This window comes from Streptomyces thermocarboxydus (assembly GCF_024760485.1).
GTDB lineage: Bacteria > Actinomycetota > Actinomycetes > Streptomycetales > Streptomycetaceae > Streptomyces > Streptomyces cellulosae.
Genome location: NZ_CP058273.1, coordinates 6,670,065 through 6,725,836 on the forward strand (window position 1 = coordinate 6,670,065; position 55,772 = coordinate 6,725,836).

General features: G+C 73.5%; 54 protein-coding genes and 1 pseudogene (2 of these 55 cut by a window edge). 27 read left to right on the top strand and 28 right to left on the bottom strand.

Features of this window, described 5'->3' with window-relative positions:
* Positions 1–78 carry the 5' portion of a hypothetical protein gene (locus AY578_RS30490; protein WP_019521329.1) on the bottom strand. Its footprint begins 156 nt before the window's first position, so only the first 78 of its 234 coding nucleotides appear in the window; the start codon lies at positions 76–78; the stop codon falls past the left edge of the window.
* Positions 79–212: 134 nt separating this feature from the next.
* Here AY578_RS30490 and AY578_RS30495 point away from each other — a divergent pair, with 134 nt between their 5' ends.
* Positions 213–1,118 (top strand): LysR family transcriptional regulator, encoded by a 906-nt coding sequence (locus AY578_RS30495; protein ID WP_019521328.1) that lies wholly within the window; start codon positions 213–215, stop codon positions 1,116–1,118.
* Between the two features lie 18 nt (positions 1,119–1,136).
* On the opposite strand, the gene AY578_RS30500 is transcribed toward AY578_RS30495, so the two are convergent.
* On the bottom strand, positions 1,137–1,751 hold the full coding sequence (locus AY578_RS30500; protein WP_136237562.1) for a TetR/AcrR family transcriptional regulator: 615 nt from the start codon (positions 1,749–1,751) through the stop codon (positions 1,137–1,139).
* A gap of 279 nt (positions 1,752–2,030) precedes the next feature.
* Here AY578_RS30500 and AY578_RS30505 point away from each other — a divergent pair, with 279 nt between their 5' ends.
* From AY578_RS30505 to AY578_RS30520, 4 genes are read left to right on the top strand one after another with little or no spacing between them, the layout of a single operon-like run.
* A complete protein-coding gene (locus AY578_RS30505; protein WP_161231675.1) occupies positions 2,031–2,597 on the top strand; it encodes a 2Fe-2S iron-sulfur cluster-binding protein in 567 nt (188 codons plus the stop codon).
* Positions 2,594–3,586 (top strand): FAD binding domain-containing protein, encoded by a 993-nt coding sequence (locus tag AY578_RS30510; RefSeq protein WP_161231674.1) that lies wholly within the window; start codon positions 2,594–2,596, stop codon positions 3,584–3,586. Before AY578_RS30505 ends, AY578_RS30510 begins: the two co-directional genes overlap by 4 nt.
* Positions 3,583–5,724 (top strand): xanthine dehydrogenase family protein molybdopterin-binding subunit, encoded by a 2,142-nt coding sequence (locus AY578_RS30515; RefSeq protein WP_258906485.1) that lies wholly within the window; start codon positions 3,583–3,585, stop codon positions 5,722–5,724. Before AY578_RS30510 ends, AY578_RS30515 begins: the two co-directional genes overlap by 4 nt.
* Entirely contained in the window at positions 5,717–6,856 is a 1,140-nt protein-coding gene (locus tag AY578_RS30520; RefSeq protein ID WP_215048432.1) for an XdhC family protein, read from the top strand. The genes AY578_RS30515 and AY578_RS30520 overlap by 8 nt, the downstream gene beginning before the upstream one ends.
* 79 nt (positions 6,857–6,935) lie before the next feature.
* On the opposite strand, the gene AY578_RS30525 is transcribed toward AY578_RS30520, so the two are convergent.
* On the bottom strand, positions 6,936–7,502 hold the full coding sequence (locus AY578_RS30525; protein ID WP_019521322.1) for an NAD(P)H-dependent oxidoreductase: 567 nt from the start codon (positions 7,500–7,502) through the stop codon (positions 6,936–6,938).
* A 122-nt stretch (positions 7,503–7,624) separates the two neighbouring features.
* Here AY578_RS30525 and AY578_RS30530 point away from each other — a divergent pair, with 122 nt between their 5' ends.
* Together AY578_RS30530 and AY578_RS30535 are read left to right on the top strand one after the other, a co-directional pair.
* On the top strand, positions 7,625–8,278 hold the full coding sequence (locus AY578_RS30530) for a TetR/AcrR family transcriptional regulator (RefSeq protein WP_028959038.1): 654 nt from the start codon (positions 7,625–7,627) through the stop codon (positions 8,276–8,278).
* 82 nt (positions 8,279–8,360) lie between these two features.
* Positions 8,361–9,398 (top strand): LacI family DNA-binding transcriptional regulator, encoded by a 1,038-nt coding sequence (locus tag AY578_RS30535; protein ID WP_028959037.1) that lies wholly within the window; start codon positions 8,361–8,363, stop codon positions 9,396–9,398.
* A gap of 310 nt (positions 9,399–9,708) precedes the next feature.
* Here the strand turns inward: AY578_RS30535 and trxA are convergent, their stop codons facing one another.
* The gene (gene trxA / locus AY578_RS30540) at positions 9,709–10,101 is read right to left on the bottom strand and encodes a thioredoxin (RefSeq protein WP_475360443.1); all 393 of its coding nucleotides are present in this window, start codon (positions 10,099–10,101) and stop codon (positions 9,709–9,711) included.
* Between the two features lie 113 nt (positions 10,102–10,214).
* On the opposite strand from trxA, the gene AY578_RS30545 reads away from it, so the two are divergent.
* Positions 10,215–11,660, top strand: coding sequence for a dihydrolipoyl dehydrogenase family protein (locus AY578_RS30545; RefSeq protein ID WP_026243290.1), 1,446 nt, complete (start codon positions 10,215–10,217; stop codon positions 11,658–11,660).
* 42 nt (positions 11,661–11,702) lie between these two features.
* Here the strand turns inward: AY578_RS30545 and AY578_RS30550 are convergent, their stop codons facing one another.
* Positions 11,703–12,347 (bottom strand): peptide deformylase, encoded by a 645-nt coding sequence (locus AY578_RS30550; protein WP_028959036.1) that lies wholly within the window; start codon positions 12,345–12,347, stop codon positions 11,703–11,705.
* 140 nt (positions 12,348–12,487) lie between these two features.
* Entirely contained in the window at positions 12,488–12,835 is a 348-nt protein-coding gene (locus AY578_RS30555; protein WP_019521316.1) for a tetratricopeptide repeat protein, read from the bottom strand.
* Positions 12,836–12,968: 133 nt separating this feature from the next.
* Between AY578_RS30555 and AY578_RS30560 the strand changes: the two genes are divergently transcribed.
* Together AY578_RS30560 and AY578_RS30565 are read left to right on the top strand one after the other, a co-directional pair.
* Positions 12,969–13,997 carry a threonine/serine dehydratase family protein gene (locus AY578_RS30560; protein WP_258906488.1) on the top strand — a complete coding sequence of 343 codons (1,029 nt, stop codon included), beginning with the start codon at positions 12,969–12,971 and terminating at the stop codon, positions 13,995–13,997.
* A 57-nt stretch (positions 13,998–14,054) separates the two neighbouring features.
* Complete coding sequence (locus tag AY578_RS30565) at positions 14,055–14,414, top strand: cupin domain-containing protein (protein ID WP_028959035.1); 360 nt, start codon at positions 14,055–14,057, stop codon at positions 14,412–14,414.
* Positions 14,415–14,441: 27 nt separating this feature from the next.
* Here the strand turns inward: AY578_RS30565 and AY578_RS30570 are convergent, their stop codons facing one another.
* Positions 14,442–14,831 (bottom strand): VOC family protein, encoded by a 390-nt coding sequence (locus tag AY578_RS30570; protein ID WP_019521313.1) that lies wholly within the window; start codon positions 14,829–14,831, stop codon positions 14,442–14,444.
* 111 nt (positions 14,832–14,942) lie between these two features.
* Between AY578_RS30570 and AY578_RS30575 the strand changes: the two genes are divergently transcribed.
* Positions 14,943–16,247: a ricin-type beta-trefoil lectin domain protein gene (locus tag AY578_RS30575; protein ID WP_052183220.1), complete on the top strand. Its 1,305-nt coding sequence runs from the start codon at positions 14,943–14,945 to the stop codon at positions 16,245–16,247.
* Between the two features lie 548 nt (positions 16,248–16,795).
* On the opposite strand, the pseudogene AY578_RS30580 reads toward AY578_RS30575, so the two are convergent.
* The 10 genes and pseudogenes from AY578_RS30580 to rhaI form a co-directional block, all read right to left on the bottom strand.
* Positions 16,796–18,195: pseudogene (locus AY578_RS30580) on the bottom strand (vWA domain-containing protein).
* Positions 18,192–19,049 carry an AAA family ATPase gene (locus tag AY578_RS30585; protein WP_161232685.1) on the bottom strand — a complete coding sequence of 286 codons (858 nt, stop codon included), beginning with the start codon at positions 19,047–19,049 and terminating at the stop codon, positions 18,192–18,194. The pseudogene AY578_RS30580 and the gene AY578_RS30585 overlap by 4 nt, the downstream one beginning before the upstream one ends.
* A 125-nt stretch (positions 19,050–19,174) precedes the next feature.
* Positions 19,175–20,485, bottom strand: a complete 1,311-nt coding sequence (locus AY578_RS30590) for an FtsX-like permease family protein (RefSeq protein ID WP_215048435.1) — start codon at positions 20,483–20,485, stop codon at positions 19,175–19,177.
* Between the two features lie 3 nt (positions 20,486–20,488).
* Positions 20,489–21,280, bottom strand: a complete 792-nt coding sequence (locus tag AY578_RS30595; RefSeq protein WP_019521308.1) for an ABC transporter ATP-binding protein — start codon at positions 21,278–21,280, stop codon at positions 20,489–20,491.
* Positions 21,281–21,397: 117 nt separating this feature from the next.
* A complete protein-coding gene (locus AY578_RS30600) occupies positions 21,398–22,030 on the bottom strand; it encodes a LutC/YkgG family protein (RefSeq protein WP_019521307.1) in 633 nt (210 codons plus the stop codon).
* Positions 22,027–23,505 carry a LutB/LldF family L-lactate oxidation iron-sulfur protein gene (locus AY578_RS30605; RefSeq protein ID WP_028959030.1) on the bottom strand — a complete coding sequence of 493 codons (1,479 nt, stop codon included), beginning with the start codon at positions 23,503–23,505 and terminating at the stop codon, positions 22,027–22,029. The genes AY578_RS30600 and AY578_RS30605 overlap by 4 nt, the downstream gene beginning before the upstream one ends.
* Positions 23,502–24,257 carry a (Fe-S)-binding protein gene (locus tag AY578_RS30610; RefSeq protein WP_161108713.1) on the bottom strand — a complete coding sequence of 252 codons (756 nt, stop codon included), beginning with the start codon at positions 24,255–24,257 and terminating at the stop codon, positions 23,502–23,504. Before AY578_RS30610 ends, AY578_RS30605 begins: the two co-directional genes overlap by 4 nt.
* Before the next feature lie 75 nt (positions 24,258–24,332).
* On the bottom strand, positions 24,333–25,781 hold the full coding sequence (locus AY578_RS30615; RefSeq protein WP_026243287.1) for a rhamnulokinase: 1,449 nt from the start codon (positions 25,779–25,781) through the stop codon (positions 24,333–24,335).
* Positions 25,778–27,814, bottom strand: coding sequence for a bifunctional rhamnulose-1-phosphate aldolase/short-chain dehydrogenase (locus AY578_RS30620; protein ID WP_028959028.1), 2,037 nt, complete (start codon positions 27,812–27,814; stop codon positions 25,778–25,780). The genes AY578_RS30615 and AY578_RS30620 overlap by 4 nt, the downstream gene beginning before the upstream one ends.
* Positions 27,815–27,962: 148 nt before the next feature.
* On the bottom strand, positions 27,963–29,123 hold the full coding sequence (gene rhaI, locus AY578_RS30625) for an L-rhamnose isomerase (protein WP_028959027.1): 1,161 nt from the start codon (positions 29,121–29,123) through the stop codon (positions 27,963–27,965).
* A gap of 260 nt (positions 29,124–29,383) precedes the next feature.
* Here rhaI and AY578_RS30630 point away from each other — a divergent pair, with 260 nt between their 5' ends.
* The 10 genes from AY578_RS30630 (at position 29,384) to AY578_RS30675 (ending at position 39,549) form a co-directional block, all read left to right on the top strand.
* Positions 29,384–30,898: a sugar ABC transporter ATP-binding protein gene (locus AY578_RS30630; RefSeq protein ID WP_019521301.1), complete on the top strand. Its 1,515-nt coding sequence runs from the start codon at positions 29,384–29,386 to the stop codon at positions 30,896–30,898.
* A 91-nt stretch (positions 30,899–30,989) separates the two neighbouring features.
* On the top strand, positions 30,990–32,030 hold the full coding sequence (locus AY578_RS30635) for an ABC transporter permease (RefSeq protein WP_019521300.1): 1,041 nt from the start codon (positions 30,990–30,992) through the stop codon (positions 32,028–32,030).
* Positions 32,023–33,033 carry an ABC transporter permease gene (locus tag AY578_RS30640; RefSeq protein WP_161108710.1) on the top strand — a complete coding sequence of 337 codons (1,011 nt, stop codon included), beginning with the start codon at positions 32,023–32,025 and terminating at the stop codon, positions 33,031–33,033. The genes AY578_RS30635 and AY578_RS30640 overlap by 8 nt, the downstream gene beginning before the upstream one ends.
* A gap of 29 nt (positions 33,034–33,062) precedes the next feature.
* Positions 33,063–34,145 carry a rhamnose ABC transporter substrate-binding protein gene (gene rhaS, locus AY578_RS30645; protein WP_215048410.1) on the top strand — a complete coding sequence of 361 codons (1,083 nt, stop codon included), beginning with the start codon at positions 33,063–33,065 and terminating at the stop codon, positions 34,143–34,145.
* Between the two features lie 34 nt (positions 34,146–34,179).
* Positions 34,180–34,500 carry an L-rhamnose mutarotase gene (locus AY578_RS30650; protein ID WP_019521297.1) on the top strand — a complete coding sequence of 107 codons (321 nt, stop codon included), beginning with the start codon at positions 34,180–34,182 and terminating at the stop codon, positions 34,498–34,500.
* A 110-nt stretch (positions 34,501–34,610) separates the two neighbouring features.
* Entirely contained in the window at positions 34,611–35,630 is a 1,020-nt protein-coding gene (locus tag AY578_RS30655) for a LacI family DNA-binding transcriptional regulator (protein WP_019521296.1), read from the top strand.
* Positions 35,631–35,731: 101 nt separating this feature from the next.
* Positions 35,732–37,033, top strand: a complete 1,302-nt coding sequence (locus AY578_RS30660; protein ID WP_215048411.1) for an alpha/beta fold hydrolase — start codon at positions 35,732–35,734, stop codon at positions 37,031–37,033.
* Between the two features lie 95 nt (positions 37,034–37,128).
* Positions 37,129–37,872 (top strand): PIG-L deacetylase family protein, encoded by a 744-nt coding sequence (locus AY578_RS30665; RefSeq protein ID WP_215048412.1) that lies wholly within the window; start codon positions 37,129–37,131, stop codon positions 37,870–37,872.
* 5 nt (positions 37,873–37,877) lie between these two features.
* Complete coding sequence (sigJ, locus tag AY578_RS30670) at positions 37,878–38,786, top strand: RNA polymerase sigma factor SigJ (protein ID WP_161108708.1); 909 nt, start codon at positions 37,878–37,880, stop codon at positions 38,784–38,786.
* A complete protein-coding gene (locus AY578_RS30675; RefSeq protein WP_215048413.1) occupies positions 38,779–39,549 on the top strand; it encodes an MBL fold metallo-hydrolase in 771 nt (256 codons plus the stop codon). Before sigJ ends, AY578_RS30675 begins: the two co-directional genes overlap by 8 nt.
* A 12-nt stretch (positions 39,550–39,561) precedes the next feature.
* Here the strand turns inward: AY578_RS30675 and AY578_RS30680 are convergent, their stop codons facing one another.
* Entirely contained in the window at positions 39,562–41,055 is a 1,494-nt protein-coding gene (locus tag AY578_RS30680) for a cytochrome P450 (protein ID WP_161108706.1), read from the bottom strand.
* A 111-nt stretch (positions 41,056–41,166) separates the two neighbouring features.
* On the opposite strand from AY578_RS30680, the gene AY578_RS30685 reads away from it, so the two are divergent.
* Together AY578_RS30685 and AY578_RS30690 are read left to right on the top strand one after the other, a co-directional pair.
* Positions 41,167–41,775: a TetR/AcrR family transcriptional regulator gene (locus AY578_RS30685; RefSeq protein ID WP_019521290.1), complete on the top strand. Its 609-nt coding sequence runs from the start codon at positions 41,167–41,169 to the stop codon at positions 41,773–41,775.
* A 96-nt stretch (positions 41,776–41,871) separates the two neighbouring features.
* Positions 41,872–42,600, top strand: coding sequence for a DUF2470 domain-containing protein (locus tag AY578_RS30690; RefSeq protein WP_019521289.1), 729 nt, complete (start codon positions 41,872–41,874; stop codon positions 42,598–42,600).
* Here AY578_RS30690 and AY578_RS30695 read toward each other — a convergent pair.
* The 3 genes from AY578_RS30695 to AY578_RS30705 form a co-directional block, all read right to left on the bottom strand.
* A complete protein-coding gene (locus AY578_RS30695; RefSeq protein WP_258906496.1) occupies positions 42,568–43,770 on the bottom strand; it encodes a lactonase family protein in 1,203 nt (400 codons plus the stop codon). The two genes, AY578_RS30690 and AY578_RS30695, sit on opposite strands and share 33 nt — an antisense overlap.
* 162 nt (positions 43,771–43,932) lie before the next feature.
* Positions 43,933–45,201, bottom strand: coding sequence for an FUSC family protein (locus tag AY578_RS30700; RefSeq protein ID WP_019521287.1), 1,269 nt, complete (start codon positions 45,199–45,201; stop codon positions 43,933–43,935).
* Between the two features lie 120 nt (positions 45,202–45,321).
* A complete protein-coding gene (locus tag AY578_RS30705) occupies positions 45,322–45,810 on the bottom strand; it encodes an FBP domain-containing protein (RefSeq protein WP_019521286.1) in 489 nt (162 codons plus the stop codon).
* A gap of 187 nt (positions 45,811–45,997) precedes the next feature.
* Between AY578_RS30705 and AY578_RS30710 the strand changes: the two genes are divergently transcribed.
* Both AY578_RS30710 and AY578_RS30715 read left to right on the top strand, forming a co-directional pair.
* Complete coding sequence (locus tag AY578_RS30710) at positions 45,998–46,993, top strand: phosphotransferase family protein (protein WP_215188334.1); 996 nt, start codon at positions 45,998–46,000, stop codon at positions 46,991–46,993.
* A gap of 82 nt (positions 46,994–47,075) precedes the next feature.
* Positions 47,076–48,362, top strand: a complete 1,287-nt coding sequence (locus AY578_RS30715; protein WP_136237554.1) for an ROK family transcriptional regulator — start codon at positions 47,076–47,078, stop codon at positions 48,360–48,362.
* Positions 48,363–48,674: 312 nt separating this feature from the next.
* Here the strand turns inward: AY578_RS30715 and AY578_RS30720 are convergent, their stop codons facing one another.
* The 5 genes from AY578_RS30720 to AY578_RS30740 form a co-directional block, all read right to left on the bottom strand.
* Positions 48,675–48,947: a hypothetical protein gene (locus AY578_RS30720; RefSeq protein WP_019521284.1), complete on the bottom strand. Its 273-nt coding sequence runs from the start codon at positions 48,945–48,947 to the stop codon at positions 48,675–48,677.
* 65 nt (positions 48,948–49,012) lie between these two features.
* Entirely contained in the window at positions 49,013–50,044 is a 1,032-nt protein-coding gene (locus tag AY578_RS30725) for an SDR family oxidoreductase (RefSeq protein WP_028959014.1), read from the bottom strand.
* A 328-nt stretch (positions 50,045–50,372) separates the two neighbouring features.
* A complete protein-coding gene (locus AY578_RS30730) occupies positions 50,373–51,581 on the bottom strand; it encodes an FUSC family protein (protein ID WP_020699937.1) in 1,209 nt (402 codons plus the stop codon).
* A 46-nt stretch (positions 51,582–51,627) separates the two neighbouring features.
* Positions 51,628–52,284 (bottom strand): HAD family hydrolase, encoded by a 657-nt coding sequence (locus AY578_RS30735; RefSeq protein ID WP_258906499.1) that lies wholly within the window; start codon positions 52,282–52,284, stop codon positions 51,628–51,630.
* Positions 52,281–53,366, bottom strand: a complete 1,086-nt coding sequence (locus tag AY578_RS30740) for a PHP domain-containing protein (RefSeq protein ID WP_258906501.1) — start codon at positions 53,364–53,366, stop codon at positions 52,281–52,283. The genes AY578_RS30735 and AY578_RS30740 overlap by 4 nt, the downstream gene beginning before the upstream one ends.
* Positions 53,367–53,491: 125 nt before the next feature.
* Here AY578_RS30740 and AY578_RS30745 point away from each other — a divergent pair, with 125 nt between their 5' ends.
* Both AY578_RS30745 and AY578_RS30750 read left to right on the top strand, forming a co-directional pair.
* Positions 53,492–54,301, top strand: a complete 810-nt coding sequence (locus tag AY578_RS30745) for an SDR family oxidoreductase (protein ID WP_210635228.1) — start codon at positions 53,492–53,494, stop codon at positions 54,299–54,301.
* A 60-nt stretch (positions 54,302–54,361) separates the two neighbouring features.
* Positions 54,362–54,637, top strand: a complete 276-nt coding sequence (locus tag AY578_RS30750; RefSeq protein WP_037777998.1) for a hypothetical protein — start codon at positions 54,362–54,364, stop codon at positions 54,635–54,637.
* 58 nt (positions 54,638–54,695) lie between these two features.
* On the opposite strand, the gene AY578_RS30755 is transcribed toward AY578_RS30750, so the two are convergent.
* The gene (locus AY578_RS30755; RefSeq protein ID WP_019521277.1) at positions 54,696–55,172 is read right to left on the bottom strand and encodes a VanZ family protein; all 477 of its coding nucleotides are present in this window, start codon (positions 55,170–55,172) and stop codon (positions 54,696–54,698) included.
* 70 nt (positions 55,173–55,242) lie between these two features.
* Positions 55,243–55,772 carry the 3' portion of a DUF4230 domain-containing protein gene (locus tag AY578_RS30760; protein ID WP_210635226.1) on the bottom strand. Its footprint extends 133 nt past the window's final position, so the window shows 530 of its 663 coding nt (coding positions 134–663); the start codon falls outside the window, past its right edge; it ends in the stop codon at positions 55,243–55,245.

A 55,772-nucleotide genomic window follows, 5' to 3' on the forward strand; every position in this document is an offset into this window, starting at 1 on the left:
CGGCTCCGCGTGGTCCGGCCATCCGCAGTAGGGGCAGGCGGTGCCGGTCGTCCCCGTGGCGCCGGTCGTGCTGGTCATGGCGACTCCTTGGATTCTCAGGTGCATCACGTGACTCGTGTGCCTGTCGTCGTGCGCGACACCTCAAGAGTGCGCCGTCGATTATGTTCACGTCCAGGTTGACTTTGTGCATGCCACCGTGAAGCTTCGACTTCATGATTGACCTGCGCCGGCTCCACGTCCTGAGGGCGGTCGCCCACTACGGCACGGTCACCGCGGCCGCCCGAGCCCTGCACTTCACGCCCTCCGCCGCGTCCCAGCAGATCCGCCAACTGGCCCGCGACCTCGGCGTGGACCTGCTGGAGCCCCAGGGCCGCGGCGTTCGCCTCACCCCCGCCGCCGAGTCCCTGCTCGCGCACGCCGACGCCATCCAGGCCCGCTGGGACCAGGCGGAGCTGGATCTGCGCGCCGACCACGGCGACCCGGCCGGGGTGCTGCGGGTCACCGGGTTCCCGGTGGCCGTCTCTGTGCTGCTCGCGCCCATGGCCGCCCGGCTCGGCGCGCGGCATCCGCGGCTGTCGGTCCGCATCACCGAAGCAGCCGTTCCGGCCATCTTCGACCTGCTCTTCGAGGGCGCCGCCGATCTCGCCGTGGTGGAGTCCACCCCGCACAACCCGCCGATGAGCGACACGCGGTTCGACCAGCAGCCCTTGCTGGACGACCCGTTCGACCTGGTCGTGCCGGACGCCCACGCGCTGGCCGGCCGGGACCGCGTCGACCTGGCCGAGGCGGCGCACGAGCCGTGGATCGCCCCGGTGCCGGAGAGCCCGTGCCGGCTCCAGGTGATGGCCGCGTGCGGCGCGGCCGGCTTCGCGCCCGAGGTCGTCCACCACGCCGGCGACTGGAACGCCACGGCGCATCTCGTGGCCCATGGACTCGGCGTGGCCCTGATCCCGCGCCTGGCCCACGTCACCCCGCACCTGCCGATCACCCGCGTCCGCTGCACGGGCGACCCGCACCGCAGGCTGCTGACCGCCACCCGCACCGGCGGCCACGCCCGCCCGGCCGTCGCGGCGGCCCTCCGCGAGCTGCGCGAACTCGCCCCTACGGCGCTCGCCTGACGATCCGTCGGACAGCCCCTACCGGGCGCCCGTCTCCTTCCGCCCCGGCGCCCCGACCCGCAGCCCGTCCATGACGAGGTCGAACAGGCGGGCCGCCCGTGGCTGCCAGTCGCTCGTGGGGTCGAGCTGCCAGAGCCCGCCGAGGGCGAGGATCAGGTCGTCGGCGGACACGCCGGGGCGGATCACCCCGGCCTCCTCGCACGCCCTCAGCAGCCGGTCGGTCGCCTGCACGAGCGAGTCGTGGCCGGGTTTCGCCGGACCGTCCGGGGAACTGGTCGCCTGCCGGATCGCGTCCGCGAGACCCGCCTTGGTCATGCCGAACCGGGCCAGCCGGTCCATCCACTCCCGCAGCGCCCGGTCGGGCTCCCGCGTGCCCAGCAGCTGGTCCGCGCTCTCGGCGACCTGCCGCAGCTCGTGCCGGTAGATCTCCATGACCAGCGCCTCACGGCTGGGGAAGTTCCGGTAGAACGTGCCCTGTCCGACGCACGCCTTCTTGGCGATCACGCTCAGCGGGGTGTCCGCCGACCGGGTCAGCTCGGTGACCGCGACGGCCAGGATGCGCTCGCGGTTGCGCTGCGCGTCCGCCCGCTGAGGTGTCTCCGCGCCCCGGGACGCGTCCTTGTGCTCGCCCACCGGTCCTCCTTCCGGGCCGTGACCGAAACCCGTCCTTGATAAGCGGACAGCTGTCCACTACGTTCTCGGTAACGGACAGCTGTCCGCTTCCGGTCCATCGTATCGGCGGACCCGGGCGGCTCGGGACGGCCCTTCCGCATGCCCGAGCCGGCGCCGCGTCCGCACGACCGCGCACGGCACACCATCCCGCAGTCCGCACGCCCTGCACAGCACCGCGCCTCCACGTCCCGTCCTTTCCGATCCCGTGACTCCTGAGATACCCGTGAAAGAAGGCCGTCCATGACGCCCCCCACGTCGTCCAGCACCGTCACCCTGAACATCAACGGCGAGAAACACACGCTGACCGTCGACCACCGCACCACCCTGCTCGACGCCCTGCGCGACCGCCTCGACCTGACCGGCACCAAGAAGGGCTGCGACCACGGGCAGTGCGGCGCCTGCACCGTCCTCGTCGACGGCCGCCGCACCGTCTCCTGCCTCCAGCTGGCCGTCGCCTCCGAGGACCGTGAGATCACCACCGTGGAGGGCGTCGCGGAGGGGGACCGGCTGCACCCGGTGCAGCAGGCCTTCCTCGACCTCGACGGCTTCCAGTGCGGCTACTGCACGCCCGGCCAGATCTGTTCGGCCGTCGCCATGATCGAGGAGCACGCCGCCGGATGGCCCAGCGCCGTCACCGCGGACGTACGGCCCGAGGCAGGGCCGCCGCCCCTGACCACCGAGGAGATCAAGGAACGTATGAGCGGCAACCTCTGCCGTTGCGGAGCCTACGGCCAGATCGCGCGGGCGGTCGCCCGTGCTGCCGCCGAGGCGTCCGCCGAGAAGCTCACCGAGGAGACCGCCGTATGAGGGAGTTCGACTACCGGCACGCCGACGACGTCACCGGCGCGGTCGCCCTGCTGGACGCCGACCCGGACGCCCGCTACCTCGGCGGCGGCACCAACCTCGTCGACCTGATGAAGAACGGCGTCGAGACCCCCGCCCGGCTCGTCGACGTCCGTTCCCTCCCGCTCGACCGGATCGAGACCGCCGACGACGGCGCCGTACGCATCGGTGCGACCGTCACCAACAGCGACCTCGCCGCCCACCCGCTGATCCGTGAGCGCTACCCGGCGCTCACCCAGGCCGTGCTGGCCGGCGCCTCCGGGCAGCTCCGCAACATGGCCACCGTCGGCGGCAACCTGCTCCAGCGCACCCGCTGCGGCTACTTCACCGACATCACCCGGCCCTGCAACAAGCGCGAACCCGGCAGCGGCTGCCCGGCGATCGAGGGGGAGCATCACAACCACGCCATCCTCGGCGCGTCCGAGCACTGCGTGGCCGTCCACCCGTCCGACATGGGCGTCGCGCTCACCGCCTTCGACGCCGTCGTCTCCTGGCAGACCGCAGAGGGCGCCGGCGAGGCCCCGCTGGCCGACTTCTACCTGCCGGTCGGCGACACCCCGCACCGCGAGACCGTCCTGCCGCCCGGCGCGCTCATCACGCACGTCACCCTGCCGCCCGCCCGCGTCGCCGCCCGCTCGCGCTACCGCAAGGTCCGCGAACGCGCCTCGTACGCCTTCGCGATCGGCTCGGTCGCCGCCGCGCTGGAGATCGACGACGGCGTCATCTGCGACGCCCGCCTCGCCCTCGGCGCGGTCGCCTCCCGGCCCTGGCGGGCCCGCCTCGCCGAACGGATCCTCGTCGGCGCGCCCGCCTCCGCCGAGTACTTCGCCGCCGCGGCCGACGCCGAACTCGCGGCGGCCCGCCCCCTGCCCCACAACGGCTACAAGGTGGCCCTCCTGCGCAACCTCGTCGTGGCCGTGCTGACCGAACTCGCCGAGGAGACCACCCGATGACCGTCGCACCCCAACGCCCCGCCGTACCAGGCCTGGTCGGCACCGCGCACACCCGCGTCGAGGGCCGCGACAAGGTCACCGGCGCCGCACGCTACGGCGGTGACATCCCGTTCGCCGGGCTCGCCCACGGCATGCTCGTGCTGTCCACGGTGGCCCGTGGCCGGATCCGGTCGGTCGACACCGGCCCGGTGCTCGCCATGCCGGGCGTCCTCACCGTCCTCCACCACGGCAACGCCACCCGCCTGAACATCGATTACATCGGCATGCTGGGCATCCCGCCGGACCCGACCGCCGTCGTGTTCCAGCACGACCGCGTGCCGCACGCCGGCTGGCCCGTCGCCCTCGTCGTCGCCGAGACGCCCGAGCAGGCACGGGCGGCCGCCGACGCCCTCACCGTCACCTACGAGGCGGAGCCGCACGACGTCGCGCTCTCCGCGGACCGGCCGGACGCCTACCCGGCCGACGGGCACATGCCGGGCACCACCGAGAAGGGCGACCTGGAGGCCGAACTGGCCGCCTCCGCGCATGTGGTGGACGCGGAGTACACCACGCCCGAGGAGCACCACGCCATGATGGAGCCGCACGTGGCGACGGCGTGGTGGGACGGCGGCCGGCTCGACATGGTCGACTCCGACCAGGGCATCACCTGGGTCGCCGACGAACTGGCCCGGATGTTCTCCCTCGAGCCGTCCGCGGTGCGGGTCCGCTCCGAGCACGTCGGCGGCGGATTCGGCAGCAAGGGCGTCCGCGCGCCGCAGGTGGCCGCCGCGATGGCCGCCGCCGAACTGGGCCGCCCGGTGCGGGTGTCCCTGACCCGGCGCCAGATGTTCTCCGTCACCGGCTACCGCAGCCCCACCGTGCAGCGTGTCCGCCTGGGCGCCGGCTCCGACGGACGCCTGCGCGCCCTGGAGCACACCTCGCTCAACCAGACCTCCACGGTCCACGAGTTCGTCGAGCCGGGCGCGGGCGTGGCCCGCACGATGTACGACGCCACCGCCCACCGCACCGAGAACCGCGTCGTACGGCTGGACGTGCCGTCCCCCACGTGGATGCGGGCGCCCGGCGAGGCCCCGGGGTCGTTCGCGCTGGAGTGCGCCCTCGACGAACTGGCCGAGAAGTGCGGCCTCGACCCGATCGAACTGCGGCTGCGCAACGAGCCGGAGACCGGGCCGGTCAGCGGACTGCCGTTCGCCGGGCGCAACGTCGCCGCCTGCTTCCGCGAGGGCGCCCCGGGCGCCCGCCGCTTCGGCTGGGACGCCCGCGACGCGCGCCCCGGCGTGCGCCGCGACGGACGCTGGCTGATCGGCACCGGCACGGCCGCCGCGTCCTTCCCCGCGGGCACCCTGCCGTCCACGGCGGCGGTCACCGCGGAGGCCGACGGCACCTTCACCGTCCGGATCTCCGCCTCCGACATCGGCACCGGGGCGCGTACCGCGCTCACCCTGATCGCGGCCGACGCGCTGGCGGTGCCGTCGGAGCGGGTCCGCGTACACCTCGGCGACAGCGACTTCGGCCCGTCGGGCATCGCCGCGGGCTCCATGGGCACGCGCTCCTGGGGCTGGGCGGTCGCCGCGGCCGCCGAGGAACTGCGCGAACGCCTGCTGCCGGGCGTCGAGTTGCCGCCGGAGGGCATCACCGTACGGTCCGACACCACGCAGGCGATCGCCGCGCTCGCGGCCAAGGAGCGGCACACCTGGGGCGCCCAGTTCGCCGAGGTCGCCGTCGACGTCACCACGGGCGAGGTGCGGGTGCGGCGGATGCTCGGCGTCTTCGCCGCCGGACGCATCGTCAACCCGCTGACCGCCCGCAACCAGCTCGTCGGCGGCATGACCTGGGGCATCTCCATGGCCCTGCACGAGGAGGCGGTGCGCGACCCGGCCTCCGGCGCGCTCTACGGCGCCGACCTGGCCGGCTACCACGTCGCCACCCACGCCGACGTGCCCCCGGACGTCGAGGCAGTCTGGGTCGACGACCACGACCCCGACGACCCGGTCGGCATCAAGGGCATCGGCGAGGTCGGCATCGTGGGCGCGGCGGCCGCCGTCGCCAACGCGGTGTGGCACGCCACGGGGGTGCGCCACCGCGCCCTGCCGATCCGCCCGGACCGGGTGCTGCGGGCGGGAGGCGCGGATGCTTGACCTCGTCGACGACCTGCGGCGCTGGCTGGCGGAGGGCAGGGAGTTCGCCGTGGCCACCGTCGTCTCCGTGGGCGGCAGCGCGCCGCGCGGCCCCGGCGCCGCCCTCGCCGTCGACGGCGGCGGCACGGTGATCGGCTCGGTGTCCGGCGGCTGCGTCGAGGGCGCGGTGTACGACCTGTGCCAGGGGGCCCTCGCGGACGGGCGGGCCAGGACCCAGCGGTTCGGGTACAGCGACGAGGACGCCTTCGCGGTCGGCCTGACCTGCGGCGGCACCATCGAGGTGCTGGTCGTGCCGGTCGGCGCGGACAGCCTCGTCCGGCCGGTGCTCTGGGCCGCCCTGACGGATCTGCCCGGGGGCGGGCCGGGCGCGCTGGCGTGGGTGACGGACGGCCCGGCGGACCTGATGGGCCGGGCACTCCTGGTCCGCCCGGACGGCACGTACGAGGGCGGGCTCGGCGGCGCGGCGGAACTGGACCGCGCCGCTGCCGCCGCGGCCGGCGACCTGCTGGACGCGGGGAGCACGGGGACGGTGACGGTCGGGCCGGGCGCGGACGCGTACTGCGCCGGCCGTCCGACCCTCTTCGTGCAGTCCTCCGTGCCGCCGCCCCGGATGATCGTGTTCGGCGCGATCGACTTCGCGGCGGCCCTGGTACGGGTGGGGGCGTTCCTCGGCTACCACGTCACCGTGTGCGACGCGCGGCCCGTGTTCGCGACCCGGGCCCGCTTCCCGGAGGCGCACGAGGTCGTCGTCGACTGGCCGCACCGCTATCTGCGCACCACGCGCACCGACGCCCGCACGGTGCTGTGCGTGCTGACGCACGACGCCAAGTTCGACGTGCCGCTGCTGGAGGTGGCGCTGGAACTGCCGGTGGCGTACGTCGGCGCGATGGGCTCCCGCCGCACCCACACGGACCGCCTGCGCCGCCTGCGCGAGGCGGGCGTGGGGGAGCGGGCCCTGTCCCGCCTGCACTCCCCGATCGGCCTTGACCTGGGCGCCCGCACCCCGGAGGAGACGGCGCTCTCCATAGCGGCGGAGATCGTGGCGACACGGCACGGTGGCACGGGTGCGCCGCTGACGAGGACGACCGCGCCGATCCACCGGGAGGGCCGGGCGGCGTCGGCGGCGGCGTGAGCGATGGCCGGCCGCCCGCGTCACCGCGTACGGCGAAGGGGCCGGAAGCTGTGGCTTCCGGCCCCTTCGGGGGTGTGCGTCAGGCCGCGGCCTGCTCGCCGCCGGCCAGGGCGTGCAGGCGGTTGAGGACCTCCGCCAGCTGCTCGGCGACCTCGGCATCGTCCGCCGGGTGGGTCTCGGCGAAGCGGGTCATGGAGCCGGGGATGGCCAGCTTGACGTCCTCGACGACCTTGCCGCCGGCGATGCCCACGGCCTTGCGGGTCTCGTCCTGCGCCCAGACGCCGCCGTACTGGCCGAAGGCGGTGCCCGCCACGACGACCGGCTTGCCGCTGATGGCGCCGGCGCCGAACGGCCGGGACAGCCAGTCGATGGCGTTCTTCAGCACGGCCGGGATGGTGCCGTTGTACTCGGGGGTGAAGAGCAGCAGCGCGTCCGCGGCCGCGGCGGCCTCACGCAGCTGGGCGGCGGCGGCCGGCACGCCGCCCTCGACGTCGATGTCCTCGTTGTAGAACGGGATCTCCGCCAGCCCCTCGTGGAGCGCGATCTCGACGCCCTCGGGCGCGAGCTTCACGGCGGCCTCGGCCAGCTGACGGTTGTGCGAACCGGCGCGGAGGCTGCCGACGAGGGCGAGGATGCGAACAGACATGAGGAAACTCCAGGGGGTGGACTATGACCTGCGACACAATACGGACCGGGGTCCGCTTTGCAGTTGTAGCACTTTAACCGGACCACGGTCCAGTTTCATTCCCGATGCTTTACGCTGGCTTCATGTCCGCCGTGCCGCCCTCCGCACCGACCCCCCAGGAGCCCGTCGAGCCCCCGCAGCTGCTGCAGCTCGGTCTCGACGACGAGCCCTGCCTGCGCGCCGACGCCGCGCGCAACCGGGCCCGGCTGCTGGAGGCGGCCGCCGGTCTCGTCGCGGCGCGCGGCGCCGACGCCGTCACCATGGAGGAGGTCGCCGCCGCGGCCGGTGTCGGCAAGGGCACCGTCTTCCGCCGCTTCGGTGACCGTACCGGCCTGCTGATGGCCCTCCTCGACCGCAGCGAGAAGAAGCTCCAGGCCGCCTTCCTCAGCGGCCCCCCGCCGCTGGGCCCGGGCGCGCCCCCGGCCGAGCGGCTGCGCGCCTTCGGGTGTGCCGCCCTGCGCCGCACCGTGGAGGACCTGGAGCTCCAGCTCGCGGCCGAACCGGAGGCGGGCCGCCGCTTCACCGTCCCGCCCTACCGGGTGCGGCACCATCATGTCGCGATGCTGCTGCGTGAGGCCGTCCCGGACGCCGACTGCGACGTGCTCGCCCACACCCTGCTGGCCCAGCTCGACCCTGCCCTGGTCCACCACCTGAAGGACCAGTGCGGCATGCCGGCGCAGCGCCTCGAGGACGCCTGGACCGACCTCGTCGACCGGATCACCGGAACCACCGCCTGACCTGCCCCGGCACACCCGCCCGCATTCCTCAACTCCCCCGAATGAAGGGCGCGTTACGGCTTCTGCGAAGATGCCGTACGTCATGGTGCAGATACCGAACCCGCCCGCGCCCGCGACCCCCGCACCGACGCGCTCCGTGCCGACGAGCGCCGATGTGGCCCGCCTGGCCGGCGTCTCGCGCGCGACCGTCTCCTACGTGCTGAACAACGCCCGCGCCGTCCGGATCAGCGAGCCCACCCGCCGCCGCGTCCGCGAGGCCGCCCGCGAACTCGGGTACGTCCCGCACGCGGCCGCCCGCAGCCTGCGCGCCGGGCACAGCCGCATGGTCCTGATGCCCGCGCCGGCGTTCCCCGTGGGCCCGCTCTACAGCAGGTTCATCAACGAGCTGCAGGCCGCGCTGAGCCTGCTCGACTACACGGTCGTCCAGTACGGCACCGTCGGCGTCCACGACGACGAGGCCGCCCGCGCCTGGGCCGAGCTGCGCCCGGTCGCCGTCCTGGTGCCCGGTTCCGGGCTCGGCCCGCGCGGCGTCGAGGTGCTCAAGCGCTCCGGTGCACGGGCCGTCGTCACCCTGGGCCCCGAGACCGTGGAGGGCGCGCACGCGCTGCTCATGGACCACGACGTCGTCGGGTACAGCGCGGGCGCCCACCTGTTCGACACGGGGCGCCGCAGGATCGGCGTGGTCGTGCCGGGGGAGCGGGGCCTCGACACGTTCTCCGCGCCGCGGCTCGCGGGGGTACGGGCCGCGGTGCGCGGCACCGACGCCACGGTGACGGAGCTGCCGCTCGCCCACGACGAGGAGGCGGCGGCCTCGCTGGCCGCGCGGTGGCGGGACCTGGGGCTCGACGCGGTGTTCACGTACAACGACGAGTACGCGATGCTGCTGATGCGGGCGCTGCAGGACGAGGGGATCCGCATCCCCGAGGAGACGGCGGTGGTCGGCGCCGACGACCTGATGCTGGGGCGGCTGCTGCGGCCGCGGCTGAGCACGGTCCATCTGGAACTGCCCTCGGGGCAGGAGCTGGCCGACCTGGTCGACCGAGCGGTCCACGACCCGTCGGCGGCGCCGGAGGCGCACAAGGTGCTGGGGGCTACGGTGATCCGCCGAGAGTCGAGCTGACGCTCAGGGAAGGTCGCGGGCACGGGTGCCGACCACCCACCGCGACCGCCCGCCGCGATCGGCTGGGCTGCCGCAACGCGGGCGTCCGTCGCTCGCGCCGCCGCTGGTCGCGGGCAGCCGCTGCCGCTGGGGCGGCACGCCTGCCCGCGGCTGGGCGCGTGGTCGAACGTCCCGCCCGTCGCGGCCGGCCGGGGGATGTTGCGCCATCCGGCGTCAGCAGGTCGCCGCCCGCGGCCGGCCAGGGTGAAGGGGTGTCCGGACCCCGGTGTCGGCAGGTCGCCGCCCGCGGCCCGCGCAGGGCGCGAAGACCTCAGGCGCCCTGACCGCCGCCCTGCTGCGCCTGCTGCTCGGCGATCTGCTGCCGCACCTGGTCCATGTCCAGCTTGCGGGCCTGACCGATGACGTCCGTCAGCGCGGCCTCCGGCAGCGCGCCCGGCTGGGCGAACACCGCCACCTGGTCGCGGACGATCATCAGCGTGGGGATCGACTGGATGCCGAAGGCGGCGGCCAGCTCGGGCTGCGCCTCCGTGTCCACCTTGCCGAACACCAGGTCCGGGTTGTCCTCGGCCGCCTTCTCGTACACCGGTGCGAACTGCTTGCAGGGCCCGCACCACTCCGCCCAGAAGTCGATCAGCACGAACTCGTTCTCGGTGACCGTCTGGTCGAAGTTCTCCTTGGTGAGTTCGACGGTGGCGCTCATGATCTGGCCCTCTTCCTGCTGTCGGCTCGGGTGTCGGCACAACACGGCCGACCGGTCACATATTCCGCGCCCCTACCCATGTGGCCACCTGGCACACCACCCACCAGACTGACGCCATGACGGAAACGCAATCGACGCACACGGAAGCGACCGCCTACGACGTCGTGGTCATCGGCGCAGGGCCGGTCGGGGAGAACGTCGCCGACCGCACCCGCGCGGCCGGGCTCTCCACCGCGGTGGTGGAGAACGAACTGGTCGGCGGCGAGTGCTCCTACTGGGCCTGCATGCCCAGCAAGGCCCTGCTGCGCCCGGTCCTCGCCCAGGCCGACGCCCGACGCCTGCCAGGACTGAGCGCGTCCGTCCAGGGACCCCTGGACACCGCCGCCGTGCTCGCCCGCCGTGACTCCTTCACCTCCGGCTGGAAGGACGACGGCCAGGTCCAGTGGCTCGAGGGCACCGGCGCCGACCTCTACCGCGGCCGGGGACGCCTCAGCGGCCCGCGCACCGTCGCCGTCACCGGCCCCGACGGCCGCGAGAGCGTCCTCACCGCCCGGCACGCCGTCGCCGTCTGCACCGGCAGCCGCGCCCAGCTGCCCGACCTGCCCGGCCTGGACGAGGTCCACCCCTGGACCAGCCGCGAGGCCACCAGCGCCCGCTCCGCGCCCGGCCGGCTGGTCGTGGTGGGCGGCGGGGTCGTCGCCACCGAGATGGCCTGCGCCTGGCAGGCGCTCGGCTCGCGCGTCACCGTCCTGGTGCGCGGCGACGGCCTGCTCGGCCGTATGGAGCCCTTCGCGGGCGAGCTGGTCGCCGAGTCCCTCACCGAGGCCGGCGCCGACATCCGTACCAACACCTCCGTCAAGGCCGTGACCAGGGAGAACGGAACCGTCGTCGTCCTCACCGACAGCGGCGACCGGATCGAGGCCGACGAGATCCTCTTCGCCACCGGCCGCGCCCCCCGCACCGACGACATCGGCCTGGAGACGATCGGCCTGGAGCCCGGGTCGTGGCTGGACGTGGACGACAGCCTCCGGGTGACCGGCCACGACTGGCTGTACGCCGTCGGCGACGTCAACCACCGCGCCCTGCTCACCCACCAGGGCAAGTACCAGGCGCGCATCGCGGGCGCCGCCATCGTCACCCGGGCGGCGGGCGAACCGGTGCAGACGGAGAAGTGGGGCGCGCACACCGCCACCGCCGACCACGCGGCCGTCCCGCAGGTCGTCTTCACCGACCCGGAGGCCGCCTCCGCCGGCCTCACCCTCGCCGAGGCCGAGCGGGCCGGGCACCGGGTGCGGGCCGTGGACGTCGACCTGTCGTCGGTCGCGGGCGCGAGCCTGTACGGCGACGGCTACCGGGGCCGCGCCCGTATGGTCGTCGACCTCGAGGACGAGATCGTGCGCGGCGTCACCCTCGTCGGACCCGGCGTCGGCGAACTGATCCACGCGGCGACCGTCGCGGTGGCGGGACGCGTCCCGGTCGGCCGGCTGTGGCACGCCGTACCGTCGTACCCCACGATCAGCGAGGTGTGGCTGCGGCTGCTGGAGGCGTACCGCGACGCCTGACCGGGCGCCGGTCGGATAAGCCCCTGCCCGGGCGGGCGCCGGCTACGGCAGGTCGAAGCCCAGCGCCCGCGCCGCCTCCTCGGCCGTCGGCTGTCCCCAGTACCGGGCCGCCGCCGCGTTGCAGGACAGCGAGCGCAGCTCGGCCCGGTCCAGGTACAGCGTGCCGTCCAGGTGGTCGGTCTCGTGCTGCACGATCCGGGCGGGCCAGCCGGTGAACTCCTCGTCCAGCTCCCGCCCGTGCTCGTCCTGCCCGGTCAGCCGCACCGCCGCGTGCCGCGCCACCACCGCCTGGTAGCCGGGCACGCTCAGACACCCTTCGAAGAACGCGGCCCGCTCCGTGCCGACGGCCTCGTACGCCGGGTTCACCAGCACCCGGAACGGCTGCGGCTCCCGCCCGCGCGCGACCCGCACCTCCTCCGGCACCGGCGCCGGGTCCTCGATCACCGCGATCCGCAGCCCCACCCCCACCTGCGGCGCGGCAAGACCCACACCGGGCGCCGTGCGCATGGTGACGCGCAGCGCCTGCACGAACCGCGCCAGCAGCGCGTCGTCCAGCTGCCCGTCGTACGGCACGGTGCGGCGGCGCAGCACCGGATGCCCGGCGGCGACGATGGGCAACGGCCCCTCCTCTAGGAGAAGTTGCTCGACCCGCTCGGCCAACGGCACGCGATCGCTCGGAGTTTCCATCACGCCAGCATCGCATGACCTTCATCTTGTGTGCCCCAGGTCACGCGCCCCTCCCGGAACTCGGCGGCCTTCGCGCCCCGGTGACACGCACGGTGCCCGGCTCCCCGAAGGGGAACCGGGCACCAGCCGTCCGCGCGCGCTCAGATCTCGTCGAAGTCGCCGGCCAGCGCGGCCGCGAGCCGCATGTGCGGCTGCGCCTCGGCGTGCCGGCCCTGCCGCTGCAGGGTGCGGCCGAGCATCAGACGGGCGTAGTGCTCCACCGGGTCGCGGTCCAGGATGATCCGCAACTCGGCCTCCGCGCGGCGCAGCTGGGCCGAGTGGTAGTAGGCGCGGGCGAGCAGCAGACGCGGCCCGGTCTGCTCCGGCACCTCCTCGACCAGGCTGCCCAGGACCCGCGCGGCGGAGTAGTAGTCCTTGGCGTCGAAGAACATCCCCGCGCGCTCCCAGCGCTCGGCATGCGTTCCGTGGTCGTAGTACGTCGTGTTCACCCGGCACCTCCTTCGCGCCCGACAACCGGTCCGGACGCCCCGCTATTCCCCTCCCTACCCACCTCTGCGACCAGCGGCGCGGCCGGTGCGGGATGCATAGGCTGACCGCACCGACTGCCTCCGGAGGGACCGCGTGACGACCACCACCCCGCCGATCACCCTGGACGACGTCCGCTCCGCCGCCGCACGCCTGCGCGGCGTCGCCCACCGCACGCCCGTCCTGCGCTCCCGCACCCTGGACGCGCTCGTCGGCGCCGAGGTGCACCTCAAATGCGAGAACTTCCAGCGGGTCGGCGCCTTCAAGTTCCGCGGCGCCTACAACACCGTCTCCCGGCTCACCCGGGACCAGCTGGCGCGGGGCGTGGTCGCCTACTCCTCCGGCAACCACGCCCAGGCCGTCGCCCTCGCAGCCCGCGAACTGGGCACCACCGCCGTCGTCGTCATGCCGGAGGACGCCCCGCCGTCCAAGCGCGCCGCCACCGAGGGGTACGGCGCGACGGTCGTCTCCTACGACCGCTACACCGGCGACCGCGCGGCCATCGCCGAGTCACTCGCCGCCGAGCGGGGCCTCACCCTCGTACCGCCCTACGACCACCCCCACGTCATCGCGGGCCAGGGCACGGCGGCGCTCGAACTGCTCGAAGAGAGCGGCGAGTTGGACGCGCTGATCGCGCCGGTCGGGGGCGGGGGACTGATCGCCGGGAGCGCCACCGCCGTGAAGGGCCTGCACCCGGCGACCCGGGTGATCGGCGTCGAACCGGAGGCCGGGGACGACACCCGGCGCTCCCTGGAGGCCGGCCGCCGTGTCACCGTGCCCGTGCCCCGCACCATCGCCGACGGCCAGGCGGTCGCCACGCCCGGCGAGCTGATCTTCGCCGTGAACCGCCGCCTGCTGGACGGTGTCGTGCTGGTCGACGACGAGGCGATCAAGGAGGCGATGCGGTTCGCCTTCACCCGGCTGAAGATCGTCCTCGAACCGAGCGGGGCCACCCCGCTGGCCGCCCTGCTCACCGGCCGCGCGGGCCCGCTCCCGCCCCGCGTCGGCCTGATCCTCTCGGGCGGCAACGTCGACACGGAACGCTTCGCCCGCCTCTGCGCCCCCGGCGACCGAGCGGGCGCCCCTCACCCGGATGGCGGCCCCGGGTGGACGGGCGGACGATGAGGGGGTAGGGCCCGGCCCTCGCCGTACCGGGCCGTTCACCGGAAGGGAGCAGGGGCAATGCTCGAGGTGAAGACGCTGGACAAGCCCGACGAGCGGCGTGACTTCCCGAGGGGCCACCTCGAAGCCGTCCATCTGACGGGGCTGGACTTCGCGGTCGCCACGTTCGAGCCGGGATGGCGCTGGTCCGAGTCGGTCGGCCCGATCGCCGGCACGGAGTCGTGCGGCATCCACCACAACGGCTACGTGCTCCAGGGCCGTATGCACATCCGCATGGACGACGGCGCGGAGAGCGAGGTCGGCCCCGGCGACGTCTTCGTGTGCCCGCCGGGCCACGACGCGTGGGTCGTCGGCGACGAACAGGTCGTGGTGTACGACTTCGCGGGCGCCATGGCGAAGGAGTACGCGAAGGCGGACTAGGCGCCGGTCACCGGCCCTCCTGGCCGGTCAGTCGAGGTAGTGCGCGCGTCCCTCGTCGTCGAGGTCGACGGGCCCCGTGGGGAGGACGCAGAACTCGTTCCCCTCGGGGTCCGCCATGACCAGGAAGCCTCCGTCCTCGTACCCCTCGAGCCGCCGCCCGCCGAGCCCTTCGATCCGGCGCTGCGCGGCGGCCGGGTCGGGGGCGGCGATGTCGACGTGCATGCGGTTCTTGCCGGACTTGGGGGTGTCGGCACGCTGGAATCCCAGTACCAGGCCGTTCTCCCGGCGCAGCCACACATAGGGGCCCGTACGGCCCACGACGGGCCTGCCGAGCACCTCCGACCAGAACGCGGCGAGCCGCTCGGGGTCCGTCGCGTCGACGATGAGGGCGTTGAGCTGAGCTGAGGAATCGGCCATGCGCCGATCCTCTCCCGAGAGCCTGTCGGAAGTCTTGGCGTGGCCCGGAGACGCGGCTAGGGTCCGTTTACAACGTTGTGTGACTCTCACGTGCTCTCGTGGAGGATGCCGATGCCGGGCTCGCGCACCACCAACCGTTTACCGATCCGGACGTGGGCGCGAGCCGTGTGCGCCCTGGCGGCGGCGTGGGCCGCGGTCGTCGCCGCCCCCGCGGTGACCGCCGCCCAGCCCGTTTCCGCGCAGGCGCCCTCCGTGGCCGCGGACGCCGGAACGGACTATGTGGCGCTGGGCAGTTCGTTCGCCGCCGGCCCCGGCATCCCGCCCGTCCAGTCGAGCGACGGCGCCGACGCCTGTGCCCGCTCGGCCACCAACTACCCCAGCCTCGTGGCCCGCGAGATCGGCGCCGACCTGACGGATGTGTCGTGCAGCGGCGCCACGACCCAGCACGTGCTGAGGAACTACCAGGGCTCCCGTCCGCCGCAGGTCCAGGCCGTGACCCCGGACACGCGCCTCGTCACGGTCACGATCGGCGGCAACGACGTCAATTACCTGGGCAGCATCAACGCCTACTCCTGCCAGGCGAGCGGCGGCTCCAACTGCCCGGCCGTCGACCGCGAATCGATCGAGCGGACCTTCCCGGAACTACCCGGCCGCATCGGGGAGATCGTGCGCGCGGTCCACGCCGTGGCGCCCCAGGCCCGCGTGTACCTGGTCACCTACTTCACGTTGCTGCCGGACTCCGGCACATGCGCCGTCGCACCCCTGACCGACGAACAGGCCGCGTACGAACGGAGCATCGCCGCGCGCCTGGCCGCCGCCACCGCCGACGCGGCCGCGGCGACGGGCGCCACCCTGGTCGACCTGGCGGGCGCGAGCCGCGGGCACGACGCGTGCTCGGCGAACCCGTGGGTGGAGTCGTACCGTCCGGCGCAGGGCCGGTCCACCTACCACCCGAACGAGGCCGGCATGCGGGCGGCGGCCGACCTCGTGCACGCGGCCCTGGCCTCCGGCGGGGTGACGCGGACGGCCGCCTTCCGCTCCGGCATCCCCGGCAAGTGCGTCGACGTCCGTGCCGCCGCCACCGCCGACGGGACACCCGTCCAGCTCTACACCTGCAACGGCACAGCGGCCCAGCGCTGGACGTACGTCCCCGGCGAGGGAGGCACCCTGCGCGCGCTCGGCCGCTGCCTCGACGTGAGCGGCGGCGGAACCGCCAACGGCACCAAGGTCCAGCTCTGGCAGTGCAACGGCACCGGCGCCCAACGCTGGATCCCCGGCCCGGACTCGTCCCTGGTCAACCCCCGGTCGGGCCGCTGCCTGGACGACCCGGGCAGCTCCACGGCGGACGGCACGCAACTCCAGATCTGGGACTGCAACAGGACCGCCGCCCAGCGCTGGACGCCAACGACGGCGTAACCAGGACGGCCCGTGCCCAGGGGAGTTGGGAGTGACGCAGGACCTTGCCCCGGTGGCGGCGGAACCCGAGGACATGGCGGCGGACCACCGCGCCGCCGCCAAGGGGGTACAGCGACGATCCCGCCGAGCAGTCAGCCTCTCCGTTCTAGTCGGTCTGCGAACCCAGAGGGTGACATGCTGTCCGTGCACCGACACGTCGACGTTGTGCCGTGCGCCGTAGGCAGGGCCTCGGATCTCCAGTGGCCGGGGCACACGGGTCACGGTGCTCCGGTTCAGGAGGATCAGCGCGTCCGCGGTGAGCGCGGCATACCCCGGGCCCTGGCGGTACAGGGCCAGCACGGTCTCCTCGGCGCCCAGGGCACGCAGCAGGGCTTCCGCCTCGGCGACCGGGACCGGGGGGAACTGGCGGGCCGCGGCGGTCGCGGTCCGTGGGTCGGTGCGCAGCCGGCGCTGCGCGGGGGTGTCGGACATGGCGGGATGCTAGCCGATTGCCGGATTCCCCCGCTGGGGGTCACCTCTGTGACCTGCACCGTTGCCGACCGACTCCCTCACACCGGCAACAACCGCCCCACCAGCGCGTCCAGTTGCCGTACGTTCCTGCACTCCCGCATGTCCGCCAGTTCCGCGTACGCCGGGGCGGCGGAGTCGCCCGTGCCCCAGAGGGTGCGGGGTTCGGGGTTGAGCCAGTGGACGCGGCGGGCGCGGCGGGTGAGGTCCTGCAGGGCGGGGAGGTCGGGGTCGGCCATGTTGGTGCGGGCGTCGCCGAGGACGAACACCGTGGTGCGCGGGCCGACGGCGTCGGCGTACCGGTCGGTGAACTCGCCCAGCGCGGCGCCGTAGTCGCTGCTGTCGTGCCACGCCGTGAGCCGGGCCTCCGCGCGGATGCGGGCGTTCAGGCCCTCCGGGTCGGCGGCCCCGGGCACCAGCAGGCCGGTCACCTCGTCGACGCGGTTGACGAAGGCGAACACCCGCACCTTGGAGAACTGGTCGTGCAGCGCCTGCACCAGCAGCATCGTGAAGTCGGAGAACCCGGCGACCGAGCCCGACACGTCGCACAGCAGCACCAGTTCGGGCCGGGCGGGCCGGCGTCGCCGCAGGACGGGCTTCACCGGCACCCCGCCCGTCGACAGCGAGCCGCGCAGCGTTCTGCGCAGGTCGATGGTGCCGCGCGCGGCCCTGCGGCGGCGTGCCGCGAGCCGGGTGGCCAGCTTGCGGGCGAGCGGCTGGACCGTGCGGCGCATCCCGGCCGCCCCACCCCCCCCAGCCGGTCCTTGCCGGCGAGCAGGAAGTCGACCCGGTCGGCGGTCGGGGCGAGCGCGCGGCGGGCGATCTCGTCGCGGCCCCGGCGCTCCGCGGCCCGGCGGCGCGCCTCCGCGGTGACCAGCCGCCGGAACTCCTCGATACGGCGCCGGATCTCGTCCTCCAGCAGCCGGTCGGCGAAGTTCCCGGCCCCGTCCCGCCCGCGCACCTCGTCCCGCACCCGCGCCAGCAGCGTCTGCGGCCGCAGCCGGTCCAGCGTCTGGTACGACGACCAGCCGTCCGAGCCGGGCGAAGCCCCGTACCCGCCGAAGCCGTCGACCGCCTCCGCCGCCAGCCGGGCCAGCGCCGCGCTGTCGTTCGCGGCGAGCGCCTCCGCCAGCCGGGCGCGCAGCGCCTCCCGGTCGGCCTCGCCGCCGTCGCCGTCCGGCACCCCCACCCCGCGCGGGAAGTACAGGTCGAAGACCGCGTCGAACACCGGCCGTCCGCCGGCGCCGTGCAGCAGCGTCGCCGCCAGGCCCTCCCGGAGCAGTTCCCGCTCGGCGAGGCCCAGCGCCTCCACCGCGCGCGCCGCGTCCACGGTCTCCCCGGTGCCGATCCGCAGCCCGTGCCCGCGCAGCGCGTCGACCAGGCCGGTCAGCCGGGTCACCAGGTCCGTGTCCGCGAGGTCCGTGTCCGCGTCGGTGGTCACAGCGTGTCCAGGTCGAGCTTGGCCGCCGCCTTCTGGATGTCGTCCTGATGCTTGAGGACCACGCCCAGACTGTCCCGTACGACCGTCTCGTCGAGCGTGCCCGCACCGAGCGCCAGCAGGGTGCGCGCCCAGTCGACGGTCTCGGCGACCGACGGCGCCTTGCGCAGGTCCATCGCGCGCAGCGCCCCCACCACCCGTACCACGGACTCCGCCAGCGCCGCGTCCACGCCCGGCGCCTTCAGCCGGACGATCCGCCGCTCCAGCTCCGCGTCCGGGAACCCGATGTGCAGGAACAGACAGCGGCGGCGCAGCGCCTCGGACAGCTCCCGGGTCGCGTTGGAGGTGAGGACGGTGAACGGCCGGCGGGTCGCGGTCACCGTGCCCAGCTCGGGCACCGTCACCTGGAAGTCACCGAGCACCTCCAGCAGCAGCCCCTCGATCTCGACGTCCGCCTTGTCGGTCTCGTCGATCAGCAGCACCTTGGGGTCGTCCCCGCGGATCGCGGTGAGCAGCGGGCGGGGGAGGAGGAACTCCTCGCTGAAGATGTCCGTGCGGGCCTCGTCCCAGGTCTCGCCGCGGCCCGCGCTGATCCGCAGCAGCTGCTTGGCGTGGTTCCACTCGTACAGCGCGCGCGACTCGTCCACGCCCTCGTAGCACTGGAGCCGTACGAGTCGGGCGTCGCAGGCGCGGGCGACGGCCTTGGCCAGCTCGGTCTTGCCCACCCCGGCGGGGCCCTCGACCAGCAGCGGCTTGCCGAGCCGGGCGGCGAGGAAGACGGTGGTGGCGACCGCGGGGGAGGCCAGATAGCCGGTCTCTGCGAGGCGCGTGGAGACGTCGTCGACGGAAGTGAACAACTGCGGCCTCCGGCTGGGCGCGGGAACGACGGTGTCCGGGCATCGCGTGGATGCCCGGACGCCTATCTAAGCGCTTGCTCATCGCTGTGTCACGCGCTCGCCCGTCCGATGACGCGCCCGCACCGTCACGCCGCCACGCCCACCGCCCGCACCGCCGGCGTCCGCAGCACGCGCCGCGCCGTGAACAGGCTCGTCCCGACGGTCGCCGCCGCGCCGACCGCGGCCACGGCCGTCCAGACGCCCGCCAGCTGCCCCGGCAGCACCGCGTCGCTGCGGACCACGGTGAACGGCACGATCCCGGCCAGCGCCGCCAGCGTGCCGAACAGCAGCCCGGCGACCGTGAGGACCAGCCCCTCGACGCCCACCACACCCAGCACCTGACCGGGCGTCGCCCCGGCGAGACGCTGCTGCCCGAACTCCCGGCCCCGGTACGTGGTCGCCGCGTACAGGGAGTTGACCAGCATCACGCAGACGAACACCACGATGATGCCGACGACGGTGTAGTTGAGCGTCTCCAGGTTCTTGGCGTCGACCGACTTCACCAGCCCCGAGGCCGCGACCTCGTCGCTCTCCACCGCCTGCATGGTGAGCGTCGCCGTGGACACCGCCGTGAACAGGATCAGCGCCATCAGGATGCCGGACAGCTCACCGGCCCGCCGCCGCAGGTTCCGCACCGCGAGCCAGCCGCTCGCCCCGCCGAGCGTGAGCCGGCCGAGCACACCCGTGAGCAGACGCGGCGCCATCAGCGCGAACCCCACCGACAGCAGGATCGCGCCCTGGGCCGGGAACGCCATCAGCATCTCGTCCCTCGGGGAGAAGGCGAACGTGGACGACGCGGCCACCGCACCGGCCGTCAGCGCCGCCCACGCGAACACCGGCCGCCGCCGCACGGTGCGCCGCCGCCCCCGCGTGACCCGCCGCAGCGCGAGCAGCGCCGCGCCCGCCGAGGCGGCCGGGGTGACGAAGACGCCGGACGACAGCGCCACCGTCCCGAAGGAGTGGTCCACGGACGCGGCGACCTGCCCCGTGTCCTGGAACAGCTCCACCAGCAGCCGCCCGCCCAGCACGGCCGGCAGCACCGCAGCGGCCGTACCCACCAGGGCCACCGCGAGGGCCTCGCCCACCACCATCCGCCGGAGCTGCCCGGGCGTCGCCCCCGAGCAGCGCAGCAGCTCCAGCTCGGCCGCCCGCTGCCGCACGTTCACCGTCAGCGCGGACGCGACCGCGAAGAACACCAGCAGCGTGCCGTACCCGCCGACCACCCCGGCCGCCGTCCGCAGCGTCTCGGAGCTGACCGCGTCGACGCCGGGCGCGCCGGCCGTGTCGTGCAACGAGTTGAACGCCATGACGATCGCCGCGCCCAGGAAGGCGGACAGCAGCGTCGCGAGGAACCGTCCGGGCCGCTGCCGGACCGACCGCAGAGCCAGTACGAGCATCGCTCACACCCCCACCGGCGCGTCGTCACCCAGGTGCGCAAGACGCTCCGCCACCGCGTCCGCGGTCGGCGCGTCCATCCGCCCGGCCAGCCTGCCGTCCGCGAGGAACAGCACACTGTCCGCCCAGGAGGCGGCGACCGGGTCGTGCGTCACCATCACCACGGTCCGCCGGTGCACCCGCACCGCCTCCCGCAGCAGCGCCAGCACGTCCCGCGCGCTGCGCGTGTCCAGCGCCCCCGTCGGCTCGTCCGCGAAGATCACCCGCGGTTCGGCGACCAGCGCCCGCGCGATCGCCACCCGCTGCCGCTGACCGCCGGACAGCTGGTCAGGGCGGTGCCCCAGCCGGTCGCCGAGCCCTACCGCCGTGAGGATCTCCGTCGCCCGCCGCCGGTCCACCCGACGGCCCGCCAGCTTCAGCGGCAGCACGGTGTTCTGCGCCACCGTCAGCGTCTCCAGCAGGTTGTACTGCTGGAACACGAACCCGACCCGCCCGCGCCGGAACCTCGTCAGCTCCGCCTCACCGGCGCCCGTCAGCTCCGTCCCGTCGACCCGTACGATCCCCGCGTCCGGCCGCTCCAGACCCGCCGCGCACTGCAGCAGCGTCGACTTGCCGGAGCCGGACGGCCCCATCACCGCCGTGAACGTGCCCCGCGCCAGGCCCAGCGTCACCCCCTCGAGCGCGGTCACGGCGTTCTCCGCCGTGCCGTACGACTTGGTGACCTTGACCAGGCGCAGCGCCTCGGCGGCCGGTTCCGTGCGCGGGTCGTGCCGCGCCCTGTTGCGCACCATCGTCATCTCCTCCGTCGGGCACTCCCTGCGCCCTGGTCACGACGCTACGGAGGAGAGGAGCGGTCCACACGGGGCGCAGTGCCCGTCCCGGGGTGTACGCAGCGACACCCCTCGGGCGGTGGTTCACCGGACCAGGACGACCTCCAGGGTGCGCGGCCCGTGCACGCCCTCCACCCGGTCCAGCTCGATGTCACTGGTCGCGGAGGGGCCGGAGATCCACGTCAACGGGCGTGCGGGGTCGAGGCGTCCGAGGGCCTGCGGGACGGACGCCACCACCTGATCAGGGACGCGCACCACGCAGATGTGGTGGTCGGGGACCAGGCTGATCCGGCGGCGGCCCTGGCCGGGAGAGCCGTCGAGGACGATCGTGCCGGTCTCGGCGATGGCCACGGCGCAGGCGGTGACGACGCTGTCGACCTGGTCCAGCTCGAGCGGGGTGCTGCCCGCCTCGTCCCGCACCCGCGTCACCTCGGCCGCCGCGAGCCAGCCCTCGTCCAGGCCGGGCGGCACCAGTACGCTCGACGCGCCCCGCGCTGACAGGAGTTCCGCGACGACGCCCGGCAGCGAGCCGGCGTCGGTCCGGTGCACGACCGCCCGGTAGTCCGCCAGATTCTCCGCCAGCAGTTCCACCGTCTCCTCGACGGTCCGCTCCCCGTGCTCGCGCAGATAGTCCCGCTCGACCGGTACGTCCTCACCCGGCGGCACGTCTGCCAGGGCCCGCCGCACCCGGCCCAGGATCCGCTCCCTGCTGCTCACTTCGCACCGTCCTTCCCGCCGCGCGTCCGCTGCCACCAGTCCCGGAACGGTTCCGCCGGCACCGGCGGCAGGTCACGCGTCCCGCTCCACGCCCGGCCGGGCCCCGGCAGCGTGCGCGGATGCAGCCGCCGCGTGCGCGAGGCGAGCCGCTGACCGGTGCGCAGGGCGCCGGGCCGGGTGAGCGCCCAGCGGGCCGCCCGCATCGCCGCCCGCTCGGCCGCGTGCCCCCTCGCCGGACGCAGCCGCACCTTGTTGCCCTCACGGACGGCCTCGCCGCCCTCCACCACCCGCTCCCGCAGATGCACCAGCACCTCGGGGATGTCGATGGCGACCGGGCACACCTCGTAGCAGGCCCCGCACAGCGACGAGGCGTACGGCAGCGACGCGTCGATCTCGCTTGCCGTGCCGCGGAGTTGAGGGCTGAGGATGGCGCCGATCGGACCCGGGTACACCGACCCGTACGCGTGCCCGCCGGCCCGCTCGTACACCGGACAGACGTTCAGGCAGGCGGAGCAGCGGATGCAGCGCAGCGCCTGCCGGCCCACCTCGTCGGCGAGGGTGTCGGTGCGTCCGTTGTCCAGCAGCACCAGATGGAAATCGCGCGGCCCGTCCCCGTCCGTGGTGCCGGTCCACATCGACGTGTACGGGTTCATCCGCTCGGCGGTGGAGGAGCGGGGGAGGGTCTGCAGGAACACCTCCAGGTCCTGCCAGGTCGGCACGATCTTCTCGATGCCCACCACCGAGATCAGCGTCTCCGGCAGGGTCAGGCACATCCGCCCGTTGCCCTCGGACTCCACGACGACGAGTGTGCCGGTCTCGGCGACCATGAAGTTGGCTCCGGAGATGCCGACCTTGGCGCGCAGGAACTTCTCCCGCAGATGCAGCCGCGCCGCCTCCGCGAGGTCGGCGGGCGTGTCCGTGAGCCCCTCGGGCGCGGGGCGGCCCCACTCGCCCATCTCGCGGGTGAAGATGTCGCGGATCTCCCCGCGGTTGCGGTGGATCGCCGGGACGAGGATGTGCGACGGCCGGTCCTTGCCCAACTGCACGATCAGCTCGGCCAGATCGGTCTCGTAGGCGTGGATGCCCTGCGCCTCCAGCGCCTCGTTGAGCGCGATCTCCTGCGTGGCCATCGACTTGACCTTGACGACCTCCGTCTCACCGGTCGCCTTCACCAGCTCCGCGACGATCCGGTTCGCCTCGTCGGCGTCGGCGGCCCAGTGGACGACACCGCCCGCCGCCGTCACCGACTCCTCCAACTGCACCAGATAGCGGTCGAGATGACGCAGCGTGCGGTCCTTGATCCGCTTCCCGGCCTGCCGCAGCCGCTCCCAGTCGTCCAGTTCGGCCACCGCACGCGCCCGCTTGGCGCGGATGGTGTGTGTGGCGTGCCGCAGATTGCCCCGCAGGGTGGTGTCGCGCACGGCCTCCCGGGCCGCCGCCGGGAAAGCGGGCATACCGACGAACGTTCCGCTCATACGGCCGGGTCCTCCTCCGTGCTCGCCAGGATCTCCGCGATGTGCACCGGCCGCATGCCGGTCCCGAGCCGCGACATCGTGCCGCCGATGTGCATCAGACAGGAGTTGTCCGCCGCGCACAGCACCTCCGCGCCCGTCGACTCGGCGTTGCGCACCTTGTCCGTGCCCATCGCCGCCGACACGTCGGCGTTCTTCAGCGCGAACGTGCCGCCGAACCCGCAGCACTCCTCCGCGCCCGGCAACTCCGCCAGCTCCAGCCCTTTCACGGCGCGCAGCAGCCGCAGCGGCCGCTCGCCCAGCCCGAGCGAGCGCAGTCCGTGACAGGTCGGGTGGTACGTCACCCGGTGCGGGTAGTACGCCCCGACGTCCGTCACCTCCAGCACGTCCACCAGGAACTCGGTGAGCTCGTACGTCTTCGGCACCACCGGCGCCAGCACCGTCGCGAGACCGTCCCCCCGCCCCTTTGACCGGGCCCGCTCACCCATGCGCGGGTACAGCTCCCGCACCATCGCCCCGCACGACCCGGATGGCGTCACGACCGCGTCGTAGTCACGGAAGACGTCGGCGAAGTGACGGGCCATCGGCTCCGCCTCGTGCCGGTAGCCGGTGTTGTAGTGGGCCTGGCCGCAGCAGGTCTGCGCCTCGGGGAAGTCGACGTCGACGCCCAGCCGGGTGAGCAGCTTCACCACGGCACGGCCGGTGTCCGGATAAAGCGTGTCGTTGACGCAGGTCAGGAACAGGGCGACACGCATCGCGGCTCCTCGTCCAGTCGATCATCAGGTGATGGGCAGGGTAGTGCGGGTCCGGGGGCCGGGGGGAGACCCGGGTCACCGTTCGGCGAGCCGGGCGCGGGCCGCCTCCCAGCGCCGGGTGTCGCCGCGCGGCTCGTACCGGGTGAGCGGCTGGGTGCCGGCCAGCAGTCGCCGCATGCCGGCAAGATCACCGACCCGCCCCTGGGTGCGGGCCTGCACGAGCACGTTCCCGAAGGCCGCCGCCTCGGTCGGCCCGGCCACCACCGGCAGCCCGCAGGCGTCGGCGGTGAGCTGGCACAGCAGCGCGTTGCGGGTGCCGCCGCCCACGACGTGCACCACGTCCACGGTCCGTCCGGCGAGCCTCTGCGCGTCCTCGACGGCGGTGCGGTGGGCGAGGGCGAGCGAGTCGAGGATGCAGCGCACGGTCGCGGCTGGGGAGTCCGGCACCGGCTGCCCCGACGCGCGGCACGCCTGCGCGATCCGCTCCGGCATCCGGCCGGGCGCAAGGAACGCGGTGTCCCCGGCGTCCACCACCGACCGCAGCGCCGGCGCCCCGGCCGCCTCCCGCAGCAGCGCGCCCAGGTCCGGCTCGCCCCAGGCGCGCAGGCACTCCTGGAGCAGCCACAGCCCCATGATGTTGCGCAGGTAGCGGACGGTGCCGTCCAGGCCCAGCTCGTTGGTGAAGTTGGCGGCCCGGCTCTCCTCGGTCAGCACGGGCGCCTCCAGCTCGAGCCCGGCCAGCGACCAGGTGCCGGTGCAGATGTACGCGAACCGCTCACCGTCCGCCGGTACGGCGGCCACCGCGGACGCCGTGTCGTGCGAGGCGACCGCCGTCACCGGCACCGGCCCGGCAAGGCCGGTCTCCTCGAGCACCTCGGGCCGCAGCATCCCCGCCGGGTCACCCGGCAGTCGCAGCGGCGCGAACAGCCCGAGGTCGATCCCCAGCCGCTCCGCGATCCCGTGCGCCCAGGTACGGGTGGACGGGTCGATCAGCTGGGTGGTGGAGGCGTTGGTCAGCTCGGTGCCCTGCTCCCCGGTCAGCCAGTACGCGAGCAGGTCGGGCATCAGCAGCAGCCGCTCCGCCTGCGCGAACTGCCGTCTCTCCCGGGCCGCGACGAGCTGGTACAGCGTGTTGAACGGCGCGTACTGCAGCCCGGTCGCCGCGTACAGCTCCGCGGCCGGCACGGTCGCCCACACCTTCTCCGCCACGGTGTCGGTCCGCGGGTCGCGGTAGTGCACGGGGTTGCCCAGCAGCGCCCCGTCCGCGTCGAGCAGCCCGTGGTCGACGGCCCAGCTGTCGATGCCGACGGAGTCCACGTTCCCCGCCGCCCGCAGTCCGTCGAGCACCCCGGTATACAGCCCCAGCACGTCCCAGCGCAGCCCCTCCGGCACCCGCACCGGACGGTTCGGGAACCGGTGCGCCTCCGTCAGCTCCAGGGTGCCGGAGCCCACCCGGCCGACCATGACACGCCCGCTGGACGCGCCGAGGTCGACCGCCGCGTACGTGCCCACGCCGCCGCTCATCGCAGGAAGGCGGCGGCGACGCCGGCGTCGACCGGGACGTGCAGTCCGGTGGTGTGCGTGAGGTCGCCGCCGGTCAGCGCGAACACGGCGTTGGCCACATGCTCGGGCAGCACCTCCCGCTTCAGCAGCGTCCGCTGCGCGTAGAACTCGCCCAGCTTCTCCTCCGGCACCCCGTACACGGCCGCGCGCCGAGCACCCCAGCCGCCCGCGAAGATCCCCGAACCGCGCACCACACCGTCCGGGTTGACGCCGTTGACCCGGATGCCGTGCTCACCCAGCTCCGCCGCCAGCAGCCGCACCTGGTGGGCCTGGTCGGCCTTGGCCGCCGAGTACGCGATGTTGTGGGGACCGGCGAACACGGCGTTCTTGCTGGCGATGTACACGATGTCGCCGCCCAGCCGCTGGGAGATCATCACCCGCGCCGCCTCCCGCGACACCAGGAACGACCCCCGGGCCATGATGGAGTGCTGAAGGTCCCAGTCCTTCGCGGACGTCTCCAGCAGCGGCTTGGAGAGGGAGATCCCGGCGTTGTTCACCACCAGGTCCACCCCGCCGAAGGCCAGCACCGCCTCCCGGAAGGCGGCGGCGATCTGCTCCTCGTCCGTCACGTCCACGGTCACCGCGACGGCCTTGTCCGGCCCGCCCAGCTCCTCGGCGACCCGCGCCGCGTTCTCGCCGTTCAGATCGGCCACGACGACACACGCGCCCTCGGTGGACAGCCGCCGCGCGATGGCCTTCCCGATCCCGTTGCCGGCCCCGGTCACCAGCGCCACCCGCGTCGCCAGCGGCTTCGGCGCCGGCATCCGCCGCAGCTTGGCCTCCTCCAGGGCCCAGTACTCGATGCGGAACTTCTCCGACTCCTCGATCGGCGCGTACGTCGACACCGCCTCGGCGCCGCGCATCACGTTGATCGCGTTGAGGTAGAACTCCCCGGCCACCCGCGCCGTCTGCTTGTCCTTGCCGAAGCTGAACATGCCCACGCCCGGCACCAGCACGATCGCCGGGTCGGCGCCGCGCATCGCGGGGGAGTCCGGCTCGGCGTGCCGCTCGTAGTAGGCGGCGTACTCCCGCCGGTAGTCCGCGTGCAGTTCTTCCAGCCGGGTCACCACCTCGTCGAGCGGCGTGCACGGCGGCAGATCCAGCACGAGCGGCCGCACCTTGGTGCGCAGGAAGTGGTCCGGGCACGACGTCCCGAGCGCGGCCAGCCGGGGATGCCCGGCCCGCGCCAGGAAGTCCAGCACGGTGTCGGAGTCGTCGAAGTGTCCCACCTGCGGCCGGTCCTGCGAGGCGATCGCCCGCACGTACGGCGCGAGAGCAGCGGCCCGCTCCCGCCGCTCGCCCTCCGGCAGAGCTTCGTACCCCTCGACGACAGGCCCGAACGGCTCGGGCCGGCCCCGCTCGGCGAGGAACCGCTCGGCGGTGCGGATGATGTGCAGCGAGTTCCGCTCGCACTCCTCGGAGGTGTCACCCCAGGCGGTGATCCCGTGCCCCCCGAGCACACACCCGATGGCCTGCGGATTGGCGGCCTTGACGGCGGCGATGTCCAGCCCCAGCTGGAACCCGGGCCGCCGCCACGGCACCCACACCACGGTGTCGCCGAAACACTCGGAGGTCAGCTTCTCCCCGTCGGCGGCACACGCCAGCGCGATGCCCGAGTCGGGGTGCAGATGGTCGACGTGGGCGGCGTCGACGAGCCCGTGCATCGCGGTGTCGATGGAGGGCGCGGCACCCCCCTTGCCGTGGAGGCAGTAGTCGAACGCGCCGGCCATCTCGTCCTCGCGCTCCACCCCCGGATACACGTCGACGAGCGCCCGCAGCCGGTCCAGCCGCAACACGGCCAGCCCGCCCTCGGTCAGCGTCCCGAGATCACCCCCGGACCCCTTGACCCACATCAACTCCACGTCACCCCCGGTGACGGGATCGACGTCCCGCCCCTTCGCGGAGGCGTTCCCCCCGGCGTAGTTGGTGTTCCGGGGATCGGCCCCGAGCCGGTGAGACCGAGCGAGCAGAGCAGCGACTTCGCTGTGAACCATGACAACCAGTCCTTGAGGAAGAGGGTGAGCAGGATGCCCCTCAGGGGCGCGCGGAACTGAAACGAGGGCGGGCGAAACGCGCCCTCGGGGGCGCGGGGAACTGCGCGACAAGCCCCCACAGACCCGCACCCCGTGACGAATCAGAACGTCACGCCCCCCACCCCGCCTGCCGACCCCCCACCCGCTCGGCAACGATCTTCTCGGCCCACCCCGACCGCGCATACGCCCCCATCGGATCGGGATCCAACCCCATCTCCTCCCGAACCTCCCGAAGCAGCGGACGCACGTCCGTGTTGAACGCGTCCATCAACACGGCGTTCGCCCCCAGCACATCCCCCTCCCGCTGCGCCGCCGCCAACGCCTCCCGGTCGACCAACAACGCCTTGGCGGTCGCCTCCTGCACGTTCATCACCGACCGCACAATCGCCGGGATCTTCGATTCCACGTTGTGGCACTGATCCAGCATGAACGCCACGTCTCCCGACAGCCCGCCCCCGCGCACCACCTCGTACATGATCCGGAACAGCTGGAACGGGTCGGCCGCGCCGACCATCAGGTCGTCGTCCGCGTAGAACCGCGAGTTGAAGTCGAACCCCCCGAGCTTCCCCTCCCGCAGCAGCGTCGCCACGATGAACTCGATGTTCGTGCCCGGCGCGTGGTGCCCCGTGTCCACCACCACCTGCGCCTTCGGCCCCAGCTTCAGGCAGTGCGCGTACGCCGTCCCCCAGTCGGGGACGTCCGTCGTGTAGAACGCCGGCTCGAACAGCTTGTACTCCAGCAGCATCCGCTGGTCGTCGCCGAGCCGCTCGTACACCTCGGCGAGCGCCCCCGCCAGCCGGTCCTGCCGGGCCCGGATGTCGTCCTGCCCCGGGTAGTTGGTCCCGTCCGCGAACCACAGCTTGAGGTCCTTGGACCCGGTCGCGTCCATGATGTCGACGCACTCCAGCAGATGGTCCACGGCCTTCCGGCGCACGGCCGCGTCCGGGTGGCAGACGGAGCCGAGCCGGTAGTCGTCGTCCTGGAAGGTGTTGGAGTTGATCGCGCCGAGCCGCAGCCCGCGTTCTTCGGCGTGCCGGGCCAGCGCCGCGTAGTCGTCGACCTTGTCCCAGGGGATGTGCAGCGCCACCGTCGGCGCCACACCCGTGAACTCGTGCACCTTCGCCGCGTCGTCCAGTTTCTCGCGCGGATCACGCGGAACACCCTGCTGCGCGAACACCTTGAACCGGGTGCCCGAGTTGCCGTACGCCCACGACGGCGTCTCGACTGCCTGGGTCTTGAGGGCGGCTTTCACCGCGGCGCGCTCGGTCACGTCAGGGCTCCTGTGCCATCGGGTCGTCACGACCAGAGTGAAACGATTCAGAACGCGAAGCTAGGGGTCCCCCGAAGGGGTGTCAACCCCTCCGGCCGCTCCCGTCTCCCGTGACCTGCGCGTGACCCGAACCTGTCGAAAGTTTTTCGACCGTGACCCATTGACGTGACATGCGGGACGCGCCTAACGTCCCGGCAACCCAGTTGAAACCTTTCACGACGTCGTCAGGGCCGACCCGCCGACGTCGTCGAGGAGCCCTCATGACCCACCCGTCCGACACGGGTCCGGCCCCGGTCCTCGCGCTCAAGGGCATCTCGAAGTCCTTCGGCGCGGTCCGCGCGCTGCGGGACGTCTCCCTGGAGCTGTTCCCCGGGGAGGTGCACGCCCTGGCCGGAGAGAACGGAGCCGGCAAGTCCACGCTCATCAAGACGCTCGCCGGAGTGCACCGGCCGGACGCCGGCCAGGTGCTGCTCGACGGCGAGCCCGTCGTCTTCCACGGACCCGGCGACGCCCGCGACGCCGGCATCGCCGTGATCTACCAGGAGCCGACGCTCTTCCCCGACCTGTCGATCGCCGAGAACATCTTCATGGGGCGCCAGCCCCGCCGCGCCCTGCGCCGCATCGACCACAAGGCGACGCACGACGCCACCACCGCCCTGATGCGGCGGCTCGGCGTCGAACTGGACCCGGACCGGCCCGCCCGCGGACTGTCCATCGCCGACCAGCAGATCGTCGAGATCGCCAAGGCGCTCTCCTTCGACGCCCGCGTCCTGATCATGGACGAGCCCACCGCCGCCCTCACCAACAGCGAGGTGGCCCGCCTCTTCGGCGTCGTCCGCGCACTGCGCGACCAGGGCGCGGCCGTCCTGTTCATCTCGCACCGCCTGGAGGAGATCTTCGAGATCTGCCGGACGGTCACCACTCTCCGCGACGGCGCCTGGATCGCGAGCGAGCCGCTCGACGGCATGACCGAGGACGACCTGGTCCGCCGCATGGTCGGCCGCGACCTGGCCGAGCTCTACCCCAAGCAGGACGTGACCCCCGGCGAGGTCGCCCTGAGCGTGCGCCGCCTCACCCGCGAGGGCGTCTTCACCGACGTCTCCTTCGACGTGCGGCGCGGCGAGATCGTGGGGCTCGCCGGACTGGTCGGCGCCGGACGCACCGAGGTGGCCCGCGCGGTGTTCGGCATCGACCGCCGGGACGCCGGCGAGGTGGAGGTCGACGGACGCAAGCTCACCAACGGCGCCCCGTCCACCGCGATGGCCGCCGGGCTCGCCCTGGTCCCCGAGGACCGGCGCGCCCAGGGCCTGGTGATGGACATGTCCATCGAGCGCAACATCGGCCTCACCGGCCTCGGCACCACCGTGAAGGCGGGCCTGATGGACCGCGGCGCCGAACGCAGCCGCTCCCTCGACTGGGCCGTGAAGCTCCGCGTCAAGTACGCCCGCATCGCCGACACGGTCGACACCCTGTCCGGCGGCAACCAGCAGAAGGTCGTCCTCGCCAAGTGGCTCGCCACCGGGCCGAAGGTGCTGATCGTGGACGAGCCCACGCGCGGCATCGACGTCGGCACCAAGGCCGAGGTGCACCGGCTGCTGTCGCAGCTCGCCGCCGACGGCGTGGCCGTCCTGATGATCTCCTCCGATCTGCCCGAGATCCTCGGCATGGCCGACCGCGTGCTGGTGATGCACGAGGGCCGGCTCACCGCCGAGATCCCCCGCACCGACGCCACCGAGGAAACCGTGATGGCCGCAGCCACCGGGAGGGCCGCGTGAGCGACGTACGTGCGGCCGCCGGCCCCCAGACGAACATGACGCCCGCACCTGCGCATCGCGCGGGCGGAGCGGCGCACGGAAGGGGCACGGCATGACGCTCACCGCCCCCGACGAAGCCCCCGTCGCCGAGGTGCCGAAGGCCGGCGCCACCCGGCTGGCGGACCGCGTCTTCAAGATGCGCGAACTCGCCATCCTCGCCGTGTTCCTGGTGATGATCGCCGTCACCCAGGCCGGCAACAGCGCGTTCCTGTCCGAGCAGGGCATCAAGGACCTGCTGCTGAACGCGACCATCCTGGTGCTGGTCGCCACCGGCCAGGCGCTGGTCGTCATCACCCGCAACGTCGACCTGTCCGTCGGCTCCACCCTCGGCATCAGCGCCTTCGCCGCCGGCACCTACCTCCAGGGCGGCGGGAACCCGGTCGTCGCCGTCGCCCTCGCCGTGCTGCTCGGCATCGGCTTCGGCCTGCTCAACGGTCTGCTCGTGTCCCTCGGCCAGGTGCCCGCCCTCGTCGTCACCCTCGGCACGCTGTACATCATCCGCGGAATCGACTCCATCTGGGTCGGCTCCCGGCAGATCACCGCCGCCGACCTCCCCGGCGGGTTCGTCGACTTCGGCTCCGGCGGCATCTCCGCCGTGCCCTACCTGGCGCTGATCGCCCTCGCGGTGCTGGTGGCGACGGCGTACTACCTGCGGCACTTCGGCGGCGGACGCGAGCTGTACGCGCTCGGCTCCAACCCGGAGGCGGCCCGGCTCGCCGGCATCCCGGTGCGCAAGCGCATCCTCGCCGCATACACCTTCTGCGGCGCCCTCGCCGGACTGGCCGGGGCGATGTACCTGGCCCGGTTCGGGAACGTCGACTCCGGCACCGGCAGCGGCTACGAACTCACCGTCGTCAGCGCGGTCGTGGTCGGCGGCGTCGTCTTCACCGGCGGCTCCGGCAGCGTCTACGGCGCCGCCCTCGGCGCGCTGCTGCTCACCTCGATCAACAGCGTGCTGCCCGCGCTCGGCGTCAGCTCCGTGTGGGTGCTCGCCATCAACGGCATCCTGCTCGTCCTCGCCATCGCGGTCGACCGGATCGTCGCGCTGCGCGTGGCCACCGCCCTGAAGAAGAGGAACGCCCGCCATGCCTGACTCCCTCACGCGCGCCGTTCGCTGGGACACGGTCGTCGGCGCCCTGCTCGTGGTCGTCCTGCTGCTGTCGTTCACCACCGTCGACGGCTTCGGCAACGCCCTCAACCTGTCGTTCCTCATCGGCAACACCCTGCCGATCGCGCTGATCGCGCTGCCCATGACGCTGCTCGTGGTGTCCGGCGAGATCGACCTGTCCGTGGCGTCCACCGCGGGTCTGTCCGGCGCGGTGATGGGCGCCCTGTGGAACCAGGGCATGGCCATCGAGACGATCATCCCGCTCTGCCTGCTCCTCGGCGTCGTCTGCGGCCTGGTCAACGGCCTGCTGGTGACCCGCCTCGGGCTGCCCTCGCTCGCCGTCACCATCGGCACCCTCGCCGCCTACCGGGGCATCGCGCAGATCGTGCTCGGCTCCGACGCGGTCACCGACTTCCCCTCCGCCTACCTGGACTTCGCCGCGGGACGCATCGGCGACACGTTCGTCCCGTACGCCTTCCTGCCCTTCCTGGTGCTGCTCGCGATCGCCGTCGTCGCCCTGCACGCCACCCCGTTCGGCCGGTCGCTGTTCGCGATCGGCGCCGGCGAGGAGGCCGCACGGTTCGCCGGCATCCGCGTCAAGCGGCAGAAGCTGATCCTGTTCACGGTGACCGGCCTGATGTCCGCGCTCACCGGCGTCTTCTGGGCGCTGCACTACGCCAGCGCCCGCTACGACAACGCCACCGGCCTCGAACTGTCCGTCGTGGCCGCCGTGCTGCTCGGCGGCATCGACTTCGACGGCGGCAAGGGCACCCTCGGCGGCGCGGTCGCCGGAGTGTTCCTGCTGGGCGCCCTGCAGAACGTGATGAGCCTGAAGGACGTCTCCGCCCAGTCCCAGATCGTCGTCACCGGCGTGCTGCTCGTGCTGTCCGTCCTCGGCCCGCGCGTCGCCCGGCAGATCGCCGTCGCCCGCGCCGGACGTAAGGCCGCCACCGCTCCGGACGCCAAGACGCCCGCACCGACCTCCTGACCTCTCCTCGTCCCCTTAAGGAACCCGCCATGCGCACCGCATCCCTCCGCCGTACCTGTGCGGCCCTCGCCGCCGTCACCTCCCTCGCCCTCGCCGCCACCGCGTGCGGCGGAACCACCAAGGAGGACGTCAAGAACGAGGGCGGCGCCGCCGCCTCCGCCGGCAAGGCCGACCCGAATGCCGCCACCAAGAAGGGCCTCACCGTCGGCTTCCTGCCCAAGCAGGTCAACAACCCGTACTTCACCTCCGCCGACAAGGGCGGCGAGAAGGCCGTGAAGGAGCTCGGCTCCCGCTTCAAGGAGGTCGGCCCCACCAGCGCCACCGACACCGCGGGACAGGTCTCCTACGTCAACACGCTCACCCAGCAGCAGGCCGACGCCATGGCCGTCTCCGCGCAGGATCCGGGCGCCCTGTGCACCGCGCTCAAGCAGGCCATGAAGAACGACATCAAGGTCGTCACCTACGACTCCGACACCAAGCCCGACTGCCGCAACGCCTTCGTCTCCCAGGCGTCCGCGGAGGACCTGGGCCGCACCGAGGTCCAGCTGCTCGCCGAACAGATCGGCTACAAGGGCGAGATCGCGATCCTGTCCGCCGCGCAGACCGCGACCAACCAGAACACCTGGATCGAGTTCATGAAGGACGAGCTCAAGGATCCCAAGTACAAGGACATGAAGCTGGTCAAGGTCGCCTACGGCAACGACGACGCCCAGCAGTCCTTCCAGCAGACCCAGGGCCTGCTCCAGGAATACCCGAACCTCAAGGGGATCATCTCCCCGACCACCGTCGGCATCAAGGCCGCCGCCCAGTACCTGTCCGGCTCCAAGTACAAGGGCAAGGTCAAGCTGACCGGCCTCGGCACCCCCAACGACATGCGCAAGTACGTCAAGAACGGCACCGTCGAGGCGTTCGAGCTCTGGGACCCGGCGAAGCTCGGCGAGCTGGCCGCCCGTACCGCGATCGCGCTCGCCTCCGGCCAGATCACGGGCCAGGAGGGCGAGACGTTCACGGCCGGCGCGATGGGCGAGTACACGATCGGCGAGGACGGCGTGATCAACCTGGGCAAGCCCACCGTCTTCAATGCCGACAACATCGACCAGTTCGACTTCTGACCCCCCGAGCTGCTCTTCGGAAAGGCGGTACTCCGTGCGACGCGTCTGTTTCCTGCTCAAGGTCCGGCAGGACCGCATCGACGAGTACCGCGCACGCCATGGAGCCGTGTGGCCCGAGATGCGCGAGGCGCTCTCGGCCACCGGCTGGCACAACTACTCCCTCTTCCTGCGCGACGACGGCCTCCTCGTCGGGTACCTGGAGACCGAGGACTTCGAGGCCGCGAAGGCCGGCATGGAGGCCACCGAGGTCAACGCCCGCTGGCAGGCCGAGATGGCGCCCTTCTTCGAGTCCCTCGACGGCTCCCGGCCCGACGAGGCGATGACCCCGCTCACCGAGGTCTTCCACCTCGACTGACGGTCACGGGCCCCGCCCGGCCCGTGACCGAAAAGGGGCGGACGTGCGGGTAGTGTGAGGGCCCGCCGCGCCGCCCCCTGTCTCCCCATATCCCTGGAGGTCCCTGCCCGATGGCCCAGTCGGTGGGTATCAAGGACGTCGCCCGCGTCGCCGGAGTCTCCGTCGGCACCGTCTCCAACGTGATCAACCGTCCGGACACGGTCGCCGCCGAGACCCGCGCCCGCGTGCTGTCCGCCATCGACCGGCTCGGCTACGTCCGCAGCGAGTCAGCCCGCCAGCTGCGCGCCGGACGCAGCCGCATCATGGGCCTGCTCGTCCTCGACATGGGCAACCCCTTTTTTGTCGACGTGGCGCGCGGCGCCGAGCGGGCCGCGCGTCAGGCCGGCCTCGGCGTCATGGTCTGCAACAGCGCCCAGAGCCCCGGCGAGGAGGCCGAGTACCTGTCGCTCTTCGCCGAACAGCGGGTGCGGGGCGTGCTCCTCACCCCCGCCGACGCCACCGGCCGCAACATCGAGGCGTTCCGCCGGCACGGCATCCCCTTCGTCCTGGTCGACCGGGTCGCCGAGGGCACCACCGAGTGCTCCGTCTCCGTCGACGACGTGGCCGGCGGCGCCCTGGCCGTACGGCACCTCGTCGACGCCGGGCACCGCTCCCTCGCGTACGTCAGCGGACCGCCCGGACTCAACCAGGTCCGCGACCGCCGCACCGGCGCGCTGAACGCCCTCGCCGAGGCCGGGCTCGGCCCCGACAGCCTGCACGAGCTGCCCACCGAGCGGCTCGACGTCGCCGCCGGACGCGACGCGGGCGCCCGCCTGCTCGGCCTGGCCCGCCGCCCCACCGCCGTGTTCTGCGCCAACGACCTGCTCGCCCTCGGGGTGCTCCAGGCGATGTACGCGGCCGGCGTGGGCGTCCCCGACGACCTCGCCATCGTCGGCTACGACGACATCGAGTTCGCCGCCGCCGCGGCCGTGCCCCTCACCTCCGTCCGCCAGCCCGCCGTCACCATGGGGGCGCTGGCCGCCGAACTGCTGCTCGAGGAGACCGAGGACACCGGCGCCCCGCACGAGCACCGCCGTGTGGTACTGGCACCGGAACTGGTCGTGCGGCGCTCCAGCCTGTCCGCGCGCTGACCGGAATTCAGGAACTTTTTCATGATCCCGGGGTCGTTGGCCGCAGGAACATGTGCTGAACTGGGTCGCGGCCCGACAATCCGTTCGTCCCGGGAGTCCCGTTGACCGACACCTACCGCCAGCCCGGAGTGGTCCTCACCGACCGCCGGTTCACCGTGCCCCTCGATCACGACAACCCCTCCGGGGAGACGATCGAGCTGTACGCGCGCGAGGTCGTCGCCCGGGACAAGGCGGACCGGGACCTGCCCTGGCTGCTGTACCTCCAGGGCGGCCCCGGCTTCGGGGCGAACCGTTTCATCGGGAAGCAGGCCTGGCTCGGCCGCGCCCTGGAGGACTACCGGGTCCTCCTCCTCGACCAGCGCGGCACCGGCGCCTCCACCCCCGCCAACCGGCAGACGCTCCCGCTGCGCGGCGGCCCCGCCGAGCAGGCCGGCTATCTCACCCGCTTCCGCTCCGACGCGATCGTCCGCGACTGCGAGGCCATCCGCCCGCAGGTCACCGGCGGCGCCCGCTGGACCGTGCTCGGCCAGAGCTTCGGCGGTTTCTGCACCGTCACCTACCTGTCCATGGCCCCCGAGGGACTGGACACCGCCCTGATCACCGGCGGCCTGCCCTCCCTCGACGCGCACGCCGACGACGTCTACCGGGCCGCCTACCCGCGCATCGAGCGCAAGGTCGCCGCCCACTACGCCCGCTACCCGCAGGACGTCGAGCGCGCCCGTCGCATCGCCGACCACCTCCTCACCCACGACGTGGTTCTGCCGAACGGCTACCGGTTCACCGTCGAGGCGTTCCAGTCCCTCGGCATGATGCTCGGCAGCGGAGACGGCAGTCACCGCCTGCACTTCCTCCTCGAGGACGCCTTCGTCCCCACCCCGTCCGGCCCGCGGCTCTCCGACGCCTTCCAGGAGGAGGTCCAGAGCCTGCTGTCCTTCGCCGGACATCCGCTCTACGCGCTGATCCACGAGGCGATCTACGCCCAGGACGCCCGCCCCACCGCCTGGTCCGCCGAACGGGTACGCGCCGAGTTCCCGCGGTTCGACGCGGCCAAGGCACTCGCCGGCGACCAGCCCGTGCTGTTCACCGGGGAAACGATTCACCCCTGGATGTTCGACTGCGACCCCGCGCTGCGGCCGCTGCGCGAGACCGCGGAACTCCTCGCGGCCCGCACCGACTGGACCCCGCTGTACGACCCGGCGCGCCTGGCCGCCAACGAGGTGCCGGTCGCGGCGGCCGTCTACCACGACGACATGTACGTCGACACCGCGCACTCCCTGGCCACCGCCCGGACGGTCCGCGGCCTGCGCACCTGGGTGACGGACGAGTTCGAGCACGACGGCGTCCGCACCGGCGGCCCCCGCGTCCTGGACCGCCTGCTGGCCCTGGCCCGCGGCGACGCCTGACCGCGAGGACGTCGGACCTCCAGGGTGCCTAGGGGGCCAAGGGGGCAGCCGCGCGCCCCCGTGCACTGTCGGTGGCGGGGGCTAATCTGCGGAACATGACCGAGCCGACGATCAGTCAACTCCAGCCCATGCCCGACGACTGGCAGCGCGCTCTGGCCGTGGTGGCCCACCCGGACGACCTGGAGTACGGCTGTGCGGCGGCCGTCGCGGCGTGGACCGACGCGGGCCGAGAGGTCTCCTACGTGCTGGCGACCCGCGGCGAGGCGGGCATCGACACCCTGGAGCCGGCCAGGTGCGCGCCGCTCCGGGAGCTCGAACAGCGCGCGAGCGCGGCCGTGGTGGGGGTGTCCGACGTCGCCTTCCTGGACCACAGGGACGGCGTGATCGAGTACGGCCCCGCCCTGCGCCGGGACATCGCGGCGGAGATCCGGCGTCACCGCCCCGAGCTGGTGATCACCCTGAACCACCGGGACACCTGGGGCGGCACCGCCTGGAACACCCCGGACCACGTGGCCGTCGGCCGCGCCGTGCTCGACGCGGCCGGCGACGCGGGCAACCGGTGGATCTTCCCGGAGCTGACCGAGCAGGGGCTGGAGCCCTGGGACGGCGTGCGCTGGGTGGCGGTCGCCGGCTCGAGCGCGCCGACGCACGCGGCGGACGCGACCGCCGGACTGGAGCGGGCGGTGCGCTCCCTGCTGGAGCACCGCACCTACATCGAGGCCCTCACCGACGAGGACCCGGAGACGTACGCGCGCACGCTGCTGACCGGGTTCGCCGAGGAGACGGGCAAGCGGTTCGCCGGCGTTCAGGCGGTCGCCTTCGAGCTGTTCCCGAGGTGAGGGTCGTGGGGGAGGGCGAGGAACAGCTCGCGCGGAGCTTCGAGGAGCACCGAGGTCATCTGAAGGCGGTCGCCTATCGCATGCTCGGCTCGCTCGCCGAGGCGGAGGACGCCGTCCAGGAGGCGTGGCTGCGGCTGGGCCGCATGGAGCCCGGCGAGATCGACAACCTCGGCGGGTGGCTCACCACGGTGACCGGCCGCATCTGCCTGGATCTGCTGCGCTCGCGCACGGCGCGCCGGGAGCAGCCGATGGACGACACGTTCGTCCCGGACCCGGTGATCCGGCCGCTGTCCCGCGTCGACCCGGAGCAGGAGGCGCTGGAGGCCGACTCGGTGGGCATCGCCCTGCTGGTCGTCATGGAGAACCTCGACCCCGACGAGCGGCTGGCGTTCGTGCTGCACGACATGTTCGCCGTGCCCTTCGACGACATCGCCGCGGTGCTGGAGCGCACCCCGGCCGCGACACGGCAGCTCGCGAGCAGGGCCCGCCGCCGGGTCCGCGACACCGCCCCGCCGTCCGACCCGGACACCGCCCGTCAGCGGGAAGCCCTCGACGCGTTCCGCGCCGCCGCGCGCACCGGCGACTTCGAGGCGCTGCTCGCCGTGCTCCACCCGGACGTGGTGCTGCGCGCGGACGCGGGCGCACTGGTCCAGGGCGTGGCCGCCTCCAAGCGTCTCCAGGGCGCGCGGCGGGTCGCCGAGTCGGCGATGCTGTTCTCCCGCTACAACGCGACCGCCCGCATGGTCCTGGTCAACGGCGCCCCGGGCCTGGTCGGCGTGGCCGACGGCCGCGTCGGCTCGGTCCTGACGGCCACGGTCCACGAAGGCCGCATCACGGCGCTGTACGTCCTGGCGGACCCGGAGCGGCTGAGGGATCTGACCCTTCCGGACGAGGAGGACGCTGCCCATGCCTGACGGACGCCTCGACCTCACGGTCCTGGGCTGCGCGACGCCCTACCCGACGGCGGACAACCCGTGCTCCGGCTATCTGGTGTCGAGCGGGAACACCCACGTCTGGATGGACGCGGGCAGTGGGACGCTGGGCCCGCTCCAGCGATACGTGAGGCTGGACGAGCTCGACGCGATCTGGATATCCCATCTCCACGCCGACCACAGCGCGGACCTGCTCACCGCGTACTACGGCCTCCTGTTCTCGGATATCGACCTCCCGTCGCCGATCCCGCTCTACGGCCCGCCCGGAACCGCCGACCGCCTGGCCCACTTCCTCACCAACACGCCGACCCGCAGCCCGGTCGAATCCGCCTTCGCGGTGACGGAGTTGTACGACGGCCACCGGGCGACGGCCGGACCGCTCCGGCTCACCAGCCGGGCGGTGTCGCACGGCATCCCTGCCTTCGCCGTGCGCATCGAGACGGAGGGCGCGTCCCCCGTCTACTCCGGGGACACGGCCCCGTGCCCGAGCCTCACGGAACTGGCCGAGGACTGCGACGCGCTGCTGTGCGAGGCGGAGAGCGACCGGCCGCCGTCCGAGGGCGAACAGGTGCACCACACCCCCGAGGGCGCCGCTGCCACGGCCCGCACGGCCGGGGCCGCCCGTCTGATCGTCACCCACGTGGGCCGCTTCCTGACAGCCCGGCAGGCAGTGACCCGCGCGGCGGCACGATACGACGGTCCGGTCGAGCACGCGGCGTCGGACGTCACCTACTCGATCGGGTGAACCACCGGTGCCTCAGGACGCGGCCCCGCTGTCCGTCCGCTGCCCCGGAATCTCCGCCCTGCGGGCACTCCGCCGCACCGCCCTTAGCCGCAGCCCCTCCGGCATCAGCGTCAGCCGTTCCGTCACGCGGAGGCGGTACGACGGGTCCGGGTGGAGGTCGTAGCGGCGGAGGAGCAGGGCGAGGACCAGTGTCGCCTCGTGGAGGGCGAACTGGCGGCCGATGCAGGCGCGGGCGCCTGTGCCGAAGGGCTTGTAGGTGTGGGGCGGGCGGGAGCGTACCGCCGCAGGGTCGAAGCGGTCCGGGTCGAAGCGGTCGGCGTCCGCGCCCCACACCTCGGGGTCCCGGTGCAGCATCGGGATGAGCACCAGCGTCCACGCGCCGCGTCGCATCGGATGCTCGTCCGCCAGCACCGTGTCCTGCGTCGCCTCACGCGAGTACGCCGGCGCCGTCGGCCACAGCCGCAGCGACTCGTCGAGGACGCGGCGGACGTAGCGGAGACGGGCCACCTGTTCGTAGGCGGGTGTGTCCGTGTCGCCCCAGACCCGGTCGACCTCGGCGCGGGCGCGGTCCGCCACCTCCGGGTGGAGGGACAGGTAGTGCAGGGCGAAGGACAGGGCGCCGGAGGTGGTCTCGTGGCCGGCGACCAGGAAGGTGATGACCTGGCGGCGCACGTTCTCCGGTGACAGCCGTTCACCGGTGACCGGGTGCGCGGTCTCCAGCATGCGGTCCAGCAGGTCGCCGTCCCCGTGTCCGTCCGCGCGCCGGCGGCGGACCACCTCGTCGACGATGTGGCCGAGGCGCGCGATGTCCTCGGCGTTGCGCCGGCCGGCCCGGCGCAACAGCAGCGGGGCCAGCGGCGGCGGCACGTTGTTCAGCCGCTGCGCGTGCGAGAGCGCGCCGACCATCGACGTGACGAACGGGTGCGGGCGGGACCGTTCGAAGGAGCCGAAGTCGTACCCGAAGCCGGTGCGCGCGATCGTCTCCAGCGTCAGCTTGGTCATGTCGCCGGGCACGTCCACCCACCGGCCGTCCGTCGCCGCGGCGTCCCAGTGCTCGGTCAGGCGCGCCGCCACCGACAGCATCATCGGGTGGTAGCCGGACATCGCCTCCCGGCTGAACCCGGGCGCCAGCACGTCGTGCGCCAGCTGCCAGTTGGGCTCGTGGTTGTAGGCGGTGAACAGGCCGTCGCCCGCGAGCGGGCGCAGGTTGGCCACGCCCAGACCCACGTGTTTGGCGAACCGCGACTCGTCGGCCAGGTCCGCCACCAGCCGGGAGCCCCAGGTGAACACGAACTCGTTGCCGAACGCCCGGCGCCGGAAGATCGGACCCAACTCGCGGCCGAGACGCAGCGAGTCCTGCACGGGGGTTCGTCTGCTCGCCCCGACGACGTCGCCGAGCAGCGGCAGCCGGTACGGCGGACGCGGTATGCGGTGCAGTGCGGGCCAGCCCTGCTCCGCGCTGCGGAACCCCTTCGGCACGGCGGCCCGTGCCGTCGTCTCCGCCATGACACGGTCTCCTTCGGTCCGGCGAGCGAGTGGCGACGTGTTGCACATGAGTTCAATAACGCGGTGACAGTCTGGTCCGGCGGTCGGACGGGCGTCAACTACAGTGCGGGAATGGCCGTGGACCAGGGCGGGCGCGCGCGCCGCCGGCTGAGCACCGAGGAGCGCAGGGAGCAACTGCTCGCCGTGGGTGCGCGGTTGTTCTCCGAGAGCCCGTACGACGAGGTGTGGATCGAGCAGGTCGCCGAGATCGCCGGGGTGTCGCGCGGACTGCTCTACCACTACTTCCCGGCCAAGAGGGACTTCTTCGCGGCCGTGGTGGAGCGCGAGAGCGAGCGGATGCTCCGGATGACGGCGCCCGTGCCGGGCGTCCCGGTGCGCGAGCAGCTCACCGCCGGACTCGACGCCTATCTGGAGTACGTCGAGACCCACGCGCACGGCTACCGCGCCTTCCATCGCGCCGACGCGGCAGGGGACCAGGCGGTGCGGCGGGTCTACCGGCGGGCGCTGGGCGCGCAGGAGCGGCAGATCCTCGCCGCGCTCGCCGCCGACCCTGAGTTCGGTCCCGTGCTGGAGAGCCGGCCGGACACCCGGCTCGCGGTGCGGGGCTGGCTGGCGTTCACCACGGCGGTCTGTCTGGAGTGGCTGCGCGGGGCGCAGTTGGGGCGCGACCAGGTACGGGACCTCTGCGCGCGTGCGCTGCTGGGCGTCCTCGCGCCCTGAGTGCCCCTGGCAGGTTCCGAAAAGATCACCGGGGCCGGTTGGCGTGCGCTCCGATCTTCGATAGGTTAGGCAAGGCTTACCTAAGAGGAGGTTGGGATGGGTGACCACACGCACAGTTGGGCCGCCGCACCGGGCGCGGCCGAGCGGGCCCGCTCCGTGCTCGCCGCCGCATGGTCCTGCACGCTGACCGCGGAGGGCACCCGCGAGGAACTGGTCGGCGCGCACACCGTCACGGACGACGGGCGGGTCCTCCTCGACGTGCCCGAGGACGGCGCCCTGCCCGCCGCCGCGATCTGCGCACCGCGCGGCGAGCCGTCCGCGGTGCTGGAGTTCGCCGACGTCGCCCCCGTCCCCGTGCGCAACCGCGTCCGTTCCCGGGTGTGGCTCGCCGGATGGTTCTCCGTCGAGGGTGGCCGGCTCGAACTGCGGCCCACGCGTGTGGTCCTCCGCAGGCCCTCCGGCGCGCTGATGGTCGGCGCCGACGAGTTCGCCGCCGCCGCGCCCGACCCGCTGGCCGGCGCCGAGGCGCGGCTGCTGACCCACCTCGCGGACTGCCACGCCGACGCCGTCGAGCGCCTCACCCGTCTGGTCGACCCTGCGAGCCTCCAGGGCGCGGTGCGGGTGCGACCGCTCGCCGTGGACCGGCACGGGCTGACCTTGCGCATCGAACGCGCCCGCACCGACGGCGACGTACGGCTGGCGTTCCACGCGCCCGCCGACGACGTCTCGCAGCTCACCGAGCGCATGCACGTCCTGCTCGCGCAGGCGGCGGCCGCGTCCTGCCCGCGCCCGCTACAGGGGCAGCGCGCAGACGGCGACGGGTGACGCGAACGGCTCGCCCGCCGGGCGCAGTTCGCCGCTGTCCGCGTCCACGTGGAACACGCTGACGTCACCGGACCTCTGATTCGCCGTGAACAGCAGCCCGCCGTCGGGGGAGAGGGCGATGTGGCGTGGGAAGTCGCCGCCCACCGGCACGGTGCCGAGCAGCCGCAGCCGGGCCCCGTCCTCCTCGACGGCGTACCGGGCGACGCTGTTGTGGCCCCGGTTGGCGAGATACGCCCACCGGCCGTCGCCGGTGACGACGAGCTGCGCCGGGTAGTTGGTGCCCGCCTCGGGCTCCGAGCCCGTCGGCTGCGGCTCCCCGATCGTCAGCCGGCCCGACGTCGGCTCGTAGGCGCACACCGTCACCGTGTCGTCCAGCTCGTTGGCGAGGTAGGCGTACCGCCCGCCGGGGTGGAAGGTCAGCTGGCGCGGTCCCGCGCCGGCCCGCGCGGCCGCCCGCGACACCTCGGTGAGCGTCCCGTCCTTGTCGTCGAGGCGGTACGTGTACACGGTGTCCGTGCCCAGGTCCACGGCGAGGACGTGCTCGCCGTCCGGGGCGGTGACGAACTGATGCGCGTGCGGGCCCTGTTGACCCGGACCCGGTGCCGGCTCGGAGTGGGTGACCAGGGCCGTGCGCCCGCCGAGGACGCCCGACTGCTCGATCCGGTGCACCGCGACCGTGCCCGAACCGTAGTCGGCGCTCAGCAGGAACCGCCCACCCGGATGCACCGACAGATGACACGGCGAGGACCCGCCGGTGGCGCTGCTGCCCAGCACCTTCCGGTCGGACAGCCGCACGGCGGTCACCGCGCCGTCCTCCCGCTCGTTCACCGCGTACAGCGTCCGGCCGTCCGGGTGCACCGCCAGGAACGACGGGTCGCCCACCCCGCCGATGACGCCCTCGCCGCTGATCCGCCCCGTCACCGGGTCGTACGTCGCGGTCCCGATGCCCTTGCCGCCGCCGTCGGCCGAGGTGTACGTGCCCAGGTACAGCGGGCGCGGGCCCGAGGATGTCGCGCTCGGCGCGGGCGGGCCGGTCACCGTGGCCGGGGCCGGCGGGGTCGGCGCGTCGGACGGGTGGGAGCCGCCGTCACAGGCGGGCAGCGACATCCCGGCGGCCGTCCCCGCGAACGCGCCCACGAAGCGGCGCCTGTTCAAGCCGGCCCTGATCATCACACGCACCTTCGGTCGTCTCCCGTCCCGCTCGCCTCGGGCAACCTTGGCGTCGATCACCGGTCGAACGCAAGGGAAACCCGCTTGCGCGGGCGGGTCGCGGCCCGTTGCCGTCCCGCCCTCCGGGCGCGGAGGCACCCGTCCCTCCGGGAAACGCCCCCCTCAGCGCCGCCCCGCCGGCTTCTCCTCCCGGTCGCGGCGGAAGAGGCCCCGCACGCGGCCCAGGAGGCCGGACAGCCGGTCCCGCATGCGGGTGAGACGGGGGAGCCGCTCCCGCTGTTCCCGCGAGTGACGGTCGAGTTCCTCGAACAGCCGCCGGGTGCGGTGCTCGGTGTCCATCTCGTCGAGGATGCGGTTGACCTCGGTCAGCAGCGCGCCCAGGAGCTGCCACTGCTCCCGGTCGCGCCGGGCCTCCTCGTACAGCAGCTCCGCCAGCTTGTCGCGGGTGCCGGCCGCCTGCCGCAGCTGCGAGGACAGCCGTTCCTCAGCCGACTCGGCGTTGGCGCTCACGCTCGTGGTGACCAGCACCGCGAAGCTGACCACGGCGTCGGCGATCTCCGCCAGCAGCTGTTCGAAGACCTGCCCCGTCTCCTCCGAGAAGAGACGTTCCGGCTCCCGCTCCTTCGCCAGGTCGGTCAGCGTGCGGGCCAGCACCCGCAGCACCACCGTGCAGATCTCCAGCGTGTCCAAACCCGTGCGCAGCACCACCCGGTGCAGCAGCCCCTCCCGGACACGCGGGTTGAGCCGCAGGCTCTCCTCCGCCTGCCGCAGGTCGGCGTCCACCTCGCCGATGTCGTGGTCGAGGCGGCGGGCCTCGTGCAGCCGGGCCGCCGCGCGCGCCGCGGGCGGACGGCCCGCGGCCTCCTCGCCGATACGGAGCATCAGCTGCCGCACCCGGCGCGCCAGCTCCTCGATGGACTCGCCGGCCTCCTCCACCCATACGGGCGGCGCCAGCAGCAGGTTGAACCCCATCCCGACGAAGGCGCCGATCAGCGTCTCCACGATGCGCGCCCAGGCGGTGTCGCCGTGTGTGGTCACGCCGAGCACCAGCATGGCGCTGATCGCCACCTCGGGCACGAACTCGCCCGCCCGCACGATATGGCCGGTGATCAGTGCCGCGAGGATCAGCAGACCGAGGCTCCACCAGGTCAGACCCACCAGCAGACTGAACAGGATCGCCAGCACCACGCCCGTCACCACGGAGTTCACCCGGCGCCAACCGGTCCTCAGGGTCGAGTACAGGGTGACCTGGACGACGAGCAGCGCCGTCAGGGGAGCGGTGAGCGGCGCGGCCTCCGGGCTCAGGCGGACCGCGATCACGTAGGCGATGGTCGCCGCGGCCGCCGACCGCACCGTCTGCACGGTCAGCGGATCACGGTGCTGCTTGAGCCATTGGACGGCAGGCGCGGTCATCTGGCGTACGACGTGCATCCTCGGACGGTTCCCCCTCCACGCGTGGGACGAACGTGTTTGCCGTGACGGCAGTCGCCCGGGGTACGGCAACGGGACCACACCCCGCCGCCCGAGCGGGTGTCCCGTCGCCTGACGGGGTCACAGCTTGTCGATGAAGGCGAACAGATTCTGCCGCGTGCGGTCGATCTGCTCCTCCAGCGTGAGGCTCTCCTCGAACCGTGCCCCCGTCTCCGGCACCTTCAGTCCGCGCAGATACAGGGAGCAGGCCAGGTCGGTGCACATGTAGGCGCCGACCGAGTTGCCCTCCCGGCCCGCCGGGCCCGACTTGCGCGCGGTCATCAGCGACACCCCGCCGCGCGGATGGGTCGTCAGACACAGGGAGCACATGCTGCGGTGGAGGAAACCCCGCTGGGCGGGCTGGAAGCGCATCGCCACTCCGACGAGCCGGTCGTGCCCTTCGACGACCAGATAGCTGCGGTCGGGAGCGCCCGGATCACCCCAGCCCAGGAAGTCGAGGTCGTCCCACGGGCGACCGTCCAGGTCCCGGGGCACGTGCAGCCGCTTCGCCTCACCCTTCGAGCAGTTGATGAACGAACCGCGGATGTCCCGCTCGGTGAGGGCTTTCATGAGGTCGTCTCCTGTGATGTCCCGTGAAACCTAGGGGGTCTAGGTTTCGGCGGCCAGCGTAGGGACCGCCCCGCGCCGGGGCCAACGGTTTTCCGCCGCGCGCGGCCCGCCGCCCACCGCCCCGGCGCCTGGCCCGGGGGAGCGCCGTACGCTGTACCGCAGTCGCCGAGGGGGAGGGGAAGGCGCGATGGGGGACTCCCGGGAACGGGCCCGCAGGGTGCTCGCGGACGCGGGCCTGCCGCCGGACGCTCTGTCCGGCGTGCGCCCCCTGGGCGGCGGCACCTACAACACCGTCGAGGAGATCCTCCTGTCCGACGGTACCCGCTACGTCCTGAAGGTCCCGCCCCCGCCCGCCGTGCCCGGACTGCGCCACGAGCGGCGGCTGCTGGTCGCGGAGGCCGGCTTCTGCGCCGGGGCGGAGCAGGCCAGGGTGCCCGCCCCGCACGCCGTGTCCCTCGCCGCGGACCACGCCGAACCGTATCTGCTGCTCACCGCCTGCCCGGGCGTGCCCTGGCCCGAGGCGGCGCCCTCCGACGAGGAGCGCGAGGTCCTGCGGACCGAACTCGGCCGCCAGGTGGCACGGCTGCACCGGGTGACCGGCACCGCGTACGGCTACCCCACGGACGCCCTCGGCCCGCTCGCACCCGACTGGCGGACCGCGTTCACCGCGATGACCGACGCCGTGCTCGCCGACGTCCGCGACCACCGTCCCTGGCTGCCCTGCCCCGCGGACGAGGTGGCCGCCGTGTTCCGGGCCGCCGCTCCCGTGCTGGACGCGGTGACCGTGCCGGTGCTGGTCCACTTCGACCTGTGGCCCGGCAACATCCTGGTCGACCGGTCCGGCCCGGACGGGCCCGCGCGGATCGGCGGGCTGATCGACGGGGAGCGGATGTTCTGGGGCGACCCGCTCGCCGACCTCGTCTCCCTGGCGTTGCTGGGCGACATCGAGCGGGACGACGCCTTCCTCGCCGGCTACGCGGAGGAGGGCGGCCCCGCGGTGCTCGACGAGGACGGCCGCCTGCGTCTCGCGCTCTACCGCGCGTACCTCGACCTGATCATGCTGACGGAGACGGTGCCCCGGGCGGTGGGCGCGGAGGACGCGCGCCGGGTGCGGGAGCGGGTCGGCCCGCACCTGATGGCGACGCTCGAGGAAATCGGCGAGGCGAGTAAGTTCACATCGTGAACTAAGGAGGAGGGAAAGTCGCGCCGGGGCGCCGCCCGGAGGTATGTTGCAGGTCGGGCCGGGTGCATGGGAGGGGAGCCACATGGCGGGCAACGGGCGCACGGTGCGCGACCTCAGACGGGCCAACCGTACGGCCGTGCTGCAGCGGCTCTACTTCGACGGCCCCCTCAGCCGCTTCGAACTCGGCCCCGCGACCGGCCTCAGCTCCGGTTCCGTCAGCAACGTCGTCGCCGACCTGATCGCCGACGGGCTGGTCGAGGAGGCCGGCAGCGTCGACTCCGACGGCGGCCGCCCCCGCACCCTGCTGCGCGTGGCCCCCGCCAGCGGTCACATGATCGGCGTCGACGTCGGCGAGACCCGCGTCCGCGTCGAGCTGTTCGACCTCGCCCTCACGGAGCTGGCCCGCACCGAACGCCCGCTGGAGCAGCAGCGGTACGAGGTCGAGGTCATCGTGGACCACATCCGCTCCGGCATCGACGAGGTGCTCGCCGCCGCCGGTCTGGCGCCCGAGCGGCTCCTCGGCGTCGGCATCGGAGTCCCCGGCATCGTCGAGCGCACCGCCGACCGGGGCGCGGTCGTGCACGGGCAGACCATCGGCTGGGACGCGGTCCCGCTGGAGTCCCTGCTCCGCGACGGCTCCCCGCTGCCCGACGGCGTGCCGTACTTCATCGACAACGGGGCCCGGACGCTCGGCCAGGCCGAGATGTGGTTCGGCGCGGGACGCGGCGCGGAGAACGCCCTCGTCGTCCTCTTCGGCTCCGGCGTCGGCGCCAGCCTGGTCACCCCCGAGGTGCGGCACGGCCGGGCGGTGGAGTGGGGGCACCTGACGGTACGGGTCCGGGGCCGCCGCTGCCGGTGCGGCGCGCTGGGCTGCCTGGAGGCGTACGCGGGTGCGGAGTCGCTGCTGGCCCGCTGGAGCGAGGAGGGCGGCCGGGTCCCGCAGGACACCGACGAGGAGACGGCGCTCACCGCGATGCTCGCCGCCGCCTACCCGGCCGACGGCGCGGACGCCGACCCCGTCGCCCTCGCGGTGCTGGAGGAGACCGCCGAGTACCTGGGCGCGGGCCTGTCCGACCTGATCAACCTCTTCCAGCCGGAACGTATCCTCATGGGCGGCTGGGCCGGCCTCCAGCTCGGCTCCCGCTTCCTGCCGGCCGTCCGCCGCCACGCCCTGGCGTACGCGCTGCGCCATCCGGCGGAGCGGGTCACGATCGAACTCGGCAAGCTGGGCCCGGACGCGGTGACGGTCGGTGCGGCGATCCTGCCGCTGGCCGACTTCTTCGATCGCGGCGGCCGCCGCCCGGACCCGGACCCGACGGTCCCGGCCCCGGCCTGGCGCGAGGCTCTCCGGGACAGGGTGCCGCGCTGAGGGCGTGACGGCGTGTTCCGCCGGGGCGCCCGCGCCCCGAACCGGGCCTGGCAGCGCCCCGCCCGGTGCCTGAGCCCCGTGATGCGCGGAGACGGGTGGTGGTCTGTTCCGGCCCGGCGTCCGCCGCGAACGGACGCGGCGCGGCCGGCCCGCGCCTGCGCACCGGGCCCGACGGTGCCGGTGCCTGCCTGTCGGGAGGCCCTCCGGGACCGCGTACCGGGCTGAGGTGCCCAGCGCTCTGTGGGTTCGGGGCGGCTGCCGCCCCGAACCGGGCCCGGGTGGCACCGGCACCCAGTTGGCGCGCCGCGGACGTCAGCCCGTCGACTCGTCCGGTACAGGGGCCTCCGGGTAGGACGCCGCCGAATGGGGCGCGCCCTGGCGGCCCGTGCCTGCCTCGTCCGTGTCGGGGACGTCCTCCTCGGAGTCCGGGCCGTCCGACTCCTCGGCCTTGCGCTCACTCTCCCGTTGCGCGGCGGCCGGTGCGACCTCCCAGGGGTCCTCGTCGGGGCCCGCCTGCTGGTCGGGCAGGTCCCGGGGGACGCCCACGCCGTTCTCACCGGGGCCTTCGAGGCGATGGTCGGTCACGACGCTCTCCCTTCATCCGTACGGCCCTCGCGGGTACCCCACACGGCCCCGCGCAACCGCGCCGCTCAGCCCACCGCGCTGCCGTGCAGCGGGGCCGTGTTCTCCCCGGCGCCCTGCCGCATGCCCAGCAGGAACTCCTCCACCACCTGGGTCGCCGTGCGCGTCGGCCGCCAGCCGAGCTCCACCCGCGCGCGGGTGCAGTCCATCAGCGGCAGCCGCAGCACCGCGTCGAACAGGTGCGGGGAGGCCGGCAGCAGCCGCAGCCCCCAGGCCGCCGCGACCGCCGACCGGGCAGCCGCGCGCGGCAGCCGCACCCGGCGCGTGCCGAACATCTCGCCCAGCAGCTCCACGTCCACCGTCGGCTCCGCCGCCAGGTTGTACGGGCCCCGCGCCTCCGCGGACAGCACCGCCAGCCGGTACGCCTGCGCCGCGTCGTCCGTGTGGAGCACCTGCATCCGAAGGCCGGGGATGTCCGGCAGGAACGGCAGCAGGTCGGGGCGCGCCAGCTGCCCCGGCAGATACCGCCCGCCGAAGATGCGCCGCTGCTCGCTCGCCGACTCGCGCTTGAAGAGGAACGCGGGCCGCATCCGTACCACCCGAAGGCCGGGCCGGTCGCGCTCCACGATGTCCAGGGCCCGCTCCAGATACGCCTTCTCCCGGCAGTACGCCGCGTCCGGCCAGCCGTGCGTCGGCCACGACTCGTCCACCGCGTGATCCTTGGGGCCGGGGGAGTACGCCCCCACCGACGAGGCGTGCACCAGCGTCGGCACCTCCGCCCGCGTCACCGCGTCGAACACCCGCATGCTGCCGAGCACGTTGCTGCGCCAGGTGGTCGCCGGGTCGTGCGTGGGCTGGAACGCCCAGGCCAGATGGATCACCGCGTCGGCGCCCGCGAACTCCCGCACCAGGTCGAACCGGTCCGAGGCCACGTCCACCGCCGCCCACTCGGTCTTCGGCGGCGACCAGTCGGGGATCCGCCGCGCCAGCCCCCGTACGGAACCCACCTCGGGTTCCTCCGCGAGGGCCCGCACCACGCTGGTCCCGACGTTCCCGGTGGCGCCCGTGACGACGACCCTGAGTCCCGCTGCGCTGCTCACGTCCCGCTCCCTCCGGCCGCACTGCTTCCGCGGAGCGGTCCGGGTACCCCGTGCGCGGGCACGAAAAAGAGCCCCGGCCGTGACGGGGGAATCACGGCCGGGGCGGCATATGGTGGGTGCGCATGGCGGTCGCCTCTCGGCGAAAGGCACCACAGGGCTTCAGCCGAACGATCGTCCCTGTGGGCGGATGGTGAGGCCCGGGGACACTGTCCCATCCGCACCCACGGTCTGTTCAACGGGCAACAGCCTCGCTGTGTTCCGCCCGCGGCCGTATCGAGCGGTGACGTGTGTCACCACCCCACCACCCCGCCGCGCCGGTACGCACCGGTCAGCGGCCCCGCGCGTCCGGGTTCAGGTCGGCCCACAGGTTCTCCGCCTGGAGCACCAGCGTGCCCAGCACCGCCGTCCGGGCCGCGTCCTGCCCCGCCTCCTGGGCCAGACCCTCCTGGAGCGCGGTGTGCAGCTCCCGCATCGCCGCGTCGGTCCGCTCGTCCAGCAGCGGGTCACCGGGCTCCTTCTCGCCCAGCAGCCGGTCCGCCTCCGCGTGACAGCTGTCCGCGAGCAGCTCCAGCAGCTTCCCGTAGGAGCGCAGCACCTCCGGATCGGGCGCGGCCGCGGAGCGCTCCTCGTCCGCCGCGACGGCCAGACTGCGGGTCAGCGCTGTGACATGGCCGGTGACGCGGCCGAGCCGCTCGTCCTCGTCCTCCGACGGCAGCGCCTCCGTCGGCGCCCGGTGCAGCGTGCGCAGCCACCCGGACGTCAGCAGCAGGCTCTCCCTGCTCCAGCCGCGCGCCGAGCGCAGTGCGTCCAGCCGGTCCTGGAGCCGTTTCGCCGTGTTCAGCCGGCCGACGGCCGTCTGCGCGTCCCACTCGCCCTCGCGCAGGTCCCCGGCGACGGCGCTCAGCACCTCACCCGCCTCCCGGGCCAGCGCCGCCAGGTTCTCCCGCACGTCCCGCAGATGCACCGGCGGCAGGACGAACGCGTTCACCGCCACGCCGATGACCGCGCCGAGCGCCGCCTGTCCCAGCCGGTGCCCCACCGCCTCCACGCTCACCGTGCCCGACGCGATGGTGAAGACGGCCGTGGTCGCCGCGTAGATGCCCTGGTCGCCGAAGCGCCGCCAGTTCGACAGCAGCACCAGCACCGGCACCGACAGGGCGAGCGCGCCCGTGTTGTCGTCGGTGACCGCCTGCGCGCCCGACGCCACCAGGGCGCCGACGCAGATCGCGGCGAACTGCCGCGCCCCCGTCACCAGCGAGCTGTACACGGTGGCCTGCACCAGCACCAGCGCGACCCACGGCGCCATCAGCGCCATCGGGTCGCCCAGCCACACCTGCGCCACCAGCCAGGCCAGCAGCGCCGCCAGCGCCGCCTTGAGTGACTGGACCAGCAGGTCCCTCTCCCGCCCCGGCCCGCGCACGACGGCCCGCGCCGCCCGGCCCACCGAGCCCGCCTCCCAGCGCACCGCGTCCACGGCCCGGGCCAGCCGCCCCGATGTCGCTCTGTCGTTCCCTGTCCCGTCGATCACCCGCGTCATGGGCCTGCGGTTTCCCTGCCGGACCGGTGGACAAGCATGCGGAATCTCACGCCAGGGGCGAGTCGGCCAGCGACGCCAGCAGGTGCGCCGGGTCGTCGTACACCGCGTCCGCGCCCGCCTCCGTCAGATCGGCGCGCGGGATGCCGCCGCACAGCAGGCCCACACAGCGCACCCCGGCCCGCGTCCCCGCCCGCATGTCCCACACCGTGTCGCCCACGAACACCGCGCGCTCCGCGGGCGCCCCCGCCAGCTCCAGCGCGTGCTCGACGGGTTCGGGCGCCGGCTTGCCCGCGTCGACGTCGTCGGCGCTCGCCGTCGCGGAGATCGCCCGGTCCGCCCCGATCGCGCGGCGCAACGCGTCCAGCTCCGCTCCGCCGGCCGAGGTGGCGAGCACCACGGTCCATCCGTCGTCGTGCAGCCGCTCCAGGAGCCGCCCGGCGCCGGGGAGTGCGGGCAGCCGGTCGGAGTACTGCCCGTACAGCGTCTTGTGCGCGGCGCTCAGCTCCGCGTCCCGCGAGGTGTCCCGGTCCTCGCCCAGCAGATGCGCGATCAGATCGGTGGAGGGCAGCCCCACGGCGCGGTGGACGGCGTGCATGGGCACCTGGTGCCCGGCCTGCCGGAACGCCTCCCACCAGGCCGTCACGTGCAGATGGTTGGTGTCGGCCAGGGTGCCGTCGACGTCGAAGACCGCCGCCCGTGTCATGAATGTCCTTCCTCTCCTCGTCGGCCCGTACGGGTACCACCGCCGCCGCCCGCCACTCCGGCCGGCGTCCTGCGCTCCCGCGCCCAGGCGAGCAGCTGCTCCAGCGACCAGGTGGTCACCACCCGCTCGGGCGACACCCCGCACTCCTCGGCGCGGGCGCAGCCGAGGATCTGCCAGTCCAGCTGCCCGGGCGCGTGGGCGTCCGTGTCGACGGAGAACAGCACCCCGGCGTCCACCGCCCGCCGCAGCAGCCGCCGGGGCGGGTCGAGCCGCTCGGGCCGGCTGTTGATCTCCACGGCGGTGCCGGTCTCCGCGCACGCCGCGAACACCTCGTCCGCGTCGAACTCCGACTCCGGCCGGCCGCGCCCGCCGATCAGCCGCCCGGTGCAGTGGCCCAGGATGTCGGAGTGCGGGTCGCGCACGGCGGCCACCATCCGGCGGGTCATCGACCGGGCGTCCATCCGCAGCTTGGAGTGCACCGACACCACGACCACGTCCAGCCGTTCCAGCAGCTCCGGCTCCTGGTCGAGGGAGCCGTCCTCGAGGATGTCGCACTCGATGCCGGTGAGCAGCCGGAACGGCGCCCATGTCCCGTTCAGCTCCTCGATCACGTCCAATTGGTCCCGCAGCCGCTCCGCCGACAGCCCCCGCGCCACGGTCAGCCGGGGGGAGTGGTCCGTCAGCACCGCCCACTCATGACCGAGCGCGGCGGCCGTGCGGCCCATCTCCTCGATCGGGCTGCCCCCGTCCGACCAGTCCGAGTGCAGATGGCAGTCCCCGCGCAGCAGCGCCCGCAGCTCCCCGCCCGCCCGGTCCGCGGGCTCCGCCTCCGCCTCCTCGCGCAGCTTCCGCAGGTACTCCGGCACGTCCCCGGCCAGCGCCTCCCGCACCACCTGCGCGGTCTTCGGCCCCACGCCCTTGAGCCGCTCCAGCGTCCCGGCCGCCGCCCGCTCGCGCACCTCGTCCGGGCCCAGCTCCGCCAGCGTGCGCGCCGCGGTGCGGAATGCCCTGACCCGGTACGTCGGGGCCAGCGACCGCTCCAGCAGGAACGCGATGTCCTCCAGCGCCTCCACGGGGTCCATGGCCACCTCCTCGCTCCAGGGTTCCCCAGCGCGTACAGGGGCGCACGCCGCGTCGGGGCGGTTGGCCCGCGCCGCACCGGGTACTGCGACCCGGCACGCCGGACACCGACGACGAGGAGGTCCGTATGTCCCTCTCCACCCCCGTCAACGGCAAGGTCGCCCTGGTCACCGGCGCGGACTCCGGCATCGGCCGGGCCACCGCCGTACGGCTCGCCGCGGCCGGCATGGACGTAGGCATCACGTACCTCACCGACCGCGAGGGCGCGGAGGAGACCGCCGAGGAGGTGCGCTCGCACGGCTGCCGCGCCGAGGTCGCCCGCCTGGACCTGACCGAGCTGCCCGGCGCCGCGGACACGGTGGACGAGCTGGGCGACCGGCTGGGGCGCGTCGACGTGCTGGTCAACAACGCCGGCACCGGCACCATGACGCCCTTCCTCGACCTGGGGCCCGAGAAGGTGCGCGAGGTCCTCGACGTCGACCTGCTCGGCCCGTTCCTGTGCTCGCAGAAGGCGGCGCGGCACATGATCCGGCAGGGCGACGGCGGCCGGATCGTCAACGTGACCTCGGTGCACGAGCACCAGCCGCGGGTGGGGGCCGCCCCGTACTGCGCGGCCAAGGGCGGTCTCGGGCTGCTCACCCAGGTGATGGCCCTGGAGCTGGCCGAGCACGGCATCACGGTGAACGCGGTCGCCCCCGGTGAGATCGCCACCCCCATGACCGGCCAGGAGGACACCGACCCGCACACCGAGAGCCGCCCCGGCATCCCTCTCGGCCGCCCCGGAGACGCACGGGAGGTCGCCGCGGTGATCGCCTTCCTCGCCGGCCCCGACGCCTCGTACGTCACCGGCGCCTCGTGGAGCGTGGACGGCGGGATGCTCCGCATGGGACCGCAGGCAGGCTCCCACCTGACGAGCGACGACTGGCGCCGCCCCTGAAGGTGGCGGGTGTGATGTCCGGAAAGCCCTGATCATGCCGTTCGGGTCTACTCTCGATGCATGACCGAAAGCGCGACTCCGTACATGTCACAGCCGCGGATCACGGTGCTCGGGGTGCAGCCGGGAGACCCGCCGTTCCGGATCGTGGAGATCGACGGACAGGTCGTCGGCGAGGCCAGGTCCATCACCGACGTGCTGCAGGCGGCCGCCGCGTACGGCATCAAGGTGCACGACCTGGACGACCCCGACACGGTCCGCTGGGTGGGCGGGGACAAGTTCACCTGGTCCTCGCGCCAGGCCCCGCGGGTCCGCGAGGAGCAGAAGGAGAAGCCCTAGACAGCCGTACGCCCCCGCCCGCGGGGGACGGAGGCGTGCGGCGCGCCGTGGAGCGGGCTCACTCCTTCTTGCGCCGCGCGTGGACGGCCCTGCTCATGCGACGGCCCACGAGCAGGTAACCGAGCAGCGCCCCGGCGGTGTTGAGGATGACGTCGTCGATGTCGAAGGCGCGGCCGGTGACCAGCAGGCCCTGTGCCACCTCGACCAGCAGCATCACCACGGCCGTCAGGACGAGGATCCGCAGGAAGCCCCGGGTGCGCGGCGCGACGACCGGGGCCAGCACGCCGAACGGCACGCCCAGCAGGATGTTGCCGCCGATCTGCTTGATCGCGTCGCGCAGCCCCGGCTGGTCCAGATAGGCCCGCAGGGAGCGGCCCGGGTGCAGGTTGGTGTGCGTCAGGGCCTCCGAGGCGGGGGACGGCTGCAGCGTGAGCCGGGCCAGCACGACCGCGAAGACCACCATGACGGCGAAGGCGCACAGGAGCACCAGCAGCCTGAGGGGCAGTGGGAGCGGTTGGGGGGCGGCGCGGGCCATCGGAAGTCCTCCAGTCGTCAAGGTGCGTGAGTGCTACGGCGGTTACCCCCGGTCGGGCCGCACAGTCCGGTCAGTGCGCGAAGGTGATCCGCACCCGCTCGAACCCCAGGGAGCGCAGCAGACCCTGGAGCATTCCGCGGGTGTTGGCCTCGGCCCGCGCGGTCAGTTCGCTCTCCTCGGCCGCCTTGCGGATGTGCCGCACGGCGAGCTTCTGCACGGCCTGTTCGCTGTTGGGGTTGTCCGAGAACAGATCCCCGAGCCGGTCGAGCAGGCCGCGCTGTTTGGAGACGGCGTAGGAGCGGTCCACGTCCAGCGCGGGCGTGCCGAGACGGGCGCGGGGCAGCGTCAGGGCGGCGGAGGTGCGGTCCTCGTCCACCCGGACGTCGCCCTCCTTCAGCCCGCCGAGGTCCACGTACGCGTCCACGGTGCCCGCGCCCACGTACAGGGTGCGGCTGCCGCGGATCGCGTCCGGAAGGAACTTGGTGTCCTTCTCCAGGTCCACCACCACCTGGAAGTTGCCCGAGGCGGCGTCGTAGCGGCTGATGTCCTGGATGGACTCCAGCAGCGCGGGTCCCGAGCGGTCGCGGGTCTCCGTGCCGA

Excerpts from the sequence above, each read along its gene's own strand:
- AY578_RS30745 (WP_210635228.1), top strand. The coding sequence starts at position 53,492 with ATGTCCCTCTCCACCCCCGTCAACGGCAAGGTCGCCCTGGTCACCGGC.
- AY578_RS30630 (WP_019521301.1), top strand. The coding sequence starts at position 29,384 with ATGACCCACCCGTCCGACACGGGTCCGGCCCCGGTCCTCGCGCTCAAG.
- AY578_RS30605 (WP_028959030.1), bottom strand. The coding sequence starts at position 23,505 with ATGAGCGGAACGTTCGTCGGTATGCCCGCTTTCCCGGCGGCGGCCCGG.
- AY578_RS30685 (WP_019521290.1), top strand. The coding sequence starts at position 41,167 with ATGGCCGTGGACCAGGGCGGGCGCGCGCGCCGCCGGCTGAGCACCGAG.
- AY578_RS30610 (WP_161108713.1), bottom strand. The coding sequence starts at position 24,257 with ATGCGTGTCGCCCTGTTCCTGACCTGCGTCAACGACACGCTTTATCCG.
- AY578_RS30755 (WP_019521277.1), bottom strand. The coding sequence starts at position 55,172 with ATGGCCCGCGCCGCCCCCCAACCGCTCCCACTGCCCCTCAGGCTGCTG.
- AY578_RS30620 (WP_028959028.1), bottom strand. The coding sequence starts at position 27,814 with ATGGTTCACAGCGAAGTCGCTGCTCTGCTCGCTCGGTCTCACCGGCTC.
- AY578_RS30675 (WP_215048413.1), top strand. The coding sequence starts at position 38,779 with ATGCCTGACGGACGCCTCGACCTCACGGTCCTGGGCTGCGCGACGCCC.
- AY578_RS30735 (WP_258906499.1), bottom strand. The coding sequence starts at position 52,284 with ATGACACGGGCGGCGGTCTTCGACGTCGACGGCACCCTGGCCGACACC.
- AY578_RS30750 (WP_037777998.1), top strand. The coding sequence starts at position 54,362 with ATGACCGAAAGCGCGACTCCGTACATGTCACAGCCGCGGATCACGGTG.
- AY578_RS30615 (WP_026243287.1), bottom strand. The coding sequence starts at position 25,781 with ATGAGCGGCGGCGTGGGCACGTACGCGGCGGTCGACCTCGGCGCGTCC.
- AY578_RS30705 (WP_019521286.1), bottom strand. The coding sequence starts at position 45,810 with ATGAAAGCCCTCACCGAGCGGGACATCCGCGGTTCGTTCATCAACTGC.
- AY578_RS30550 (WP_028959036.1), bottom strand. The coding sequence starts at position 12,347 with ATGGAAACTCCGAGCGATCGCGTGCCGTTGGCCGAGCGGGTCGAGCAA.
- AY578_RS30590 (WP_215048435.1), bottom strand. The coding sequence starts at position 20,485 with ATGCTCGTACTGGCTCTGCGGTCGGTCCGGCAGCGGCCCGGACGGTTC.
- AY578_RS30545 (WP_026243290.1), top strand. The coding sequence starts at position 10,215 with ATGACGGAAACGCAATCGACGCACACGGAAGCGACCGCCTACGACGTC.
- AY578_RS30520 (WP_215048432.1), top strand. The coding sequence starts at position 5,717 with ATGCTTGACCTCGTCGACGACCTGCGGCGCTGGCTGGCGGAGGGCAGG.
- AY578_RS30740 (WP_258906501.1), bottom strand. The coding sequence starts at position 53,366 with ATGGACCCCGTGGAGGCGCTGGAGGACATCGCGTTCCTGCTGGAGCGG.
- AY578_RS30495 (WP_019521328.1), top strand. The coding sequence starts at position 213 with ATGATTGACCTGCGCCGGCTCCACGTCCTGAGGGCGGTCGCCCACTAC.
- AY578_RS30655 (WP_019521296.1), top strand. The coding sequence starts at position 34,611 with ATGGCCCAGTCGGTGGGTATCAAGGACGTCGCCCGCGTCGCCGGAGTC.
- AY578_RS30570 (WP_019521313.1), bottom strand. The coding sequence starts at position 14,831 with ATGGCCGATTCCTCAGCTCAGCTCAACGCCCTCATCGTCGACGCGACG.
- AY578_RS30505 (WP_161231675.1), top strand. The coding sequence starts at position 2,031 with ATGACGCCCCCCACGTCGTCCAGCACCGTCACCCTGAACATCAACGGC.
- AY578_RS30700 (WP_019521287.1), bottom strand. The coding sequence starts at position 45,201 with ATGCACGTCGTACGCCAGATGACCGCGCCTGCCGTCCAATGGCTCAAG.
- AY578_RS30730 (WP_020699937.1), bottom strand. The coding sequence starts at position 51,581 with ATGACGCGGGTGATCGACGGGACAGGGAACGACAGAGCGACATCGGGG.
- AY578_RS30525 (WP_019521322.1), bottom strand. The coding sequence starts at position 7,502 with ATGTCTGTTCGCATCCTCGCCCTCGTCGGCAGCCTCCGCGCCGGTTCG.
- AY578_RS30715 (WP_136237554.1), top strand. The coding sequence starts at position 47,076 with ATGGCGGGCAACGGGCGCACGGTGCGCGACCTCAGACGGGCCAACCGT.
- AY578_RS30680 (WP_161108706.1), bottom strand. The coding sequence starts at position 41,055 with ATGGCGGAGACGACGGCACGGGCCGCCGTGCCGAAGGGGTTCCGCAGC.
- AY578_RS30515 (WP_258906485.1), top strand. The coding sequence starts at position 3,583 with ATGACCGTCGCACCCCAACGCCCCGCCGTACCAGGCCTGGTCGGCACC.
- AY578_RS30690 (WP_019521289.1), top strand. The coding sequence starts at position 41,872 with ATGGGTGACCACACGCACAGTTGGGCCGCCGCACCGGGCGCGGCCGAG.
- AY578_RS30565 (WP_028959035.1), top strand. The coding sequence starts at position 14,055 with ATGCTCGAGGTGAAGACGCTGGACAAGCCCGACGAGCGGCGTGACTTC.
- AY578_RS30640 (WP_161108710.1), top strand. The coding sequence starts at position 32,023 with ATGCCTGACTCCCTCACGCGCGCCGTTCGCTGGGACACGGTCGTCGGC.
- AY578_RS30595 (WP_019521308.1), bottom strand. The coding sequence starts at position 21,280 with ATGACGATGGTGCGCAACAGGGCGCGGCACGACCCGCGCACGGAACCG.
- AY578_RS30695 (WP_258906496.1), bottom strand. The coding sequence starts at position 43,770 with ATGATCAGGGCCGGCTTGAACAGGCGCCGCTTCGTGGGCGCGTTCGCG.
- AY578_RS30710 (WP_215188334.1), top strand. The coding sequence starts at position 45,998 with ATGGGGGACTCCCGGGAACGGGCCCGCAGGGTGCTCGCGGACGCGGGC.
- AY578_RS30575 (WP_052183220.1), top strand. The coding sequence starts at position 14,943 with ATGCCGGGCTCGCGCACCACCAACCGTTTACCGATCCGGACGTGGGCG.
- AY578_RS30535 (WP_028959037.1), top strand. The coding sequence starts at position 8,361 with ATGGTGCAGATACCGAACCCGCCCGCGCCCGCGACCCCCGCACCGACG.
- AY578_RS30510 (WP_161231674.1), top strand. The coding sequence starts at position 2,594 with ATGAGGGAGTTCGACTACCGGCACGCCGACGACGTCACCGGCGCGGTC.
- AY578_RS30665 (WP_215048412.1), top strand. The coding sequence starts at position 37,129 with ATGACCGAGCCGACGATCAGTCAACTCCAGCCCATGCCCGACGACTGG.
- AY578_RS30635 (WP_019521300.1), top strand. The coding sequence starts at position 30,990 with ATGACGCTCACCGCCCCCGACGAAGCCCCCGTCGCCGAGGTGCCGAAG.
- rhaS (WP_215048410.1), top strand. The coding sequence starts at position 33,063 with ATGCGCACCGCATCCCTCCGCCGTACCTGTGCGGCCCTCGCCGCCGTC.
- AY578_RS30530 (WP_028959038.1), top strand. The coding sequence starts at position 7,625 with ATGTCCGCCGTGCCGCCCTCCGCACCGACCCCCCAGGAGCCCGTCGAG.